The organism is Conexibacter sp. CPCC 205762, from assembly GCF_030646155.1.
Taxonomy (GTDB): domain Bacteria; phylum Actinomycetota; class Thermoleophilia; order Solirubrobacterales; family Solirubrobacteraceae; genus Conexibacter.
The window spans coordinates 170,141-224,363 of record NZ_JAUTDN010000004.1 but is presented as its reverse complement, the minus strand read 5'-3'; the positions used below and the strand labels follow the sequence as shown (position 1 = coordinate 224,363).

At 71.4% G+C, this 54,223-nt stretch carries 56 protein-coding genes and 2 tRNA genes (1 of these 58 only partly in view); 39 read left to right on the top strand and 19 right to left on the bottom strand.

Annotation, left to right across the window (positions count from 1 at the left end; genetic code table 11):
• A protein-coding gene (locus Q7L73_RS06405; RefSeq protein WP_304687152.1) for a serine/threonine-protein kinase crosses the window boundary here: on the bottom strand, positions 1-1,847 show its 5' portion. Its footprint begins 181 nt before the window's first position; 1,847 of the gene's 2,028 nt are visible here — the first part of the coding sequence; it begins with the start codon at positions 1,845-1,847; its stop codon lies off the left edge, out of view.
• Between the two features lie 253 nt (positions 1,848-2,100).
• Between Q7L73_RS06405 and Q7L73_RS06400 the strand changes: the two genes are divergently transcribed.
• From Q7L73_RS06400 to Q7L73_RS06380, 5 genes are all read left to right on the top strand, one after another.
• Positions 2,101-3,111 carry a hypothetical protein gene (locus tag Q7L73_RS06400; protein WP_304687151.1) on the top strand — a complete coding sequence of 337 codons (1,011 nt, stop codon included), beginning with the start codon at positions 2,101-2,103 and terminating at the stop codon, positions 3,109-3,111.
• 13 nt (positions 3,112-3,124) lie between these two features.
• Positions 3,125-3,640, top strand: a complete 516-nt coding sequence (locus Q7L73_RS06395) for a DUF4446 family protein (protein ID WP_304687148.1) — start codon at positions 3,125-3,127, stop codon at positions 3,638-3,640.
• Positions 3,641-3,696: 56 nt separating this feature from the next.
• Complete coding sequence (gene pheA / locus Q7L73_RS06390; RefSeq protein WP_304687146.1) at positions 3,697-4,542, top strand: prephenate dehydratase; 846 nt, start codon at positions 3,697-3,699, stop codon at positions 4,540-4,542.
• A gap of 140 nt (positions 4,543-4,682) precedes the next feature.
• A complete protein-coding gene (locus Q7L73_RS06385; protein ID WP_304687144.1) occupies positions 4,683-5,171 on the top strand; it encodes an HNH endonuclease in 489 nt (162 codons plus the stop codon).
• Between the two features lie 52 nt (positions 5,172-5,223).
• Positions 5,224-5,628 carry a hypothetical protein gene (locus Q7L73_RS06380; RefSeq protein ID WP_304687143.1) on the top strand — a complete coding sequence of 135 codons (405 nt, stop codon included), beginning with the start codon at positions 5,224-5,226 and terminating at the stop codon, positions 5,626-5,628.
• A gap of 284 nt (positions 5,629-5,912) precedes the next feature.
• Here the strand turns inward: Q7L73_RS06380 and gyrA are convergent, their stop codons facing one another.
• The 6 genes from gyrA to dnaA form a co-directional block, all read right to left on the bottom strand.
• The gene (gene gyrA, locus Q7L73_RS06375) at positions 5,913-8,525 is read right to left on the bottom strand and encodes a DNA gyrase subunit A (RefSeq protein ID WP_304687141.1); all 2,613 of its coding nucleotides are present in this window, start codon (positions 8,523-8,525) and stop codon (positions 5,913-5,915) included.
• A 4-nt stretch (positions 8,526-8,529) separates the two neighbouring features.
• Positions 8,530-10,956, bottom strand: a complete 2,427-nt coding sequence (gene gyrB, locus Q7L73_RS06370) for a DNA topoisomerase (ATP-hydrolyzing) subunit B (RefSeq protein WP_304687138.1) — start codon at positions 10,954-10,956, stop codon at positions 8,530-8,532.
• 171 nt (positions 10,957-11,127) lie between these two features.
• Positions 11,128-11,442: a DUF721 domain-containing protein gene (locus tag Q7L73_RS06365; RefSeq protein WP_304687137.1), complete on the bottom strand. Its 315-nt coding sequence runs from the start codon at positions 11,440-11,442 to the stop codon at positions 11,128-11,130.
• Positions 11,439-12,605: a DNA replication/repair protein RecF gene (locus tag Q7L73_RS06360; protein ID WP_304687132.1), complete on the bottom strand. Its 1,167-nt coding sequence runs from the start codon at positions 12,603-12,605 to the stop codon at positions 11,439-11,441. Before Q7L73_RS06360 ends, Q7L73_RS06365 begins: the two co-directional genes overlap by 4 nt.
• Before the next feature lie 10 nt (positions 12,606-12,615).
• Positions 12,616-13,725, bottom strand: coding sequence for a DNA polymerase III subunit beta (gene dnaN / locus Q7L73_RS06355; RefSeq protein ID WP_304687126.1), 1,110 nt, complete (start codon positions 13,723-13,725; stop codon positions 12,616-12,618).
• A 129-nt stretch (positions 13,726-13,854) separates the two neighbouring features.
• Positions 13,855-15,237 (bottom strand): chromosomal replication initiator protein DnaA, encoded by a 1,383-nt coding sequence (gene dnaA / locus Q7L73_RS06350; RefSeq protein ID WP_304687124.1) that lies wholly within the window; start codon positions 15,235-15,237, stop codon positions 13,855-13,857.
• 335 nt (positions 15,238-15,572) lie between these two features.
• On the opposite strand from dnaA, the gene rpmH reads away from it, so the two are divergent.
• The 11 genes from rpmH to Q7L73_RS06295 all read left to right on the top strand — a co-directional run bounded on the left by rpmH (position 15,573) and on the right by Q7L73_RS06295 (position 21,686).
• Positions 15,573-15,707 (top strand): 50S ribosomal protein L34, encoded by a 135-nt coding sequence (rpmH, locus tag Q7L73_RS06345; RefSeq protein WP_012937401.1) that lies wholly within the window; start codon positions 15,573-15,575, stop codon positions 15,705-15,707.
• Positions 15,707-16,102, top strand: a complete 396-nt coding sequence (rnpA, locus tag Q7L73_RS06340) for a ribonuclease P protein component (RefSeq protein ID WP_304687118.1) — start codon at positions 15,707-15,709, stop codon at positions 16,100-16,102. Before rpmH ends, rnpA begins: the two co-directional genes overlap by 1 nt.
• On the top strand, positions 16,099-16,383 hold the full coding sequence (gene yidD / locus Q7L73_RS06335) for a membrane protein insertion efficiency factor YidD (RefSeq protein ID WP_304687115.1): 285 nt from the start codon (positions 16,099-16,101) through the stop codon (positions 16,381-16,383). Before rnpA ends, yidD begins: the two co-directional genes overlap by 4 nt.
• Positions 16,383-17,360: a YidC/Oxa1 family membrane protein insertase gene (locus Q7L73_RS06330; RefSeq protein ID WP_304687112.1), complete on the top strand. Its 978-nt coding sequence runs from the start codon at positions 16,383-16,385 to the stop codon at positions 17,358-17,360. The genes yidD and Q7L73_RS06330 overlap by 1 nt, the downstream gene beginning before the upstream one ends.
• The gene (locus tag Q7L73_RS06325; RefSeq protein WP_304687106.1) at positions 17,357-17,824 is read left to right on the top strand and encodes a R3H domain-containing nucleic acid-binding protein; all 468 of its coding nucleotides are present in this window, start codon (positions 17,357-17,359) and stop codon (positions 17,822-17,824) included. Before Q7L73_RS06330 ends, Q7L73_RS06325 begins: the two co-directional genes overlap by 4 nt.
• Before the next feature lie 98 nt (positions 17,825-17,922).
• The gene (locus Q7L73_RS06320) at positions 17,923-18,288 is read left to right on the top strand and encodes a hypothetical protein (RefSeq protein ID WP_304687101.1); all 366 of its coding nucleotides are present in this window, start codon (positions 17,923-17,925) and stop codon (positions 18,286-18,288) included.
• Positions 18,285-18,989 (top strand): 16S rRNA (guanine(527)-N(7))-methyltransferase RsmG, encoded by a 705-nt coding sequence (rsmG, locus tag Q7L73_RS06315; protein ID WP_304687094.1) that lies wholly within the window; start codon positions 18,285-18,287, stop codon positions 18,987-18,989. Before Q7L73_RS06320 ends, rsmG begins: the two co-directional genes overlap by 4 nt.
• 239 nt (positions 18,990-19,228) lie before the next feature.
• The gene (locus Q7L73_RS06310) at positions 19,229-19,987 is read left to right on the top strand and encodes a ParA family protein (protein ID WP_304687082.1); all 759 of its coding nucleotides are present in this window, start codon (positions 19,229-19,231) and stop codon (positions 19,985-19,987) included.
• Positions 19,980-20,867 carry a ParB/RepB/Spo0J family partition protein gene (locus Q7L73_RS06305; protein ID WP_304687078.1) on the top strand — a complete coding sequence of 296 codons (888 nt, stop codon included), beginning with the start codon at positions 19,980-19,982 and terminating at the stop codon, positions 20,865-20,867. The genes Q7L73_RS06310 and Q7L73_RS06305 overlap by 8 nt, the downstream gene beginning before the upstream one ends.
• Before the next feature lie 61 nt (positions 20,868-20,928).
• A tRNA-Ile gene (locus Q7L73_RS06300) sits at positions 20,929-21,002 on the top strand.
• A 186-nt stretch (positions 21,003-21,188) separates the two neighbouring features.
• Positions 21,189-21,686 (top strand): bifunctional nuclease family protein, encoded by a 498-nt coding sequence (locus tag Q7L73_RS06295; RefSeq protein ID WP_304687071.1) that lies wholly within the window; start codon positions 21,189-21,191, stop codon positions 21,684-21,686.
• Between the two features lie 70 nt (positions 21,687-21,756).
• On the opposite strand, the gene Q7L73_RS06290 is transcribed toward Q7L73_RS06295, so the two are convergent.
• Positions 21,757-23,145 (bottom strand): PLP-dependent aminotransferase family protein, encoded by a 1,389-nt coding sequence (locus tag Q7L73_RS06290; protein ID WP_304715509.1) that lies wholly within the window; start codon positions 23,143-23,145, stop codon positions 21,757-21,759.
• A 99-nt stretch (positions 23,146-23,244) separates the two neighbouring features.
• On the opposite strand from Q7L73_RS06290, the gene Q7L73_RS06285 reads away from it, so the two are divergent.
• From Q7L73_RS06285 to Q7L73_RS06270, 4 genes are read left to right on the top strand one after another with little or no spacing between them, the layout of a single operon-like run.
• Entirely contained in the window at positions 23,245-23,835 is a 591-nt protein-coding gene (locus tag Q7L73_RS06285) for a DUF4126 family protein (protein ID WP_304687063.1), read from the top strand.
• A 27-nt stretch (positions 23,836-23,862) separates the two neighbouring features.
• Entirely contained in the window at positions 23,863-25,350 is a 1,488-nt protein-coding gene (locus tag Q7L73_RS06280; RefSeq protein ID WP_304687059.1) for an alkaline phosphatase family protein, read from the top strand.
• A gap of 49 nt (positions 25,351-25,399) precedes the next feature.
• Complete coding sequence (locus Q7L73_RS06275) at positions 25,400-25,846, top strand: GtrA family protein (protein WP_304687054.1); 447 nt, start codon at positions 25,400-25,402, stop codon at positions 25,844-25,846.
• Positions 25,843-27,705, top strand: a complete 1,863-nt coding sequence (locus Q7L73_RS06270) for a glycosyltransferase 87 family protein (RefSeq protein ID WP_304687050.1) — start codon at positions 25,843-25,845, stop codon at positions 27,703-27,705. Before Q7L73_RS06275 ends, Q7L73_RS06270 begins: the two co-directional genes overlap by 4 nt.
• Here Q7L73_RS06270 and Q7L73_RS06265 read toward each other — a convergent pair.
• Positions 27,643-28,431: a TIGR00282 family metallophosphoesterase gene (locus Q7L73_RS06265; RefSeq protein WP_304687043.1), complete on the bottom strand. Its 789-nt coding sequence runs from the start codon at positions 28,429-28,431 to the stop codon at positions 27,643-27,645. The genes Q7L73_RS06270 and Q7L73_RS06265 overlap by 63 nt on opposite strands.
• A gap of 59 nt (positions 28,432-28,490) precedes the next feature.
• Here Q7L73_RS06265 and Q7L73_RS06260 point away from each other — a divergent pair, with 59 nt between their 5' ends.
• The 11 genes from Q7L73_RS06260 (at position 28,491) to Q7L73_RS06210 (ending at position 38,681) form a co-directional block, all read left to right on the top strand.
• Positions 28,491-29,279 (top strand): ABC transporter ATP-binding protein, encoded by a 789-nt coding sequence (locus tag Q7L73_RS06260; RefSeq protein ID WP_304687038.1) that lies wholly within the window; start codon positions 28,491-28,493, stop codon positions 29,277-29,279.
• Positions 29,280-29,282: 3 nt separating this feature from the next.
• Positions 29,283-30,626, top strand: a complete 1,344-nt coding sequence (locus Q7L73_RS06255) for an ABC transporter permease (RefSeq protein WP_304687033.1) — start codon at positions 29,283-29,285, stop codon at positions 30,624-30,626.
• Positions 30,627-30,695: 69 nt separating this feature from the next.
• Positions 30,696-31,679, top strand: a complete 984-nt coding sequence (gene hemB / locus Q7L73_RS06250) for a porphobilinogen synthase (RefSeq protein WP_304687029.1) — start codon at positions 30,696-30,698, stop codon at positions 31,677-31,679.
• Positions 31,676-32,770 carry an AsnC family transcriptional regulator gene (locus Q7L73_RS06245; protein ID WP_304687022.1) on the top strand — a complete coding sequence of 365 codons (1,095 nt, stop codon included), beginning with the start codon at positions 31,676-31,678 and terminating at the stop codon, positions 32,768-32,770. The genes hemB and Q7L73_RS06245 overlap by 4 nt, the downstream gene beginning before the upstream one ends.
• Before the next feature lie 13 nt (positions 32,771-32,783).
• On the top strand, positions 32,784-34,082 hold the full coding sequence (hemL, locus tag Q7L73_RS06240; RefSeq protein WP_304687014.1) for a glutamate-1-semialdehyde 2,1-aminomutase: 1,299 nt from the start codon (positions 32,784-32,786) through the stop codon (positions 34,080-34,082).
• Entirely contained in the window at positions 34,079-34,648 is a 570-nt protein-coding gene (locus Q7L73_RS06235) for a hypothetical protein (RefSeq protein ID WP_304687009.1), read from the top strand. Before hemL ends, Q7L73_RS06235 begins: the two co-directional genes overlap by 4 nt.
• Before the next feature lie 96 nt (positions 34,649-34,744).
• On the top strand, positions 34,745-35,407 hold the full coding sequence (locus Q7L73_RS06230; RefSeq protein ID WP_304687005.1) for a ubiquinol-cytochrome c reductase iron-sulfur subunit: 663 nt from the start codon (positions 34,745-34,747) through the stop codon (positions 35,405-35,407).
• A gap of 3 nt (positions 35,408-35,410) precedes the next feature.
• On the top strand, positions 35,411-36,217 hold the full coding sequence (locus Q7L73_RS06225) for a cytochrome b N-terminal domain-containing protein (RefSeq protein ID WP_304686989.1): 807 nt from the start codon (positions 35,411-35,413) through the stop codon (positions 36,215-36,217).
• 4 nt (positions 36,218-36,221) lie between these two features.
• Positions 36,222-36,956 (top strand): c-type cytochrome, encoded by a 735-nt coding sequence (locus tag Q7L73_RS06220; protein WP_304686985.1) that lies wholly within the window; start codon positions 36,222-36,224, stop codon positions 36,954-36,956.
• A gap of 10 nt (positions 36,957-36,966) precedes the next feature.
• On the top strand, positions 36,967-37,704 hold the full coding sequence (ubiE, locus tag Q7L73_RS06215; RefSeq protein WP_304686979.1) for a bifunctional demethylmenaquinone methyltransferase/2-methoxy-6-polyprenyl-1,4-benzoquinol methylase UbiE: 738 nt from the start codon (positions 36,967-36,969) through the stop codon (positions 37,702-37,704).
• On the top strand, positions 37,704-38,681 hold the full coding sequence (locus Q7L73_RS06210; RefSeq protein WP_304686977.1) for a polyprenyl synthetase family protein: 978 nt from the start codon (positions 37,704-37,706) through the stop codon (positions 38,679-38,681). The genes ubiE and Q7L73_RS06210 overlap by 1 nt, the downstream gene beginning before the upstream one ends.
• Positions 38,682-38,718: 37 nt before the next feature.
• Here Q7L73_RS06210 and Q7L73_RS06205 read toward each other — a convergent pair whose 3' ends face one another.
• The gene (locus Q7L73_RS06205; RefSeq protein WP_304686975.1) at positions 38,719-39,135 is read right to left on the bottom strand and encodes a hypothetical protein; all 417 of its coding nucleotides are present in this window, start codon (positions 39,133-39,135) and stop codon (positions 38,719-38,721) included.
• 106 nt (positions 39,136-39,241) lie between these two features.
• Here Q7L73_RS06205 and tatA point away from each other — a divergent pair, with 106 nt between their 5' ends.
• The 5 genes from tatA (at position 39,242) to Q7L73_RS06180 (ending at position 42,918) form a co-directional block, all read left to right on the top strand.
• Positions 39,242-39,541: a twin-arginine translocase TatA/TatE family subunit gene (tatA, locus tag Q7L73_RS06200; protein ID WP_304686974.1), complete on the top strand. Its 300-nt coding sequence runs from the start codon at positions 39,242-39,244 to the stop codon at positions 39,539-39,541.
• 29 nt (positions 39,542-39,570) lie between these two features.
• Positions 39,571-40,566: a twin-arginine translocase subunit TatC gene (tatC, locus tag Q7L73_RS06195; RefSeq protein WP_304686973.1), complete on the top strand. Its 996-nt coding sequence runs from the start codon at positions 39,571-39,573 to the stop codon at positions 40,564-40,566.
• 3 nt (positions 40,567-40,569) lie between these two features.
• Positions 40,570-41,265, top strand: a complete 696-nt coding sequence (locus Q7L73_RS06190) for a hypothetical protein (RefSeq protein ID WP_304686970.1) — start codon at positions 40,570-40,572, stop codon at positions 41,263-41,265.
• A gap of 121 nt (positions 41,266-41,386) precedes the next feature.
• Positions 41,387-41,459 (top strand) — tRNA-Lys (locus Q7L73_RS06185).
• Between the two features lie 103 nt (positions 41,460-41,562).
• The gene (locus tag Q7L73_RS06180) at positions 41,563-42,918 is read left to right on the top strand and encodes an NAD(P)-binding protein (protein WP_304686968.1); all 1,356 of its coding nucleotides are present in this window, start codon (positions 41,563-41,565) and stop codon (positions 42,916-42,918) included.
• Positions 42,919-42,936: 18 nt separating this feature from the next.
• Here the strand turns inward: Q7L73_RS06180 and Q7L73_RS06175 are convergent, their stop codons facing one another.
• Positions 42,937-43,890 (bottom strand): SDR family oxidoreductase, encoded by a 954-nt coding sequence (locus Q7L73_RS06175; protein WP_304686966.1) that lies wholly within the window; start codon positions 43,888-43,890, stop codon positions 42,937-42,939.
• A 96-nt stretch (positions 43,891-43,986) separates the two neighbouring features.
• On the opposite strand from Q7L73_RS06175, the gene Q7L73_RS06170 reads away from it, so the two are divergent.
• Complete coding sequence (locus Q7L73_RS06170; RefSeq protein ID WP_304686962.1) at positions 43,987-44,778, top strand: aminotransferase class IV; 792 nt, start codon at positions 43,987-43,989, stop codon at positions 44,776-44,778.
• Positions 44,779-44,781: 3 nt separating this feature from the next.
• Positions 44,782-45,855 (top strand): non-hydrolyzing UDP-N-acetylglucosamine 2-epimerase, encoded by a 1,074-nt coding sequence (wecB, locus tag Q7L73_RS06165; protein ID WP_304686958.1) that lies wholly within the window; start codon positions 44,782-44,784, stop codon positions 45,853-45,855.
• 33 nt (positions 45,856-45,888) lie between these two features.
• Here the strand turns inward: wecB and Q7L73_RS06160 are convergent, their stop codons facing one another.
• Entirely contained in the window at positions 45,889-47,160 is a 1,272-nt protein-coding gene (locus Q7L73_RS06160; protein WP_304686956.1) for a nucleotide sugar dehydrogenase, read from the bottom strand.
• Positions 47,157-48,173, bottom strand: coding sequence for a Gfo/Idh/MocA family protein (locus Q7L73_RS06155; RefSeq protein ID WP_304686954.1), 1,017 nt, complete (start codon positions 48,171-48,173; stop codon positions 47,157-47,159). The genes Q7L73_RS06160 and Q7L73_RS06155 overlap by 4 nt, the downstream gene beginning before the upstream one ends.
• Positions 48,174-48,257: 84 nt before the next feature.
• On the opposite strand from Q7L73_RS06155, the gene Q7L73_RS06150 reads away from it, so the two are divergent.
• Positions 48,258-48,953, top strand: coding sequence for an acyltransferase (locus tag Q7L73_RS06150; RefSeq protein WP_304686952.1), 696 nt, complete (start codon positions 48,258-48,260; stop codon positions 48,951-48,953).
• Positions 48,954-48,972: 19 nt separating this feature from the next.
• Here the strand turns inward: Q7L73_RS06150 and Q7L73_RS06145 are convergent, their stop codons facing one another.
• The 6 genes from Q7L73_RS06145 to rpsF form a co-directional block, all read right to left on the bottom strand.
• Entirely contained in the window at positions 48,973-50,292 is a 1,320-nt protein-coding gene (locus Q7L73_RS06145) for an adenylosuccinate synthase (RefSeq protein ID WP_304686950.1), read from the bottom strand.
• 21 nt (positions 50,293-50,313) lie between these two features.
• Positions 50,314-51,687 carry a replicative DNA helicase gene (dnaB, locus tag Q7L73_RS06140; RefSeq protein WP_304686948.1) on the bottom strand — a complete coding sequence of 458 codons (1,374 nt, stop codon included), beginning with the start codon at positions 51,685-51,687 and terminating at the stop codon, positions 50,314-50,316.
• 167 nt (positions 51,688-51,854) lie between these two features.
• A complete protein-coding gene (gene rplI, locus Q7L73_RS06135; protein WP_304686946.1) occupies positions 51,855-52,307 on the bottom strand; it encodes a 50S ribosomal protein L9 in 453 nt (150 codons plus the stop codon).
• Positions 52,308-52,309: 2 nt separating this feature from the next.
• Positions 52,310-52,633, bottom strand: coding sequence for a 30S ribosomal protein S18 (gene rpsR / locus Q7L73_RS06130; RefSeq protein ID WP_304686944.1), 324 nt, complete (start codon positions 52,631-52,633; stop codon positions 52,310-52,312).
• 22 nt (positions 52,634-52,655) lie between these two features.
• A complete protein-coding gene (locus tag Q7L73_RS06125; protein ID WP_304686942.1) occupies positions 52,656-53,138 on the bottom strand; it encodes a single-stranded DNA-binding protein in 483 nt (160 codons plus the stop codon).
• Positions 53,139-53,279: 141 nt separating this feature from the next.
• A complete protein-coding gene (rpsF, locus tag Q7L73_RS06120) occupies positions 53,280-53,657 on the bottom strand; it encodes a 30S ribosomal protein S6 (protein ID WP_304686940.1) in 378 nt (125 codons plus the stop codon).
• Positions 53,658-54,223 lie beyond the last annotated feature (566 nt).

Below are 54,223 nucleotides of genomic sequence, written 5' to 3'. Positions count from 1 at the left end.
GCGCCGATCGCGCTCGCGCCGGCCGCCAGCAGGGCCGCCCAGACGACGCCGGCGACGAGGTCGACGGCGGCGTGGCGGCCGCGCACCAGCCACGGCAGCACCGCCGCGCCGGCCGCCCACAGCAGCGCCGTCGCGAGCATCCCCGACTGCAGCAGCGGCGCCAGCGCGTGGTCGATCGCGCCGCCGACCGAGTCGTCCCAGCGCGGCAGCGGCTGCGTTCCTCTCGCGCGGCCGTAGAAGAGCGTCGTGCGCGCGATCGGCTCGGCCAGCGCCAGCAGCCAGAAGCCGAGCGCGCCGAGCGCGGCGCGGCGCCAGACGGTGCGCGCCTGCCCGGCCAGCGCTGGATAGGCGCCGGCCAGCATCGCCGCCCCCAGCAGCGGCGCCAGGAACGGCAGCGACCAGGCGCGCCCCTTGCCGCCGAACGGCAGCAGCAGCGGGATCGCGGCGACGCCGCAGAGCGCGACCAGCGCGGTCCCGGCCTGCCCGCCCGGCCCGGCCAGCCAGCTCAGCGCCACGAGCGCGCTGACGAGCCAGCCGAGCCGCGGCAGCAGCCCGATCGCGATCGCCGCCAGCGCGCCCGCCAGCAGCGGGCCGGGACGGCCGGTGTCGCGCGCCAGCGGCACCAGCGCGAGCGCGAGCGTCACGACGAGGCCGCCGGCAAGGCCCGGCAGCACGTGCCCGGCGACGAACGGGCCCGGCCGGCGGATCGGGTCGAGGCCGGGCTCGGCGCCGAGGCCGCGCCGCCGCCAGCGGTCGGCGACGAGCGGCTGGCGCGGATCGGGCGCGGCGGCCTCCTCGTCGACGCGTGCGCCGCGGCGGTCGTGGACCGTCCACGGCCCGGCCGCGCCCAGCTCGGCGGCGACGGCGGCCAGCTCCTGCTCGCGCGAGCGCCGCCGCCAGCCCTGCCGGCCGCGCTCGGCGACCTGCGTCACCGCCGTCGCGAAGCGCTCGACCGGCGCCGCCTCGACCGTGCCGGGCTCGTCCCCCAGCTCGCCGAGCGCCTCGGTCAGCGCGCGGTGCAGGTGGGCGACGGTGCCGCGCTCCTTCGGCCGCGGCAGCAGCGCGCGATCGATCGCCTCGCACAGCTGCGGCGGCAGGTCGCGGCGCTGGCGCGCCATCGGCGGCAGCGTCGCGCCGAGCCGGCGCGCGGTCGCGACGGCCGTGCCGGCGCGGATCGGGTTGACGCCGGAGAAGGCCTCGTAGAGCACGAGCGCGGCGGCGTAGAGGTCGGCCGGCGCGCCGGCCTCTCTCCCCTCCGCCTGCTCGGGCGCCATGTAGGCGAGCGTGCCGACGACGTCGCCGGTGCGCGTGAGCGTCTCCGCGCCGGCTCCCTCGACGATCCGCGCGACGCCGAAGTCGGTCAGCTTCGCGACCGGGCCGCCTTGGTGCGGGACCTCGGGCACGAGCACGTTCGACGGCTTCACGTCGCGGTGGACGACACCCTGCGCGTGTGCGTGCGCGAGCCCCTGGCAGAGCGCGATCCCGATCTCGGCGACGTCGCGGTCCGACAGCTCGCCGGCCCGCAGCAGCTGCGCCAGCGTCCCGCCGCGCACCAGCTCGGTCACGAGGTAGGTCGTGCCGTCCTCTGTCCCGGCCTCGTAGAGCGTCACGATCGCCGGGTGCGACAGGCGCGCGGCCGCGCGCGCCTCCTGCTCGGCGCGGCCGGAGGCGTGGTCGAGCGGGATCGCCTTGACCGCGACCTCGCGCGCCAGCCGCTCGTCGCGCGCCAGCCAGACGACGCCGAAGGCGCCGCTGCCGAGCTGTCGCAGCAGCCGGTAGCGCTCCAGCACGAGCTGTTCGGCGCCGGATCCCGGCAACCGCGAGGTCGCTGCGTCGGTGCCGCTCACGTCCCGGTCTTCCACGTTTTGCAGGCACTCCCTTTCGCATGTCGAACCCACACGCGGGGCACGACTCCCCGAAGTCCGGCCGCTGTGCCGGTAATACTGATCGTTCCGGGTTTGTTAAGGAGCATGATTTTTGTCGTTCTTCGACGAGGCTGACGAGCCGCGCACAACGCCCCGGCCCCGCCGTGCTCCTTCTGGAGGCGGCAGTCGCCGCCCCCCAGCTGCAGACGACCAGACTCTTCTGGTCCGTCGTCTGGTGGCTGCAGGAGCAGTCGTCGTAGTGCTCGTGCTGCTGGTCGTCCTCGTCCGCGGCTGCGTCAACAGCGGTCGCGAACAGGCCCTCAAGGATTACAACCGCGACGTGACGACGTTGATGGAGGAGTCCAGAGACGTCAGCAGCAGACTGTTCTCCGCGCTGGAGGGCGCCGCCTCCCAGAGAGGCGAGCAGGTGACCGAGACGATCGCGCAGCTGCGCGCCGTCGCCGAGAGAGACTACGAGAGAGCCCGCGGGCTGGACGCGCCCGAGGCCGTCGGCGACGCGCAGCACAACCTTGAGCTGCTGCTGTCGCTGCGCGAGGACGGCGTGCGCGTGATCGCCGACAGAATCCAGCAGGCGACCGGCTCGACCGCCGCCGCCCAGAACGCGCTCAGACTGATCGCCGGCCAGATGCAGGCGTTCAACGCCTCCGACGTGATCTACTCGCAGCGCGTCGCGCCGTACATCAAGAAGGCGCTGGAGGACAACGGCATCCCGGCGACGTACAGCGGCGAGACCGGCGAGACCGTGCTGCCGTACGCGGACTTCCTGCCCAACATCGGCTGGATGGACCCGGTCAACGTCGCGAGAGCGCTCGGCACCTCCAGCGCCAGCGCGGACGCCGACACCGGCAGACCGGCCCCCGGCCTCCACGGCCACCAGCTCGACTCCGTCAGCGTCGGCGGCACGACGCTGGAGCCGGGCGCGTCGACGACGCTGCCCGCGAGCCCGCCGCCGAGCTTCGACGTCGCCTTCACCAACGGCGGCGAGCACGACGAGCAGAACGTCAGAGTCGTGGTCGAGATCTCCGGCGGCGGCAGCAGCTCGGTGCTGAGAGCCGAGACGACCGTCCCGACGACGACCGCCGGCCAGGCGACGACCGCGACCGTCCAGTTCGACAGAAGCCCGCCGACCGGCGGCGCGGCCGAGATCAGAGTCAAGATCGAAGGCGTCCCGGGGGAGACCGGGCTCGACAACAACAGTCAGACGTACTCCGCGCTGTTCGAGTGAGATCATCGCGCGGATGGACGAGCTGACGAGCACGACCGGCATCGTGGCGATCGCGGGCTGCGCGATCGCCGTCGTGTCGCTGACGCTGGTGGTGGTGCAGACCGTGACGCTGCGGCGGCTGCGGCGCGACCAGCGCGTGCTGCTGGGCGAGGAGGGCGTCACGACCGACCTGGTCGAGCACGCCTCCGCGCTGGAGGTCGAGTATCGCGCCCTGCACGACTTCGTCACCGACGCCGCCGACCGCCTGCACACGCGGATGGACCGCGCCGAGGAGCGGCTCGACGGCGCGATCTCGCACTCGGCGCTGGTCCGCTACGACGCCTACGGCGAGATGACCGGCCACCAGTCGACCTCGATAGCGCTGCTCGACGCCCGCCGCGACGGCGTCGTGCTGTCGTCGATCATGCACCGCGACGCCGCGCGGCTGTACGCGAAGCAGGTGCGCGGCGGCGTCGGCGAGCTGCAGCTGTCGCCCGAGGAGGCGGAGGCGGTCCGGCTGGCGCTGGAGCCCGCGCCGCCCGCCGAGTGACGCCCCCGCCGGCCCGCTCCTGACGCCGCCGCGCCGGCCTCGCTAGGCTCGCGCCCATGCGCGTCGGCTATCTCGGCCCCGAGGGCACCAACTCCCAGGAGGCGCTGCTCGGCGCGATCGCCGGGCAGCAGCACGAGCAGGTCCCACTGCCGACGATCCACGACTGCGTGATGGCGGTCCAGGAGGGGACCGTCGAGCAGGCGCTGGTGCCGATCGAGAACGCGATCGAGGGCTCCGTCAACGCGACGCTCGACGCGCTCGCCGTCGACGCCGACGAGGTCGCGATCGTCGGCGAGGTCGTGCACGCGATCCACACCTGCCTGATCGCGCCGCGGGAGCTGGAGCTGAGCGCGATCGAGACGGTCGTCTCGCATCCGCAGGCCAACGGACAGTGCGCGGTCTTCCTGCGCACGCGGCTGCCGCAGGCGAAGGTGCTCGCGACCAGCTCGACCGCCGACGCGGTGCGCGCCGTCGCCGAGGGCGAGCACGGCCCCCACGCCGCCGCGCTCGGCAGCCGCATCGCCGCCGAGCAGTACGGCTGCGAGATCCTCCGCGCCGGCGTCGACGACGCGGCCGGCAACGAGACGCGCTTCGTCTGGCTGGCGCGGCGCGGGACGGCGGTCGGCGAGCACGGGCCGTGGAAGACGGCGATCGTCTTCTGGGGCGTCGGCGCCGAGGCGCCCGGCTGGCTCGTGCGCTGCCTGTCGGAGCTCGCCTTCCGCGGCGTCAACCTGACGCGGATCGAGTCGCGCCCGCGCAAGCAGGGCCTCGGCCGCTACATGTTCTTCCTCGACCTCGAGGGGCGCGACAGCGAGCGTCCGGTGGCCGAGGCGCTGGCCGCCCTGCGCGGCCACGTCGAGCACCTGCGCGTGCTCGGCTCGTTCCCGGTGGCGGGCGCCTGACGCCCCAGCCGTTGTTCACAAGTCACTCGGCGACGGTCGCTACACTGCCTCCAGCCGTTATGTCCGCCTTGGTACCACCAGCGCAAGCCGAGTCCGCGTCGCCACTGGAGCACCAGCGACGCGGGCGTGATGGTGGCCGGGTGCTCGTACTGAACGCGACGTTTGAACCGATCAACGTCTGCACGGTCCGCCGAGCGGTCGTCCTGCTCCTGAAGGAGAAGGCCGAGATGCTCGAGCACGGCGAGTACCACCTGCACTCGGGCAGCTCGACGGTGCGCAGGCCGATGGTGATCCGCCTCGTCTCCTACGTGCGCGTCCCGCGCGACACGCACCGCCGCAAGATCACGCGTAGGGCAGTCTTCGCCCGCGACGACTGGACCTGCCAGTACTGCGGCTCGCGCGGCAACCTCACGGTCGACCACGTGATCCCCCGCTCGAAGGGCGGCGGCTCGACGTGGGACAACATCGTCGCCTCCTGCGCGCCCTGCAACCGCCGCAAGGGCGACTCGATGCCGTCGCCGGGCGGCATGATCCCGCGCCAGAAGCCGAAGACTCCGGGCCCGAACGTCTTCATCCAGGTCGCCAGCCCGACGATCCCGCGCGCCTGGCAGCAGTACCTGAGCATCTAGCTCCCAGCCCGCTCCCAGCGCCGTCCCAGCGTCGGCTTCCACGCTGGAGCGCATGAACCTCGGACGCAAGCTCGCCGCCCTTGCCGGCGCCGCCGCGCTCGTCGCCGGCGTCGCCGGCTGTGGCAGCGGCTCGAGCAACGACACCAGCGCATCGGCGGCGGCCGCCGGCGCGACGACGCAGCAGGACCAGGCCGCGCAGCAGCCGGGCACCGCGACGGCGCCCCAGTCGGGCGCGCAACAGCAGGGCGGCCCCGACCTCTCCTCGCTCGCCGACCAGCTCGGCGTCAGCGAGAGCAAGCTGAGAGCCGCGATGGAGCAGCTGAGACCGAGCGGCACGCCCGGCTCGCAGCAGGATGGCTCGCAGCAGACCGACCCCGCGCAGGCGCTCGCCGACGCGCTCGGCATCGACGTCGCCAAGGTGCAGGAGGCGATGCAGTCGCTCGGCGGGCCCGCTTAACGCACGAAGGGCGCCTTCGACAAGGCGCCCTTCGCGTAATGCTTTGGCTGGACAAGACCTTCGATCGACTTGGTGTGTCAGGGCCAGTGGGACCAGCTCTGGCATCGATCGAAGTGGTGTCTCGGTGTGGACTCCGCTAGGCGGGGTCAGCCATCCGACCTAGTGGCCGGACACCTCCAGGGTCCCGCAAAAACTGTCAGACAACTTCGGACCACCTCCTTTCTCTGGTATCCCCAGAGTAGCGGACCGGGCCGACGGTCTGAACGTCTTCGCTCAGACCGCCCTTACGACTCGTCCTCCGCGGGGCCGTCCTCGCCACCGTCGACGGCCTCGCCGCCGGCATCCGGAGCCGGGCTCGCGCCGTCCTCGCCGATCGCCACGACGCCGCCCTCGACGCCGGCCGACTCGGCCGCGTCGAGCTCCAGCTCGAGCGCCTCGGCGCTCTCGGCGTTGTCGGACTCGACGATCAGCGCGATCGCGCGAACGCTGTCCTCCTCGCGCACGTTCATCACGCGCACGCCGGTGGCGGCGCGACCCTGCTGGCTGATCCCGCGCACGCTCGTGCGCTGGACCATGCCGTCCTGCGAGATGAAGACCAGCTCCTGGTGCTCGCGCACGACGAGCGCGCCCGCGAGACCGCCCTTGGTCTCGGTCAGCTTGATCGTTCTGACGCCCTTGGCGCCGCGCGAGGTCTTGCGGTACTGGTCGATTCTCGTGCGCTTGCCGTAGCCGTTCTCGGTCACGACGAGCAGGTCCTGGTCGTCGCGGGCGATGTCCATCGCGATCACCTCGCCCGAGCCGACGTCCATGCCGCGCACGCCGCTGGTGTCGCGGCCCATCGCGCGCGCGTCGTCCTCGCTGAAGCGGACCGTGAGGCCGGCGCGCGAGACGATGATCACCTCGTCGCCGACGTCGACCCGCCGCACGGCGACCAGCTCGTCGTCCTCGCGGATCTTGATCGCGATGATGCCGTCGGCCTTGATCGGCGTGTTGTAGGCCTGCAGCTCGGTCTTCTTGACCGTGCCGTTGCGGGTCGCGAACAGCAGGTACGGCGCCTCGGAGAAGTCGCGCGTGGAGAGGACCGACTGGACCCGCTCGCCCTCGCGCAGCGGCAGCAGGTTGACGAGCGCGCGGCCCTTCGCCGTGCGCGACGCCTCCGGCAGCTCGTAGACCTTCTGGCGGTAGACCTTGCCGCGGTTGGTGAAGAACAGCAGGAAGTCGTGGGTCGAGGTCACGAAGAGGTGCTCGATGTAGTCACCGTCCTTCATGTCCATCCCGGTCACGCCGACGCCGCCACGACGCTGCTGGCGGTAGGTCGCCAGCGGCAGCGACTTGATGTAGCCGGTCTGCGTGATCGTGATGACCATCTGCTGGTCGGCGATCAGGTCCTCGATGTCGATCTCGCCCTCGGCGTAGGAGATCTGCGTGCGGCGCTCGTCGCCGTACGCGTTCGCGATCTCCGTCAGCTCCTCCTTGATGATCGACATCACGCGCGCCTCGTCGCCGAGGATGTCGCGCAGCTCTCTGATGCGCTCCATCAGGTCGGCGTGCTCCTGCCGGAGCTTGTCGACCTCGAGCGCCGTGAGACGGCCGAGCGTCATCTGCAGGATCGCCTCGGCCTGTCGCTCGCTCAGCTCGAATCTGTTGACGAGGTTGATGCGCGCCTGCTCGCGGTCGGCCGACCCGCGGATGATCGCGATCACCTCGTCGATGTTCGCCTGCGCGATCAGCAGGCCTTCGAGGATGTGGGCGCGGGCCTCGGCCTGACGCAGCTCGTACTTCGTGCGCCGCACGATCACTTCGCGCTGGTGGTCGACGTAGCGGCCGATGACCTCGCGCAGCGACAGCGTCTTCGGGACGTTGTCGACGAGCGCGACCATGTTGACGCCGAACGTCGTCTGCATCGGCGTGTGCTTGAACAGTCTGTTCAGCACCACCTTCGGCAGCACGTCGCGCTTCAGCTCGATCACGAGCCGCATGCCGTGGCGGTCGGTCTCGTCCCGGATGTCGCTGATCTCCGGGATCTTTCTCTCGTGCACGAGGTCGGCGATCTTCGTGATCAGGCCGCCGTCGCCGCCCTTCTTCACCTGGTAGGGAAGCTCGGTGACGATGATCGCTTCCTTGCCCATCGAGAGCGGCTCGATGTGCGCCCGCGCCTGCACGCGCACGCGGCCGCGGCCGGTCGCGTAGGCGTCGCGGATGCCGCCGACGCCGAGGATCACGCCGCCGGTCGGGAAGTCCGGCCCTCTGATGTGCTGCATCAGCCCGTCGACGTCGATCTCGGGGCTGTCGATGTAGGCGATCGTCGCGGCGATCGTCTCTCTGAGGTTGTGCGGCGGGATGTTCGTCGCCATGCCGACGGCGATGCCGGCGGAGCCGTTGACGAGCAGGTTCGGGTAGCGCGCCGGCAGGACCAGCGGCTCCTGGTTCTTGCCGTCGTAGTTGGGCCCGAAGTCGACGGTGTCCGCGTCGATGTCGCGGAGCATCTCCGTCGCGATTCTCGCCAGGCGCGCCTCCGTGTACCGCATCGCGGCCGCGGGGTCGTCGTCGACGGAGCCGAAGTTGCCCTGGCCGTCGACGAGCGTGTGGCGCATCGAGAAGTCCTGCGCCATCCGCACGAGCGTGTCGTAGATCGACGAGTCGCCGTGCGGGTGGTACTTGCCCATCGTGTCGCCGACGATGCGCGACGACTTCGAGCGCGGGCGGTTGGGCTGCAGGCCCGCCTCGTTCATCGCGAACAGGACGCGCCGGTGGACCGGCTTGAGGCCGTCGCGGACGTCGGGCAGCGCGCGCCCGACGATGACGGACATCGCGTAGTCGAGATACGCCGAGCGCATCTCCTCCTCGAGCGCGCGCGGCTCGATGTTGCCGCCGGAGAGCTGATCGGTTGCGCTCATGTCTCTACACGTCCAGGTTGGTCACGAGGTTGGCGTTCTCCTCGATGAAGTTGCGCCGCGGCTCGACCTGATCGCCCATCAGCATCGAGAAGACCCGCTCGGCGGCGGCGGCATCCTCCATCGTCACGCGGGCGAGCGTGCGCGTCGCCGGGTCCATCGTCGTCTCGCGCAGCTGCTCGGCGTTCATCTCGCCGAGGCCCTTGAAGCGGTTGATCTCGACGTTGCGACCGGCCATGTCCATCACCTTCGTGCGCAGCTCGTCGAACGAGATCGCGGTGTCGCCGTGGTCGCCGAGTCTGAGCTCGAAGCCGGGCATGCCGACCGCGTTCACGAGCTGCTCGTGGACGCGCACGAGCTGGCGGTACTCGTTCGCCATCAGCATCGAGCGGCGCACGTGGCGCGAACGGGCGTGGCCGGTTCTCGTCTCGACCGAGCGGACGACGAACTCCTCCTCGTCCTGCGAGACCAGCTCGACCGTGAAGGCCGCGCCGTCCGCGGTCGGCTGGCCGAGGAAGTCGACGAGCGCCTGCTCCTCGGTGATGTGCCGCTGCAGGATGCCCGACTCCTGGAGGAAGTCGACGGTGTCGTGGTGCGTGACCGCACGCAGCGAGGAGGCCCAGCCGTTGTACTGCTTGAGCAGCCGCGTGAAGCGCTTCCAGCGCGCCTCGGTCAGTCTCTGCTCCTCGCCCGTGCCGTCGACGACGACGAATCTCTCGAGCTTGTCCGACAGCAGGATCTCCTCCAGCTCGGAGTCCTTCTCGATGTAGCGCTCGTTCTTGCCCTGCTTGAGCTTGTAGAGCGGCGGCTTCGCGATGTAGACGTAGCCGGCGTCGATCAGCGGCAGCATCTCGCGGAACAGCAGCGTCAGCGCGAGCGTGCGGATGTGGGCGCCGTCGACGTCGGCGTCCGTCATCAGGATGATCTTGTGGTAGCGCGCTCTCTCGAGGTCGAAGTCGTCGCGCACGCCGGTGCCGATCGCCGTGATCAGCGCCTGGATCTCGTTGTTGGAGAGGACCTTGTCGATGCGGGCGCGCTCGACGTTGAGGATCTTGCCGCGCAGCGGCAGGATCGCCTGCGTCGCACGGTCGCGGCCCTGCTTCGCGGAGCCGCCGGCGGAGTCGCCCTCGACGATGAAGATCTCCGACAGCGCCGGGTCCTTGACCGAGCAGTCGGCCAGCTTGCCCGGCAGGCGGGAGTTCTCCAGCGCGGACTTGCGGCGCGTCAGGTCGCGCGCCTTGCGCGCGGCCGAGCGGGCCTGCGCCGCCTGGACCGCCTTGAGGATGATCTGGCGCGCGTCCTGCGGGTTCTCCTCGAGGAACTCGGAGAGGCCCTGGTTGACGATCGACTCGGTCAGGCCCTGCATGCCGGGGTTGCCGAGCTTCGTCTTCGTCTGACCCTCGAACTGCGGCTCGGCCAGCTTCGCCGAGACGACCGCGGTCAGGCCTTCGCGCACGTCCTCGCCGGCGAGGTTGCCGTCTCTCTCCTTCAGCAGCTGTCTCTCGCGCGCGTAGCGGTTGAGCGTGCGCGTCAGCGCGGCGCGGAAGCCGGAGAGGTGGGAGCCGCCCTCGTGCGTGTTGATGTTGTTCGCGAACGAGAAGACCGACTCCTGGTACGAGGAGTTCCACTGCATCGCGACCTCGACCGCGCCCTCGTCGGCCTCGGTCGAGAAGTAGACGATCTTTCTCTGAACGGGTTCCTTGTTCTCGTTCAGGTACGCGACGAAGTCCTGGATGCCGCCCTCGTACTGGAAGGCGACCTTTCTGCCCTCGCCGCGCTCGTCGGTCAGCGAGATCGCGAGCCCTCTCGTCAGGAAGGCGGTCTCGCGCAGACGCTCCTCGAGCGTCGCGAACTCGAAGTCGAGCGTCTCCATCACTTCGTCGTCCGGCAGGAACGTCGTCGTCGTGCCGGTCGCCTCGGTCGGCTCGCCTCTGACGATCTCGGTCTGCGGGACGCCGCGGACGTACTCCTGCGTCCACAGGTGGCCGTCACGTCGGACCTCGACGCGCAGTCTCTCCGACAGCGCGTTGACGACCGAGACGCCGACGCCGTGGAGGCCGCCGGAGACCTTGTAGCCGCCGCCGTCGCCGAACTTGCCGCCGGCGTGGAGGACGGTCAGCACGACCTCGAGGGCGGACTTGCCCTCCTTCTCCATCACCGCGACCGGGATCCCGCGGCCGTTGTCGACGACCGTGATCGAGTTGTCCGGGTGGATCGTGACGTGGACCTCGGTCGCATGACCGGCGAGCGCCTCGTCGACGGAGTTGTCGACGACCTCGTAGACGAGGTGGTGCAGGCCGCGGATGCCGGTCGAACCGATGTACATGCCCGGCCGCTTGCGGACCGCCTCGAGGCCTTCGAGGACGGTGATGTCCTGTGCGTCGTAAGTGGGCGAGGGGTTCGGCTTGTCAGCCGCGGGTCTGTCGGTGGCCAACGATCCTCCGATGACGTTGCAACGCCCCGGGCCCGCAGCGAATGCGGCTCTCCGGGGCGTGAAGAGGCAGGTGAACAGAAGAATAGCACAGCAGCGAGCCCGACCAGGCTCCTCTCGGACAGGGAAATGCCTGCAAATCGCAGAAAACTCAGGCGCGCCGAAGCGCCATCGTCAGCGTTTGCGCCCGCCTCCGCGCGTCCCGGTCACGCATCTCAGTCTTCTGACCGCCTCGCGGCCGATCGCGCCGTTCACTCTGGCGACGACCATCGGCGCCATCAGATCGAGCTCCTGCGCCCACACGGCGGCTCTGCAGGAGACCGTCACGGTGCCGCCGCGCTCGCTCACCGGCGCCGCCTCGCGCGCGATCGCCTCGCCGACGACGGCCGGCCAGACACGTTGCACCTCGGCCAGGAGCGTCGGCGGCGCCAGCGACGACTGCAGCCGCCCGAGCGCGTCGCCGAGCGATCGCGGCGCGCGCCGTCTCACGCCGGCTCCTCCGCGGAAGAAGGAGCCCCCTGGGCGAGTTCTTCCGACGGAACCCGAGGGCTCTGCCCGAGTGGTTCCGCACGCACCTCGCCGTCCTCGACCCGCAGCCGCAGCACGTCCTCGCCCTCCGCGCCCGGCACGTGCTCGAGGTCGGTCGTCGTGACGATGCTCTGCCCGACGCCGCGCAGCAGCGCGACGAGGCGGCCGCGGCGCTCTCTGTCCAGCTCGCTCATGACGTCGTCGAGCAGCATCACCGGGACGGCGTCGCGCGTCGCCGCGATCGCCTCCCGCTCGGCCAGCAGCAGCGCCAGCAGCGCCAGCCGCTGCTGCCCCTGCGAGCCGTAGGCGCGCAGCTCGCGGCCGTCACGCGTCAGCGCGAGGTCGTCGCGGTGCGGCCCGTGCTGCGTGAAGCCGCGTTCGAGATCGCTCTGCAGCCGCTCCCCCAGCTCCGCCGCGAGGCCCTCCGCGTCGCCGGCCTTCGAGCGCGGCCTGTAGGCGACCGCCGGCTCGCCGTCGAGGCCCAGCTCGTTCGCGATCACGGGGAAGCGGTCGGCGACCGCCCCGACCGCCGCCGCGCGATCGGCCATCAGAGCGATCCCGTGGCGCGCCAGCTCGCGGTCCCACGCCGGCAGCGAGGCGGACGACGCGGCTCCTGCGCGCACCCGTGTCAACAACGCGTTCCGCTGTGCGAGCGCCTGTGCATAAGCCCGCCGCGTCTGCACGCGCGCCGGCCACAGCGCGCCGACCACCTGGTCGACGTGGGCGCGCCGCAGCGAGGGAGTTCCCTTCACCAGCTCCAGCCGGTCGGGCAGGAAGACCGACACGAGCGGGCGCCCGGCGACGTCGAGCAGCCGCTCGACGCGGACGCCGTCGGCCGTCATCCGCTTCGGCTCGCCGCTCTCGAAGGCGACCGCCAGCTCGTGCAGGCCGTCGTCGGCCTCGGTCGTGACGACGACGCGCGTCACCCGCTCGCCGAAGCGGACCAGCTCACGGTCGTTGGTGGTGCGCGCCGAGCGACCGGTGCAGCCGAAGTAGACGGCGTCGAGCAGGTTCGTCTTGCCGGCGCCGTTGCGGCCCCAGATCACCGTCAGTCCGGGGCCGAGCGCGACATCGGCGGTGGGGTAGCTGCGGAAGTTGCGCAGCGAGACGCGCACGATCCGCATGCCGCGCCCGCTACACGTTCAGGCGAATCGGCATGATCAGGTAGAGGAAGCCGGCGTCGTCAGCCGACTGGATCAGGCCGGGGCGCAGCGGGCTGATCAGCTTCAGCAGCACGTCGCCGGAGCCGACCGACTCGAGCCCGTCGCGCAGGAACTCGGGGTTGAAGCCGATCTCGAACGGCTCGCCCTGGAAGGCGACCGGCAGCGACTCTCTCGCCTCGCCGATGTCCGGCGTCTGCGACGACACCGTCAGCTCGCCGGGCGCGAACGACAGCCGCAGCGGCGCGTTCTTCTGCGCCAGCAGCGCGATGCGGCGGACGACGTCGGTGACCTCGCCGCCGGCGATCGACAGCTCGTGCTCGTAGCTGTCCGGCAGCAGCTGGCGGTAGTTCGGGAACTGGCCCTCGATCAGCCGCGAGGAGAGCACGACCTCGCCGAGCTGGAAGACGATCTGGTTCTGCCGCACCCCGACGGTCAGCGTCTCGCCGTCGAGCGACTGCACCAGCCGCGCCAGCTCCTGCAGCGCCCGCGCCGGCACGTTCGCCTCGAAGCCGCCGACGAGCGGGTGCTCGAGCTGCGTCTCCTTGACGCTGAGGCGGTAGGAGTCGGTCGCGACCATCCGCAGCTCGCGCTCGGAGGCGGAGACCATGATGCCGGTCAGGACCGGGCGGGTCTCGTCGCGCGAGGCGGAGTTGGCGACGCGCAGGACCGTGTCGACGAACGCCCGCGCCGGGACCGTGACGACGCCCTCGGTCTCCGGCTCGGGGAAGGGCGGGAAGTCCTCGGCGCGCAGCGTGCGGATGTGGAACTGCGCGTTGCCGGCGACCAGCTCGACGTCCTGCTCGGCCGGGCGCAGCTCGAGCGAGACGCTCGGCCCCGACAGCGAGCGGACGACGTCGACGATCAGGCGGGCAGGCAGGACGACGCTGCCCTCGCGCTCGACCTCGGCGGGCAGCGGGACGCGCAGCCCGACCTCCATATCGGTCGCGCGCAGCTCGACGCGGCCGCCGCCGGCGATCAGCTGGACGCCGGAGAGCGCCTGGATCGCGCCACGCGTCGAGGCGACGCGGCTGACCGTCTGAAGCTGGGCGAGGAGTTCCTCGCGCGCGGCCGAGATCTTCACGGTGAGTACCTCGAGGAAAGAAGGATGTTCGTCGTCATAGGAAGCGTTCAGATGTGCAGAACTCGTGAAAAGGCCGCACATTGCGGGCAGGCTGCGCACAACGGCACCGCCCGAAGAGGCAACAGTCTGTCAGGAACCGCGGTCGGCATCCGGCTGTTGCAGCCGGGCCGTCAGGCCGCGCACGAGTTCGTACGCCTCGGCGTCCGACGCCATCCGCTCGGTTGCGCGTCTGCAGGCGTGCAGGACGGTCGTATGGTTGCGGCCGCCGAAGGCACGGCCGATTGCCGGCAGCGTCTCGTCCGTCAGCTCGCGGGCGAGGTACATCGCGACCTGGCGGGCCCAGGCGACGCGGGCGCTGCGGTCGGGCGAGGTGAGCGCCTCGGGTGAGACGCCGAGCCGCTCGCAGGTCGCCTCCTGGATCTCGGCGACGGTCCGCTGGCGCGGGGTCGTGGCGCCGGGATAGAGGCCGTCGAGCACGTGCGTCACGAGCGCGGTGTCGATCGCTCTGCCGGTCAGCGAGTGAAACGCGACGACGCGGATCAGCGCGCCCTGGAGCGCGCGGATGTTGGTCGTGATCCGATCGGCGATCGGGGCGATCGCGTCGGGGTCCGAGAGCCTGATGCCGTCGTGCTGGACGCGCTTGCGCAGGATCGTCATGCGCGTCGCGAGGTCGGGCGGGCGGATGTCGGTCACGAGGCCGGACTCGAAGCGCTCGCGCAGGCGGTCGGCGAGCGCGTTCATGTCGCGCGGCATGCGATCGCTGGTGACGACGAGCTGGCTGCCGGTCTCGTAGAGCGCGTTGAAGGTGTGGAAGAACTCCTCCTCCGTCTTCGCCTTGCTCTCGAGGAACTGGACGTCGTCGATCAGGAGGATGTCGGTGTCGCGGTAGCGGCGCTTGAAGTCGTCGACGGCCTTCGTGTTGAGCGCCTGGATGAAGCTGTTCGTGAAGGCCTCGATCGTCGTGTAGCGGACGGCGAGCCCGTCGCCGTAGTCGCGCACGTAGTTGCCGATCGCGTGCAGCAGGTGGGTCTTGCCGAGGCCGGGCGGCCCGTAGATGAAGAGCGGGTTGTAGGCCTGGCCGGGCAGTTCGGCGACCGCCAGCGCGGCGGCATGGGCGAGGCGGTTGCCGTCGCCGATCACGAACTGGTCGAAGGTGTACTTCGGGTTGAAGTCGTCGTCACCGGCGCCGCCGGCGCGGCGGGGCGCGGTGACGATCGCGTTCGCCTCGTCCTCGGAGGCGGGGTCGGCGCCGTCCGGCAGCGGCTCGTCGAGCGCGACGACGCGGACGCTCGCGGCGGGGCCGAGGACGGTCCGGGCGCAGCTGTCGAGCACGCGCGAGAAGCGGTCGGCGACCCAGGTGCGGATCTCGTCCGGAGCGCCGACGAGCAGCAGCTCGCCGTCGAGCGCGCGCGGCTTCAGCGGCGCGAGCCAGAGGTGGTACGTCGAGTCGGTGACGGAACGCCGCAGCTCGGCTTGGATCTGGGGCCAGGTGTGCTCGAGCTGGTTCTGCACAGGCGTCGTCGGCCGACCTCTCGTCGGAGTGCTGAAAGGGGATGGAGGGGCCCGCGGAGGACCCCCGGGGGGCGGCGAATATAGCAGCGGCCGGGGGGCCGGCAGCGGCTGTGCACAGGTGCCTCGGAGGGGAGTGCGCAAATCGCGGGAAAAAGGTCGCCAGCGGTCAGCGCACAGCAGTTGTCGACAGCCTTTGAGAGCCTGTTGACAACCCTGTCGGAAGACGTGGCCGACGGGCCCGCGCGATGCTGTCCGGCGGAGGCGGTACGACCCGAGAGGGCATCGCCGGCCCGCCCGCGTATACTGACCTGCCCCCGTCAACGGGAATCGAGCCAATGAAACGCACCTACCAGCCCAAGAAGCGCAAGCGCGCCCGCACCCACGGTTTCCGTGAGCGGATGCAGACTCGTGCCGGTCGGGCGACGCTGAAGCGTCGCCGCGACAAGGGGCGCAAGCGCCTCACCGTCTGATGAGCGCGCGCCCGGGCGTCACCGCCCGGCGGAGCAAGCGGGGCCGTCTGTCCCGCAGCGCCGAGTTCGACCGGGTGTTTCGACAGGGACGCTCGCTTGCGAATCGCGTCCTCGTCCTCTACGCCTTCCCCCGTTCGGAGGAGGGTGAAGCTCGCCTGGGCGTCTCCGTCTCTCGAAGAGTCGGAGGCGCCGTCGAGCGCAACCACGTCAAGCGCCTGCTGCGCGAGGCCTTTCAGCTCGAGTCCGAGGGGCTGCCGCCTGGCGTCGACGTCGTCGTCGTGGCGCGTCCCGAGGCTCGCGCCGTCGCCGAGCGCGACGGCCTCGAGGGAATCCGCGCCGCGCTGGCCGAGCTGATCGCCAGAGCGAGAGAGCGCGCGGGCGGGCAGGGCAGATGAGCCCGTCCGGGATCGCGCGAGCGATCGCGCTGGCGCCGATCCGCCTCTACCGCAGTTTCGTCTCGCCGCTGCTGCCGCCGCGCTGCAAGTACGAGCCGAGCTGCTCCAGCTACGCCGAGCAGGCGATCCAGGAGTACGGCATACTCCGCGGGCTGGTGCTCGCGGGCTGGCGCGTGATGCGCTGCAATCCGTGGAGTCATGGGGGTTACGACCCCGTCCACGACCAGCGGCTCTTTCCCCCACGCCGACCGACTGCCCCGAGCGCCCAACAGAACTCCTGATGCTTCCGTTCGCGAATCCCCTCCAGCCGCTGATCGACGTCCTCGAACAGGTCCTCCTGTTCTTCCACGACACGGTCGGCGTCGGCTGGGGTCTCTCGATCATCCTGCTGACGATCACCGTCCGCGCGCTCCTGCTGCCGCTGACGCTGCGGCAGGTCAAGTCGATGCAGCGGCTGCAGCTGCTCGCGCCTGAGCTGAGAAGAATCCAGGCGAAGTACAAGAACGACAAGCAGCGTCAGCAGCAGGAGATGATGAAGTTCTACCAGGAGAACAGAGTCAATCCTCTGGCCTCCTGCTTCCCGCTGCTGTTCCAGCTGCCGTTCTTCATCTCGCTGTACTACATGCTGCGCAGCGACCTGCGCATGGACATCTGCGGGCAGACGGCGAAGGCCTGTGCCGACGCGACGCTGGCGCAGTTCCAGAGCGTCGGTTCGACGCCGGGCAGCGAGGGCTTCCTCTTCATCCCGGACCTGACCGGCAGAGCGACCGGCGCAGTGCTGGTCGTGCTGATCGTCCTGTACGTCGGTTCGCAGCTCGTCTCCGGCCTGCTCAGCACGGCGTCGATGGACAGAAACCAGCGGATGATCATGCTGGCGCTGCCGATCGTCTTCGTGACGTTCGTGATCAACTTCCCCGCCGGCCTGATGGTCTACTGGATCACGACCAACTGCTGGACGATCGTGCAGCAGCTGATCGTTAGGAAGACCGTCGGGTTGCCGAACAGACCGAAGGGCGGCCTCGCGACAGCGGGGGCGCCGGCCAGTGCGGCTGCGCTCACTGGCGGCTCCGGCTCCGGCGGCGGAAAGGCCAACGGCGATGGCGCGACGGCGAGACCGAAGGCCGGTCGCGTCACCTCGCGCAAGCGCGCGGAGAGCACCGAAGAGGCCGATGCCGGGAACGATTCGGCGCGCAGAGATGCCGGCGGACCGCCGCCCTCTGCGCGGAGAAAGAAGAAGCGAACGGGGCGGCGCCGGTGACACCTGCGAGAAGCGAAGCTGCTGAGCGCGTCGAGGAGCTGCTGACGCGCATCCTCGACGCGGTCGGCGTCGAGGCAGACCTCGACGTCGTCGAGACCGAGGAGGCGGTGACCGCCGTCCTCGACGGTGACGACCTCGGTCTGTTGATCGGGCGCCACGGCCAGACGATCGACGCGATACAGCACCTCGCCTATCGCGCCGCCTTCCGCGGCGCCGACGGCCGCAAGCGCGTCACGGTCGACGCCGCCGGGTATCGCGAGCGCCGTGCCGCGCTGCTGCAGCACGACGCTGACGAGGCCGCCGACGAGGCGCTGCGGATCGGCGCGCCGGTTGCGCTCGACGCGATGAACGCCGTTGAGCGCCGAGTCGTGCACGAGTATCTGCGCGACCGCGACGGCGTCGAGACGTATAGCGAGGGCGTCGAGCCCGATCGCCACCTCGTCGTCGCCCCGAGCAAGCAGTAGCTCGGTTTCTTCCTGCGCCAGCGCTTCGCGCGAGTGTTTCACGTTTTTCGTGACGGTGAAACAGATTTGACTCCCCCGCTGGTGCTGAGTTGTGCGCAATGACGGAACTGACTGACTTCGATCGTGGTCTGCTGACCGGCATCCTCATCGGCGAGGGGTCGTTCGGCGGCGACGGCAAGCAGCCGCAGGTCACGCTGCGGATGCACACCCGTCACGAGGCGCTCTTTCAGCAGTTGATGCGGATGTTTCCGCGCACCAGGCTGTACGGGCCCTATCACCATGGCGATCGCAGCTACTACCAGTGGATGGCTCGCGGCCAGGCGCTGGTCGAGGATGTCCTCCCGGTGTTGGAGCGGTCGCTCCTCAGCGACTACGACGCGCATGCCGCGACCCGCTTCGACGAGATGACGTCGAAGTACGCCGACTACATCACGCGTGTACGCGCGCGACTGGACGATCGATGACCCTGACCCAGAGAACGCGGGCGCGCGTCGGTGTGCTGACCGCGCAGTACGACCTCCCCGCCGGCGCGGCCGACCAGTTCGCCGCGTTGCTCGAACGCCTCGACGACGAGCACGCCCCGACGACGGTCCGCGACCCGCGCGAAGCCGCGGACGTGCATCTCGCAGACTCGCTCGCGGGACTCGCGCTTCCGATCGTCCGCGCGGCGACGTCGATCGCCGATCTCGGCGCAGGCGCCGGATTCCCCGGATTGCCGCTCGCGGTCGCGCTCGGACAGGCGGACGTGCGCCTGGTCGAGAGCATCGCGCGCAAATGCGCCTTCATCACGGCGATGGCGAGCGCCGCAAGCATCCCCAACGCCGTCGCGGTTGCCAGACGGGCGGAGGAGTGGCCGGAAGGGATCGGTGCCCATGACCTCGTCACGGCGCGAGCGTTGGCTCCGTTGGGAGTTCTCGCCGAGTACGCGGCACCGCTGCTGCGCGAAGGCGGGGCGCTCGTCGCGTGGAAGGGCCGGCGCGACGAGCAGGAGGAGGCCGACGCTGGGCGCGCAGCGGCCGCGCTCGGCCTCGAGCTGGACGAGCCCCTTCCCGTCTCGCCCTACGAGGGTGCCGACCATCGGCATCTCTACGTCCTGCGCAAGGTCGCGCCCACGCCCGACCGATTTCCGCGGCGACCGGGCATGGCCCGCAAACGCCCGCTCTGAGCGGGAAAAACCGGGCTTCCCACCCCGATTCACGGGGGTCCGACCCCCTTCGGGAGGTCCTCGGAGGCCGTCAGAAGCCATTTCTGGGCCTCCCGAACCGGCTGTCCGACCGTCTACGGCGCTAAGGTCACGTCCGCTGGGAGTTGCAGAGCGCGCTTCCACCACCGGGCAGGATCGATCCACCGCCGCGCCGCGACACCCGGTCGCCGGCACACACTGACCCCACGAAGGAATCATTGATGGGAACCGTCTACGCGATCGCAAACCAGAAGGGCGGCGTCGGCAAGACGACCACCGCGGTCAATCTCGCGGCCTGTGTCGCCGAGGCCGGCTACAGAGCGCTGCTCGTCGACATCGACGCGCAGGCGAACGCGACCGTCGGGCTCGGGATCCCGAAGGACTCCGAGCCGAGCGTCTACGACGTCCTCTCCGGCGAGGCGACGATGGCCGAGGCGATCCGCCCGACCGGGATCGAGCATCTCTCGATCGTTCCCGCGAGCCCCGACCTGGCGGGCGCTTCGGTCGAGCTGCCGCGGATCGAGGCGTCCGAGACGCGCCTGCGCGACACGCTCGCGGACGTGCGCGACGACTACACCTTCACGATCCTCGACTGCCCGCCGTCGCTCGGGCCGCTGACGGTCAACGCGCTCGTCGCCGCGGATCGCGTGATCGTGCCGGTCCAGGCCGAGTACTTCGCGCTCGAAGGGCTCGCCGGGCTGCTCGACACGCTCGGGCTGATCCAGCGGGAGCTGAACCCGAGACTGACGATCGCCGGCATGCTGCTGACGATGCACGACGGGCGCACGCGCCTGGCGCAGGACGTCGAGAAGGAGGTCCGCGACCACTTCCCGACGCTCGTCTTCGACACCGTCATCCCCCGCAACATCCGCGTCGGTGAGGCGCCGAGCTTCGGCAGACCGGTGATCCATCACGATCCCCACTGCGCCGGCTCCGACGCGTACTTCGAACTGGCGAAGGAGGTGGCCGCCCGTGGCTGAGAAGCCCCGTGGAATGGGCCGCGGCCTGTCGGCGATCCTGTCGGCCGCCCCGAGAGACGAGAGCGAAGAGCTGCGAACGCTGCCGGTCGAGCAGATCGCGCCGAACCCGCACCAGCCGCGGCGCCAGTTCGAGGAGGAGGCGCTCGTCGCGCTGGCCGAGTCGCTGAAGGCGCGCGGGCTGCTGCAGCCGATCCTGGTGCGTCCGCTGACCGCGGGCGGGTGGGAGCTGATCGCTGGCGAGCGTCGCTGGCGCGCGGCGAAAATCGCTGGTATCGCGGAGATTCCGGCGATCGTCCGCCAGCGCGACGACGCCGCCTCGCTCGAGCTGGCCGTGATCGAGAACATGGCCCGCGAGGACCTCAACCCGGTCGAGGAGGCGCGTGCCTGCGCTGCGCTCGTCGAGGAGCTGAGCCTCACGCGGGAGGACGTCGGCCGGCGCGTCGGCCGCAGCCGCGTGGCGGTCTCGAACCTGATCCGCCTGCTCGACCTGCCCGACGACGCGCTCGCGCTGCTGGAGCGAGGCGATCTCAGCGAGGGCCACGGCCGTGCGCTGCTGCTCGCCCCCGACCACGGCGATCGGCGCCGGCTCGCGCGCGACGCCGCCGCGCTCGGCTGGTCGGTCCGCGAGCTGGAACGCCGCGCGCGCGCCGCCGCCGAGGCTGACGAGGCGACCGCGCCGAGGGCGCGCGCGAGACGCAGCGGACTGCATCCCGACCAGCAGGAGGCGGTCGCGCAGCTCTCCGACGTCTTCTCCAGCGCGGTCGGCAGCGACGTCGAGGTCGCGCCGGCCGGCGCCGGCTACCGCGTGCAGCTGTCGTTCGAGACGCTCGACGAAGCGCTCGCGCTCGCCCGCCGGCTGGGGGTTCGCGCCGTCGCCTGAATGCCGGTGGAAGGCGGGATGCACGAAGGCGGACGGCCCGCTATCATCGCGACTCCAGTCGGGGCGATTAGCTCAGTCGGTTAGAGCGCTTCTCTGATAAGGAAGAGGTCCCTGGTTCGAATCCAGGATCGCCCACTGCTCGAGGCCCGCACCTGCGGGCCTCGTTTGTTTTCCGGTTCGCGCACGGACGTGCGAACCGCGGCGACGCGCAAAAGCCCAGCAAATCGGCTGCTTTCTTGCGATCCGCCAGAAGCGGGCAAGACGGTTTCCGAGCCCAGCGGATCGCTGCCTATACTTGGTCCCTACCCCAGGCCTAGGAGCATGGAAGTGCAGGAGATGGTCATCTACGGCGTCAGCTTCGACATGGTCGGCAAGCAGCCGATCGTGCTGCTGAAGACCGTCGACAGCAACAAGTTCCTGCCGATCTGGATCGGCCACCCTGAGGCCGCCGCGATCCTGATGAAGCTGCAAGGGGCGACGACGCCGCGGCCGATGACGCACGACCTGCTGTCGGACATGCTCTCCGAGCTCGAGGTCAACTGCGCCCGCGTCTCCGTCACGGAGCTGCGCGAGAACACCTTCTACGCCTCGATCACGCTCAGCGTCAACGGACGCGAGCTGGAGATCGACTCGCGCCCGAGCGACGCACTCGCGCTGGCCGTCCGTGCCGGCGCGCCGATCTTCGCGGCCGAAGAGGTGATCGCCGAGTCGGCGATCGAGTTCGAGCACGAGGTCGAGGACACCGAAGAGGTCGTCGAGAAGTTCAAGGACTTCCTCGACCACGTCACGCCGGAGGACTTCGCCGGCGGCGAGTCCTAGTCCCGCGGAGTGCGAGTTCCACGGCGGCGCGCTGAGGCGCCGCCGCGGGCGGGAACTCGCAGAGGAGTGGTCAGCTGTCGCCTTCGGCGCGCTGCTGCCGCTCGACGCGGCGCGGCAGCTCGACGACGTGCGCGAGCCGATCCCGGTCGCTCGCGCCGTCCGTGGACGCGCTGGCGGCCGGAGCGGCGGCCGGCGCGCCGGTGAGCGTGCCGTAGAGCGCGACCTGCTCGGCTATGACCGCGCCGATGCGGCGGATCCCCTCGCGGATGTCGTGCTCGCTGACGCCGGAGAAGTTCAGCCGCATCGAGGAGCCGCCGCGACCGTCGAGGTACGCTGCGCGACCGGGCACGAAGGCGACGTTCTCGCGCAGGGCGCGCGCGAGCAGGTCGGTCGTGTCGATGTAGTCGGGCAGCGTCGCCCAGATGAACATGCCGCCCTCGGGTCTCGTCCACTGCGCCTCGCGCGGGAAGTGCTCGGCGAGCGCGTCGAACATCGCGTTGCGGCGCTGGCGGTAGACGTCGCGCAGCGACATCACGTATCTCTGCCAGTCGACCGCGGCGAAGTAGTTGGCGACGAACAGCTGCGTCATCGACGAGGAGCAGAGGTCGGCGGCGGCCTTGCCGATGTTCATCTTCTGCAGCACCGGCTGCGGCGCGGCCGCCCAGCCGAGGCGGATCCCCGGCGAGAGGATCTTCGAGAAGGTGCCGAGGTAGATGACGAACTCGCCGCCGTCGAGCGCGTACAGCGGCGGCAGCGCCTCGCCCTCGTAGCGCAGCATCCCGTACGGGTTGTCCTCCAGCACCAGCAGCTCGCGCTCGTGCGCGATCCGCACCAGCCGCTCTCGCCGCGGCAGCGACATCGTCACGCCACCCGGGTTCTGGAACGTCGGGATCGTGTAGATGAACTTCGGCCGGCGGCCCTCGCGCTCGAGCCGGTCGAGCGTCTCCTCCAGCTCGTCGACGCGCATGCCGTCGCTGTCCATCGCGATCTGCACGACGTCGGCCTGGTAGGAGGCGAAGGTCGGGACGGCGCCCGGGTAGGTCGGCGCCTCGGCGATGATCACGTCGCCCGGGTCGATCAGCGTCTTGCAGACGAGGTCGATCACCTGCTGGCCGCCGGTCGTGACGAGCAGCTCCTCCGCGGTGACCTCCATCCCCTCCGCCGCCATCACCTGCTGGATGCAGGCGTCGACCGCCGCGATCCCCTCGGTCGGCCCGTACTGCAGCGCCTGCGCGCAGGACTCGCGCGCGATCGTGTCCATCACGCTCGCGTACGTGTCCGGCGGGAAGGTCGAGGTGTCGGGCAGGCCGCCTGCGAGGGTGATGACCTCAGGCTGCTGCGTCAGCGCCATCAGGTCGCGCATCGCAGAGGTCTTCATCACCTGCGTGCGCGAGGCGAACAGGGCCGCGTATCGTTCGAGATCGCGGGCGGTGGAGCGTGGTGGTTCCTTGCGGGTCATGCCGGCGTGGACTTTCTTCTCCGGGTGTGCTTCGCCGCAACGGGCCGATCGCCTCGCCCCGTCGACTATCGTCATGCCAACTTCAAGCTACCGGACCGGATGACCCTTTTCCTCGCCATCTGCCTCGGGATCGGCCTCGCGCTCGGCGTCGGCCTGCGCCCGTTCCTGCCTGCTCTGCTCGTCGGCGCGCTCGCGCGCGGCGACGTCGGGATCGATTTCAGCGGCACCGACCTGTCGTTCCTGGAGTCGCCCGTCTTCCTGCTGGTGCTGCTGCTCGGGGTGATCGGCCTGATCGTCGCCGAGCGGCGTCTGGGCGCTGACAGGGTCGAGGCGGGCCCGGCCGGGCTGGTGATCGGCGCGGTCTCGCTCGCGCTCGGCGCGCTCTTCTTCGCCGGCGCCCTCGCCGACGACGACTACAGCTGGTGGCCCGGGATCGCCGGAGGCATCGTCTGCGCGGCGCTCGCGGTGGCGACCGCGCGCGTCTTCTTCCGCCGCACCCGCTCGCGGCTCGACGGCGAGGCCGCGGCGGCGCTGCCGGTCTACGCGGAGGGGGCGGGCGTCGTCGTCGCCGGCCTGTCGGTGCTGCTGCCGCCGCTCTCGCTGGTCGCGCTCGCGTTCCTCGCCTGGCTGCTGCTCGGCCAGCGCAGACGCGAGGGACAGAAGTACGCCGGCCTGCGCGTCCTGCGCTGACGTGGCGATCGGCGGCGGACGGCGGTCATGAGCAAGAAGCTGGTCCTGACGGTCATCGACGGAATGAAGCCGGCGATGCTCGAGCGCGCGATCGAGAGCGGGACGGCGCCGACGCTGAAGGCGATCCGCGACCGCGGCGCCTACGTCGACGACTGCGTCGCGGCCTTCCCGTCGGTGACGCCGGTCTGCGCCGCCTCGATCGCGACCGGCACGGGCCCGGACAGGCACCGGATCCCGAGCATGAACTGGTTCTCGCGGGCGGAGGGGCGGTACGTCGAGTACGGCTCGAGCTTCTCGGCCTCGCGCAAGTTCGGCGTGCTGCGGTCGCTGACGGACACTGTCTACAACATGAACGCGGTTCATCTCGCCGCCGAGACGCCGACCTGCTTCGAGCTGCTCGACGACGCCGGGATCCGCACCGCCGGGACGACCTACCTGATGTACCGCGGCCGGCACGAGCACCACGTAACGACCGACTCGACGCTCGCCCGGATCGCCAACGCGACCGTCTTCAGAGACGCGGTCAAGGGCCCGCGCGAGCTGTTCTACGCCGACCTCTTCGCGAGCCGTCGCAGCGGCTGCCGCGGCCAGTTCGCGATGCCGGGCCAGCGCGACGTCCACACGGGCTGCGTCGGCGCCTACATGGAGGAGCACGACCTCTATGACTTCATGCTCTTCTCGCTGCCCGACAACGACACCTTCTCGCACCGCAACGGGCCGGCGGCACAGGTGACCTCGATCGCCGCCGCCGACCGCCAGCTGGAGCGGCTCGTGCACGCCGGCGGCGGGCTCGAGCGGTTCCTCGACGAGCACGCGATGATCGTGATGGCCGACCACTCGCACACGCTGGTGGAGGAGCGGATCCGGCTCGACGTCGCCTTCGCCGACTGGCAGGTCGCGAGACCGAACGGCGGCCGCGCGACCGACGGCGAGATAGCGATATGCCCGGCGCAGCGGTCGGCGATGGTCTACGTGCTGCGCGACGAGGACCGTGCGGCGGTCGCCGCCAGAGCGGCGAAGGTCGCGCTCGCGGCCCCTGGCGTCGACCTCGCGATGCGCCTCTCCTCTCCGCGCGTGGGCGTGATCGCGAGCGCGCGCGGCGAGCTGCACTTCTCGCCGGGCGGCGACCTCGTCGACCTGCGCGGGCGCAGATGGAGCATCGACGGCGAGCTGGCGGCGATCGGCGGCCGCGTCGAGGACGGCCGCCTGCTGTCGCCGGAGTACCCCGACGCGCTCGGCCGCGTCTGGTCGGCGCTGACCTGCCCGACCGCCGGCGACGTGCTGCTGTCGGCCGGCCCGGCCTACGAGTTCGTCGACTGGGGCGGCGCCTGGCATCCCAGCGGCGGCAGCCACGGCTCGCTCCACCGCAGCGACTCCGAGGGCGCGCTGCTGTGGTGCGGGACGGAGGGTGGGCGGGGTTGGGATACCCGCGACGCGCTCGATCAGTGGACGCTGCGCGACGTGCTGCCGATGGTGACCGACCATTTCGGTCTCCCGTCGCCCGCTGGCGCCTGACCGTTCTCAGCGGAAACTCATGCCGCAGCGGGGTACGCTGTGTGCGCATATGTCCGACGAGGCCGCCACCGTCGCTCTGCCGTTGCACCGCCGTGTGCGCCACGGTCTGCAGCATCCGAAGAACTGGCTCCAGTTCGTCCGCTTCGGCCTCGTCGGCGCGAGCGGCTACGCCGTCAACCTCGCGATCTTCACGCTCGCGGTCCATCCGCTCGGGATCGGCTACCGCGTCGCCTCGGTGCTGGCCTTCCTCGTCTCGGTGCTGAACAACTTCTGGTGGAACCGCCACTGGACCTTTGACGGCCGCGGCGGTCACGCCGGCTTCCAGGCGGCCCGCTTCTTCGTCGTCAGCGTGACGGCGTTCGCCTTCAGCTACGTCGTGCTGGTCGGACTGGTGGAGGGTGCCGGGCTGGCGAAGGTGCTGGCGCAGGCGATCGCGATCGTCGCCGCGACGCCGCTGAACTTCCTCGGACAGAAGCTCTGGAGCTTCCGCAGATGAGGCGCGCCGCGGCGCGCATCGCCGCGGTCGTGCTGATCGCGCTGCTGGCGCTGGCCGTTCCGGCGGTCGCCGGGGCGCAGACGCAGCCGGCTGCCGACCGCGACGCAACCGCCGCCGTGCCGCCGCCGCTGGTCGACTCGACGCCGCTCGGCGGCGCGCCGGTCGGCACGACGCCGAGCGTGACCGCTCCGGCCGTCAGCGGTCAGCCGGCGACCGCCACGACCGCGGTCGACCCGAACGCGCTCAGAACGCCGCCGAGCCCGTCGATCGCGCCGCCCGGCTTCCGCCTCACCTCCAGACAGGTGACGGCGATCGCCAGCGCGGTGCCGAAGATCAGAAAGATGGTGCCTCACTACCCGGGCTCCTATTCGAGCGCCTACACGAAGGGCACCGGGCAGTGGCAGGTCAGCTACTTCTCCAGAGCGCGCGCGGAGATCGGGCAGGTGACGATCGACGACCTGACCGGCAACGTGCGCGAGGCGTGGACCGGGTACCAGGTGCCGTGGACGATGGCGCGCGGCTACGAGGGCGCCTTCGGCCGGCGCGTCAACGCCTGGTACGTCTGGCTGCCGCTCTGCCTGCTGTTCGTCGCGCCGTTCGTCCCCTGGCGGCGGCGGCCGTCGTGGCTGCTCGTCGACCTGCTCGTGCTGCTGTCGTTCTCGGTCTCGCTGGCCTTCTTCAACCACGCGCGGATCGGCCTCTCGACGCCGCTGATCTACCCGCCGCTGATCTACCTGCTGGTGCGGATGCTGTTCCTCGGCCGCCGCGGCGGCCGGCCCGAGCCGCTGAGGCTGCTGGTGCCGGTCTCGTGGTTGGCGGTCGCGCTCGTCTTCCTGATCGGCTTCCGCGTCGGCCTCAACGTCACCAACTCGAACGTGATCGACGTGGGCTACTCCGGAGTGATCGGCGCGAACAAGCTGGTCCACGGCGATCCGCTCTACGGCGGCTGGCCGGCCGACAACGCCCACGGCGACACCTACGGCCCGGTCAACTACATCGCCTACGTCCCGTTCGAGCGGATCTTCGGCTGGAGCGGGCGCTGGGACGACCTGCCGGCGGCGCACGCGGCCGCGGTCGTCTTCGACCTGCTGACGATCGTCGCGCTGTTCTTCCTCGGCCGGCGGATCCGCGGGCCGTCGCTGGGGATCGTGCTCGCCTACCTGTGGGCCGCCTTCCCCTTCACGCTCTACGTCTCGAACACGAACGGCAACGACGCGCTCGTCTCGCTGCTGATCGTCTGCGGCCTGCTGGCGGCGGCGCGGCCGGCGGCGCGCGGGGCGCTGGTCGCGCTCGCCGGGCTGACGAAGTTCGCGCCGCTCGCGCTCGCGCCGCTGCTGGCGGTGACGCCGAGCGACGCGGTGCGCAGAGGAGCAGCCGGGCCGCGCAGAGGCTTCCGGGCGCTGCTCGCCTACGCGCTCGCGTTCGTCGTCGTGGCGGCGCTGGCGCTGCTGCCGGTGACGCTGGAGGGCAACTGGTCGACCTTCTTCGACCACACCTTCGCGTTCCAGCGCGATCGCGGCTCGCCGTTCTCGATCTGGGGCCTGTGGGGCGGTCTCGACACCGTCCAGACGGCGGTGCAGCTGGCGGCGGTCGCGTTCGCGCTGTCGCTGCTGGTGATCTGGCGGCGGCGGACGCTGGTGCAGACGGCGGCGCTCGGCGCGGTCGTGCTGATCGCGTTGCAGCTGTCGCTGACCTACTGGTTCTACCTCTACGTCGTCTGGTTCTTCCCGCTCGTGATCGTCGCGCTGACGGGCCGCTACGGCGATCCGACGGCGCAGACGCCGGTCACCGCCGGCTCAGCGGAAGCCGGCGGGAGCGGGCACGAGCAGCTGCTCGATCCCGTCGGCGCGCAGCGGTGAGCTGGCGCGCACGACGACGGCCATCAGCCACGGATCCTCCTCGGAGGGCTCGAAGCGGACCGGCATCTGCGTCACCAGCGACTCGATCGCCTGCTCCTTCTTGACGCCGATCACGCCGCCGCGGGCGCCGGTCATGCCGACGTCGCTGATGTAGGCGGTCCCGCCCGGCAGCACGCGCGCGTCGGCGGTCGGGACGTGCGTGTGGGTGCCGACGACGGCGGTCACGCGGCCGTCGAGGTGCCAGCCCATCGCGACCTTCTCGCTCGTCGCCTCGGCGTGCATGTCGACGAGCACGTGGTCGACTCTGTTGCGCAGCGCGTGCAGCGCCGCGTCGGCCTCGGCGAACGCGGGCCGGCCCGCTCTCAGGAAGAGGTTGCCGGAGAGGTTGACGACGCCGAGCCGCACGCCGGCGCGCTCGACGACGCAGTGGCCGTGGCCGGGCTGGCTCTTGAGGAAGTTGGCCGGCCGCAGGATCGCGTCGTGGCGGTCGAGGTACGGGTAGATCGCGCGCTGGCGGTAGGTGTGATTGCCGAGCGTGATCACGTCGACGCCGTGGGCGAACAGCTCGTCGGCGGCCTTCGGGGTGATGCCGACGCCACCGGAGATGTTCTCGCCGTTGACGACGACGAAGGTCGCGTCGTGCGCCTCGCGCAGCTCGGGCAGCAGCTGCAGCAGCAGCCGGCGGCCGGCGCTGCCGACGACGTCGCCGACGAAGAGGATGTTCATCGCGCGAGCATCGCAGATGGTGCGCCGCGTCCCTGCTCCGCCCGGCTAGCCTTCGGGGGATGGCCGACGCCGCTCACGACGCGACCGCGAGTTCCCCCGGCACCGACGCTGCCGCTTCCAGGAGTGGAACTCGCAAGGCGAAGCCCGCCCTGCGGGTCGAGGGTCTCGTCAAGCGCTATGGCGAGCGCGTCGCGGTCAGGGGCGTCAGCTTCGAGGCCGCGCCCGGCGAGCTGGTCGCGCTGATCGGCCCCAACGGCGCCGGCAAGACGACGATGCTGTCGATCCTCGCCGGGATCCAGCCGCCCGACGCGGGCTCCGTCTCGCGACAGCCGCGCGAGATCGGCTGGGTGCCGCAGCAGCCGGCCGTCTACTCGAAGCTGTCGGTGGCCGAGAACCTGCGCCTGTTCGCGCGCCTGGAGAAGGTCCCCGACGCGGACGCGACGGTCGCGCAGATGCTCGCGCAGACGGGCCTGGAGGAGCGCGCCGGCGACGAGGTCGGGCGCCTCTCAGGCGGCAACCAGCAGCGCGTCAACATCGCCGTCGGGCTGCTCGCGGCGCCGCCGGTGCTGCTGCTCGACGAGCCCTCCTCCTCACTCGACCCGCGCCAGCGCGAGCGCCTGTGGCAGTTCATCTCCGCGCTCGCCGCGGGCGGCACGACGGTCGTCTACTCGACCCACAACGTGCAGGAGGCCGAGCGCTATGCCGATCGCGTGCTCGTGCTGGCCGACGGCGAGCTGCTGTTCAGCGGCTCGCCCGCGGCGCTGGCGGCGGCCGTCGGCGGCGACGCCGCCGGCCCGCAGGACTTCGAGTCGGCGTTCGTGCGCTTCCTCCACGAGCACGGGCACTAGCCGATGCGCTGGCTGCTGCTGAAGGACCTGCAGATCCTGCGCCGCTCGCCGCTGCTGGTGGCGCTGCTGGTGATCTACCCGGTCGTGCTGGCGCTGCTGATCGGCAGCGCGCTCTCCAGCAGCCCCGGGCAGCCGACGCTGGCGATCTACAACGGCGTGCCGAAGCAGGACCGCACCTTCGACGTCGCCGGCTCCTCCGTCAACGCCGACGAGTTCCTGCCGGAGCTGTCGAGAGCTGTCGACGTGATCGACGCCGACTCGCGCGAGGACGCGCTGCGGATGGTCCGGGACGGTGAGGCGATGGCGGCGGTGATCCTGCCGCCCGACATCGCCGACAGACTCGCCAGCGGCCGCAGCCAGCCGACCGTCGAGGTCGCCTACAACACCGAGGACCCGGTCAAGCAGCAGGCGATCGAGTCGCAGCTGAAGGCGCGCCTGTCGGACGCCAACCGCGCGCTCTCGCGCAAGTACGAGGAGACGACGGTCAGATACATCGAGATGCTGCGCGACGGCGGCTCGATCTCGATCCTCGGCAACGACGTCTCGATCCTCGGCCTGAAGACGTCGCAGCGGCTGATCGAGGGCGTGATGGCGACGCTGCCGAGAGACTCCCCGTCGTACACGGCGCTGGCGCAGGTCGACCGCTTCGCGCGGCTGGCGATCCAGAACCTCGGGCTGTCGACGGAGGTGCTGCGCTCGGTCGGCGAGCCGATCGCCGTCAGACAGACGCTGATCGGCGGCAGACGGACGCCGCTGGACCGCTACGCGATCGCCGTCGCGCTGACCGTCTCGCTGATGTTCCTGACGGTCCTGCTCGCCTCCGGCCTGCTTGCGCTCGAACGCGAGGAGCACGCCTTCTCGCGGCTCGTGCGCGGGCTCGTCTCGCGGCTCGGCCTGCTCGTCGCCAAGAGCGGCCTGGCGGCCCTCTGCGGCGCGGTCGTGACGTTGCTGCTGCTGACCGCGCTCGACCTCTTCTGGGTCGACCTCGACGCCGGCCGCGCGCCCTGGTGGCTGCCGGCGCTGGCGCTCGGCGCGCTCGCGTTCGCGGCGCTCGGGGTCGCGATCGGGACGCTCGCGCGCGAGGTGCGGTCGGCCTCGCTGCTCGCCTTCACGCTGTCGCTGCCGGTCGCCTTCCTGGCGCTGGTGCCGAGCAGCGCCGTCTCCGGCTGGGCCTACGACGTCATACGCGTCGTCTGCGCGATCTTCCCCTTCAAGGCGACGCTGACCGCGCTCGACGTCGCCGTCAACGACGCGCCCGGCAGCTTCGCGACGCCGCTGCTGCACCTGGCCGCGCTCGCGGTCGGGTACGTCGTCGTCGCGCGGCTGGCGCTGCGCCGCTTCGCCTGAGCCGGCGCGCCCGCCCGCGCTGACGTTCGGCGCGGGGGCGCGAGGGGACCCGGTTATCCTGAGCCGGCGATGGCCTTTCCACTCACCCGCCTTCGCCGCCTGCGGCGCACCGGCCCGCTGCGGGGTCTCGTGCGCGAGACCCACCTCGACGCCGGCGACTTCATCCTGCCGCTGTTCGTCACGCACGGCAGCGACGTGCGCGCGCCGATCGGCGCGATGCCGGGCGTCGAGCGGCTCTCGATCGACCACGCCGTCGCCGAGGCCGGCGAGGCGGCCGCGCTCGGGATCCCGGCGGTGATGCTGTTCGGCATCCCCGACGACAAGGACGAGGAGGGCTCCGGCGCGTGGGACGACGAGGGCGTCGTCCAGCTCGCGATCCGCGCGATCAAGGAGGCCCATCCGCAGCTGCTCGTGATCCCGGACCTGTGCCTCTGCGAGTACACGAGCCACGGCCACTGCGGTGTCGTCCGGCCGGACGGGAACGTCGACAACGACGCCTCGCTCGAGCTGCTCGCGCGCACCGCCGTCTCGCACGCCCGTGCCGGCGCCGACGTGATCGCGCCGAGCGACATGATGGACGGGCGCGTCGGCGCGCTGCGCGCCGCGCTCGACGAGGCTGGCTTCTCGGACCTGCCGATCCTCGCCTACTCGGCCAAGTTCGCCTCCGCCTACTACGGGCCCTTCCGCGAGGCGGCCGACTCGACGCCGGCCTTCGGCGACCGCCGCAGCTACCAGATGGATCCGGCCAACGGCGACGAGGCGCTGCGCGAGGTCGCGCTCGACGTCGAGGAGGGCGCCGACATGCTGATGGTCAAGCCGGCGCTCGCCTACCTCGACGTGATCCGGCGCGTCAAGGAGCGTTTCAACCTGCCGCTCGTCGCCTACAACGTCAGCGGTGAGTACGCGATGGTCAAGGCAGCAGCGGCAGCAGGCCACATCGACGAGCGCGCGGTCGTGCTCGAGACGCTGACCGCGATCCGGCGGGCCGGCGCGGACATCGTCATCACCTACCACGCCAAGGACGCCGCCCGCTGGCTGGAGGAGACGAGATGAGCGACTCAAGACTGGCGACGCCGAAGCTGCGCAGCCGCAGATACGGCGCCGCGATCCCGCTCGACGAGCTGGACAGACGGCTGCTCAACCTGATGCAGGGCAAGTTCCCGCTCGAGCCGCGCCCCTACGCGCGCGTCGCGGAGCTGGCCGAGGTCGACGAGGCGACCGTGATGCAGCGCGTCCAGCACCTGCTCGACGAGCGCATCATCCGCCAGGTCACGCCGATCTTCGACACGCGCGCGCTCGGCTACGAGTCGATGCTGGTGGCGGCGAAGGTCGACGCCGACAACCCGCACCGGGCGGCGAAGGTGATCAACGCCCACCCGGGCGTCTCGCACAACTACCTGCGCAACCACGAGTTCAACATGTGGTTCACGATCGCGACCGAGCCCGACTCGAAGCTCGGGCTGGAGGGGACGCTGCAGGCGCTCGCACAGGAGGCCGGCGCGACCTCGGTCCGCCAGCTGCCGACGCTGAAGCTGTTCAAGATCCGCATGGACCTGGAGATGGAGGGCGACACGAGCGCGCTCGCCGCCCAGGCCGTCGCCGCCGACCCGGTCGAGCTGGAGCGCCAGCCGTACGACGACTTCGACATCGCCGTGATCCGCGCGCTGCAGGGCGACATGGCGGTCGTGCAGGAGCCGTACGCGGCCGCCGCCGCCGAGCTGGGCGTGACCCAGACGCGCTTCCTCGACCACCTCGCCGGGATGCAGGAGCGCGGGCTGCTGCGCCGCGTCGCCGCGATCCTCTACCACCGCCGCGCCGGCTTCTCCGCCAACGGCATGGGCGTCTGGAAGGTCCCGGAGGAGCAGATCCTCGAGGTCGGCCGGCAGATGGCGGCGGTGCGCGGCATCTCCCACTGCTACCAGCGCCCGACGTACGCCGACTGGCCCTACTCGGTCTTCACGATGGCCCACGGCCGCTCGAAGGAGGAGTGCGACGCGATCCTCGACTCGATCGCGACGACGCACGGCATCGAGGGCCCCGGGGAGCGCGCGACGCTCTACTCCTCGACCGAGTTCAAGAAGATCCGGCTGCTCTACTTCACCGACGAGTTCAAGGCGTGGGAGCGCGAGCACGCCGGCCTGTGACACGCTGCCGCGCATGTCTCAGCCGCCCTTGAACGACGCGCGCTCGGCCGCGCTCTACGCCGAGGCGCTGCGGGTCCTGCCGGGCGGCGTCAACTCGCCGGTGCGCGCGATGCGCTCGATCGGGCGCGATCCGCTCTTCGTCGAGCGCGGAGCCGGCGCGCAGATCGTCGACGCCGACGGCAACCGCTACGTCGACTGGGTCTGCTCGTGGGGCCCGCTGATCCACGGCCACGCCCATCCCGAGGTCGTCGCCGCGGTCACCGCGGCGGCCGCGCGCGGGACCTCCTTCGGCGCGCCGACGGCCGGCGAGGTCGAGCTGGCCGAGCAGGTCGTCGACCGCTTCCCGTCGGTCGAGATGGTGCGGATGACCTCCTCCGGCACGGAGGCGTCGATGAGCGCGCTGCGGCTCGCGCGCGCCGCGACCGGCCGCGAGACGATCCTCAAGTTCGCCGGCGCCTACCACGGCCACGTCGACGGCCTGCTGGCCGAGGCCGGCTCCGGCCTGGCGACGCAGGGGATCCCCGCCAGCCCCGGCGTTCCCGCCGCGGCGGCGGCGGAGACCGTGATCGTGCCGTGGAACGACCCCGATGCGCTGCGCGCGGCCGTCGCGGAGCAGGGCGAGCGGCTGGCGGCGATCGTCGCCGAGCCGTACCCGGCCAACATGGGCCTCGTGCCGCCGCAGGCCGGCTTCCTGGCGCTGCTGCGCGAGCAGGCCGACGCCGCCGGCGCGCTGCTGATCTTCGACGAGGTGATCAGCGGCTTCCGCGTCGCGCGCGGAGGCGCGCAGGCGCGGGAAGCGATCGCGCCCGACCTGACGATCATGGGCAAGGTGCTCGGCGGCGGGCTGCCGGCCGCCGCCTACGCCGGCCCGCGCGCGCTGATGGAGCGGATCGCGCCGGCCGGCGACGTCTACCAGGCCGGCACGCTGTCCGGCAACCCGCTCGCGGTCGCGGCCGGGCTGGCGACGCTGCGGCTGCTCGACGACGACGCCTACGTCCGCCTGGAGGCGATCACGACGCGCGTCGCCGACGGCCTCCGCGCCGCGGCGGCCGCCGCCGGGCGGACGGTCCACGTCGAGCACGTCCCCGGTCTGCTGACCGTCTTCTTCCGGCAGGGTCCGCCCGGTGACTACGCCGGCGCCGCCGCCAGCGACCGCGACGCCCACGCCGCCTGGTGCCGGGCGCTGCTGGCGCGCGGCGTCTACCCGCCGCCGTCGCAGTTCGAGGCGTGGTTCCCGTCGCTGGCGCACGACGACGAGGCGGTCGAGCGGACGCTCGCCGCCGCTGCCGAGGCGTTCGAGGAGATCGCATGAGCGCGCGTGACCTGCTGGCGGGCGAGCTGCGCGCCGAGGGCGGGCTGCTGGCCGGCGCGCTGAGCAGCGCCGCGGCTGCGCCGGCCGTGCCGGCTCCGGATGCCGCCGCCCTGCTGTCGCCCGACACCGACGCGCTCGCCGCGCGCGCGGCCGCGGGCGCCCGCGGCGTGCGCGCGCCCGACGACTACGCGCTCACGCTCGCGGCCGTGCGCGAGGGCTATCTGCTCCATTACGGCGACGGCGACGTCGTCCAGCCGCAGGAGCGCGATCTCGGCCTGCTCGGCGGCGATCGCCTCTATGCACTCGGTCTCGCACGCCTCGCCGCGCTCGGCGACCTCGACGCCGTCGCGGAGCTGGCCGACCTGATCTCGCTCTGCGCGCAGGCCCACGCGGGCGGCGGAAGCGGGGCGCAGCCGCTTGCGGACGCCGCCTGGGAGGCCGCCGCCGCGGCGATCGGCGATGGTCCGACTATCGCGCATACGCGCGCGAAGGAGCGTGCTCGCGCCGGGGAAGTGGACGCGGCGGCCGCGTTGCGGGACGCTGCCAGCAGCCGAGATCGCCCATAGCTGCTGGGGCGGACGACACCCGTGCGACGCACGGGGGGTCGTACTCGCTATGGTTCCCGCCGCGATCCATCCGGCTCGCCCCAACGGACTTTCATCGTGAGCGACAAGCACAAGAAATCCTCCCCCTACACCGCCGATCGTGGCATTCCCGGCGCGTTCGAGGGGGAGACCGTCACCCGCCGCCGGTTCATGAACGTCACGGCGCAGGGTCTCGGCGGCGTCGCAGTCGCCGCCTTCGCGCTCCCGGCCCTCGGCTTCGCGCTCGGGCCGGTCTTCGAGCGCACGAAGATGCAGTGGCAGGACATCGGGCCGCTCTCGGACTTCAACGAGGACGAGTACATCCCGAAGGTCTTCACGATCGTCAACGGCATCGGCACCGCGGGTGAGACGACGGCGTACGTGCGTCTCCGCAACCCGGAGATCGACACCGAGCCCGAGGACGAGTACAACCGCGTGATCGCGATTTCGACGCGCTGCAACCACCTCGGTTGCCCCGTTCGCTTCACGCCCGCCGCCGGCCGCTTCCTGTGCCCGTGCCACGGCGGCGTCTACGACTTCCGCGGCCTCCGCGCCGGCGGTCCTCCGGTCCGCCCGCTCGACCGCTTCTACACGAGAATCGAGGACAGTCGCGTCCTCGTCGGCGCTCGCTACAGCGTCAACTCGGAGCTGAAGCGCTTCTCGCCGCGCGACCCCGGTCAGCCGGTCGACGGCATCGGCCAGTACCTGTACCCGGCCCGCTTCTCGACGCCGGAGAAGTAGTCCATGCCCAGATTCAGACTTCCCACCCCCTCGCGCCCGGCCGCCCTGCAGTCGAAGGCGAAGCGTCCCGCCGGCGCGAACGGCCCGAGCGGCCCCGTCGAGACGGCGGCCGAGGGCGGCATCCACGTCGTCGACTGGCTCGACGAGCGCACCTCGCTCTCGGGCGGTCTGCGCTGGATGATGTTCCGCAAGGTCCCGAAGGGGACCAACTGGTTCTACACGCTCGGGTCGGCGACGATGTTCGCCTTCCTGTCGCAGGCCGTCACGGGCATCTTCCTGGCGATGTACTACGACCCGTCGCCGACGCGCGCGTACGAGTCGGTCCGCTACATCGTCAACGACGCCTTCCTGGGCGAGTTCGTCCGCGGCATGCACAGATGGGGATCGTCGGTGATGGTGATCCTGATCTGCCTGCACATGGCGCGAACATTCTTCTTCGGCGCCTACAAGTACCCGCGCGAGCTGAACTGGGTCATCGGCGTCGCCCTGCTGATCCTCACCTTCGCGATGTCGTTCACCGGCTACCTGCTGCCGTTCGACCAGCGCTCCTACTGGGCGACGATCGTCGGCGTCAACATCAACGGCACCGGTCCGCTCGTCGGTCCCTACCTGTCGGACTTCCTGCGAGCAGGGCCAGAGTTCGGAGCGACGACGCTGTCGCGCTTCTACGCGATCCACATGATGCTCGTCCCAGGCTTGATCGCGGCGCTCATGGGCGCCCACCTCTACCTGGTCGCGAAGCTCGGCACGACGGCTCCGCCGTGGATGAGAGCTGAGCGCGAGAAGTCGCTGATCGAGGACGAGGTCTGACGCCATGAACCAGCTCGAGAAGGAGGAGTACCTCCGCGAGTACGCGCTGCTGAAGGCGAAGGGCAAGCCGTTCTTCCCTTACGCGATCGCGAAGGACTCCGCGATGGCGGTGATCACGCTGATCGTGATCATCCTCATGTCGCTGATCCTCGGCGCGGAGCTCGGCCCGAAGGCCGACCCGACGACGACGACCTACGTGCCGCGCCCGGAGTGGTACTTCTTCTTCCTCTTCGAGGTGCTGCGGATCATCAAGCCGCCGGAGTTCGTCCCGATGGCGACGATCGGCGTGCCGACGCTCTGCATGATCCTGCTGTTCCTGCTGCCGTTCTACGACCGCAGCGCCGAGCGCCGCCCGGAGCGCCGTCCGATCGCGACCGCCGCGGGCATCCTGACGATCTTCGCGATGGCGTACCTGACCTTCCTCGGCGCCAACGCCGGCTCCCCGAACGAGATCGACATGGCTCCGCCAGCCGATCTCAAGGGCGCCGCGCTGACCGAGTGGAATCAGGGCCGCCTCGTCGTCGCCCAGTCGGGCTGCCTCGCCTGTCACCAGATCGGCGAGAACGGCAACCACGGTCCGGGTCCGAGACTGACCCACATCGCCAGAAACCTGCCGGCGGCGGCGATCGCGCAGACGCTGCGCAACCCGACGGCGCCGATGCCATCGTTCCAGAGACTCTCGGACACCGAGCCCGAGAAGTTCAACGCGATGGTCCAGTTCCTCGGCTCGCTCAAGTAGGCGGCCGCCGATGAGCGGCACCGAGCACAGCCCTGAAGCGGGTCGTCTCGAAGAACCGCAGGTGCGCGCGATGTTCGATCGCATCGCGCGCGTCTACGATCGCATGAACTCGGTCATGACGGCCGGCCTCCACCATCACTGGCGGCGGCGGGCTGTCGACCTCGCCCAGGTCGCCCCCGGCGATCGCGTCGTCGATGTCGCCTGCGGCACGGGCGACCTCTCGCTGGAGCTGGCGCGGCGCGTCGGCGCGAGCGGCGAGGTCGTCGGCTGTGACTTCTCCGAGCAGATGCTGGAGCTGGCGCGCGTCAAGGGAGCCGGCGCGCAGGCGCTGCCGGCGCAGGTCCGCTTCGAGTGGGCCAACGCGCTGGAGCTGCCGTACGCGGACGGCGAGTTCGCCGCTTCGACCGTCGGCTTCGGCGCGCGCAACTTCTCCGACCTGGAACAGGGTCTGAGCGAGATGCGGCGCGTCGTGCGGCCCGGCGGCAAGGTCGTCGTGCTGGAGATAACGACGCCGACGAAGCCGCCGCTGTCGACCTTCTACCAGCTCTGGTTCGACCGCATCGTGCCGTCGCTCGGCAAGGTCGCCGGGGACAGCGACGCCTACACCTACCTGCCCAGCTCGGTGCGCCGCTTCCCCGGCCCGCAGGAGCTGGCGGCGACGCTCGAGCGCGCCGGCCTGACGCGGATCAGATACCTGCTCACGGCGGGCGGCATCATCGCGATCCACGTCGGCGAGGTCCCGAGCTAGTGGCGACGGCGGCGACGCTCGACGCCGTCGTCCGGGCCGGAGGGCCGCAGCTCGGCTCGCTGATGGAACGGGTGGAGTCGCGCCTCGGCGAGCTGACAGCCGGCTACGGGCCGCTGCTGGCCGAGCAGGCGGGTGCGACGATCGCCGCCGGCGGCAAGCGCCTGCGGCCGCTGCTGGTGCTGCTGGCGGCCGATCCGGCGACCGGCGCCGACGCCGACCGGCTGGTGCGCTCGGCCGTCGCCGTCGAGCTGATCCACAGCGCCAGCCTCGTGCACGACGACGTGCTCGACAGAGCGCCGACGCGGCGCGGGATCCCGACGGTCTTCGCGGCCGCCGGGCGCACCGCCGCGACCGCGACCGGCGACTTCCTCTTCTCGCGCGCCTTCGCCGAGCTGGCCGCCGGCGGAGAGGTCGACGACGTGCGCGCGCTCTCGCAGGCCAGCTCCGCGCTGGCGGCCGGCGAGCTGCTGCAGCGCGAGGACGCCTGGGACGTCGAGGTCGCGCTGACGCGCTACCTGCACCGCTGCGAGCTGAAGACCGGCGCGCTGTTCGAGGCGGCCTGCCGGCTCGGCGCGCTCGCCGGCGGCGGCCCGGCCGACGCGCTCGCCGCGTTCGGCCGTGCGATCGGGCTCGCTTTCCAGCTGCTCGACGACGTGCTCGACGTGTCGGGCCCGGTCGAGCGGACCGGCAAGGCGCGCGGCACCGACCTGCTCGACGGCACGGTCACGCTGCCGCTGATCCTCGCGCGCGAGCGCGATCCGCAGCTGGCTGCGCTCGACCTGCGCGCGCTGGAGGGCGCCGCGGCGGCCGAGCGGCTGTGCGACCGGATCGCCGCGACCGGCGCGCTGGCGGAGGCGAAGCAGCGCGCCCTGACCGTCGTCGCCGACGCGAAGACTGCGCTGCCGTCGCAGCTGAGCGACATGCAGCGGGCGACGCTGGAGCTGGTCGCCGACGGCGTCGTCGAGCGCTACTCGTGATGCACGGAGGCCGGCGCCGCGGGGCGCGCGGCCGCCGTCAGAAGTCCATCGGCCAGATCTGATCTGCGCCGAGGGCGGCGACGAAACGGTCGATCTCGTCTTCCATGTTGGCGCGCATCAGCCGCTGCAGGTCGCGCACGAGCGCCTCGGTGCCGCGATCGAGCTCCTCGTCGAACCGCTCCACGAGCGCCTCGGCGAAGACGCCGCTGCCGAGCCAGTCACAGTTCGGACAGTGAAGCGTCACGTCCCAGTGCGCGCTGCCCGCTTCCTCCCATGCGACCGGCGCCACCAGCTTCGACGCGCAGGAGGGGCAGACATGCAGCCCCTCGGTCTCGCTGACAGCGGCGGAATGCTCGACAGGCGCAGGGTTTGCCTGAAAATAAAGCACCTCTATCGTCTTGCCGCTGGGGAGGACGACGCGGCGAACGGAGCGGTGATCGGCAGGTCGGCTCATGGTGTGCTCAGAGAATCGGCCGACGGAGCCGGTGACTTGAGTGAGATTTACGTATGGCGATGATCGCGACTCGGTACGCTTCCGTAGACATCAGCGGAGGAACCAGATGCCAAACATCGGACCACTCGAACTCATCGTCGTACTCGTCATCGTGCTCCTGATCTTCGGGCCGAAGCGGCTGCCCTCGCTCGGGAGACAGCTTGGCGGTGGCATGCGCGAGTTCAAGGACTCGATCACCGGCAAGGACGAGGACGAGAAGACCGACGCCACCGGCCGTCCGGCGCTGTCGAAGTCGCAGGCCGACGAGCCTGTCGAGCAGCAGGCCGCGCCCACCGCGCCCGCGACGCCCGCCGCGCCCACGACGCCCGCGGCCCCCGCTGACGCGGCGCCCGAGCAGCGCGGCTGAGCCGCACCCGGCTGTAAGCGACGACGTCGATGGCGACTGCCCTCAAGCCGATCGCGCACGAAGAGCGGCTGACGATCGTCGATCACCTCGACGAGCTGCGGTCGCGCCTGATCACGTGCGCGATCGCCTTCGTCGTCATCTTCGCGGCCTGCTTCTGGCAGAACCACGCGCTGCTCGACTTCCTCAACGTCCCGCTGAAGGAGAGCACGCAGTCGACGCAGGGCAACGGACGCCTGGCGCAGGCGGCGAACGCGCAGCAGAGAGTCGGCAGAGGCCTGACGGCCGTCGGCGACGCCGTCAGAGCGATCGGCGCCGATCCGGCGATCTCGGCCAGAACGAAGGCCGCGCTCGGCGAGGCGCTGCCGAGAATCCGCGAGGCGGCAGCGGCGCTGCCGAGAACGACGCCGCCGCGCGTGCCGATAACGACCGGCGTCGGCGAGCCGTTCACCGCGACGCTGACCGTCGTCGCCTACTTCGCGCTGCTGTTCTCGCTGCCGATCATCCTGTACCAGGCATACGCGTTCATCCTGCCGGCGTTCAGCCCGTCGGAACGAAGAGTCGCGCTGCCGTTGATGCTGATGGTGCCGTTCCTCTTCGTCGCCGGCGTCGTCTTCGGCTACTACCTCGTGGTGCCACCGGCGATCAGCTTCCTGCAGAACTTCAACGACACCGACTTCGACGTGCTGTTGCAGGCGAAGGACTACTACCGCTTCGCGGTCATGGCGCTGCTGTCGTGCGGGTTGATCTTCCAGCTCCCGGTCGGGCTGCTGGCGGTCAACCACGTCGGGATCCTGACCGGCCGGCAGCTGCGCGGGCAGTGGCGCTACGCGATCGTGATCATCGCCGTCGTCGCCGCGCTGATGCCCGGCGTCGATCCGGTCACGACCTGCATCTTGATGGTTCCGCTGCTCTTGCTCTACGGCCTCAGTATCGTTCTCCTCACGATCGCTGATCGGCGGCGGGGGAACCGCGACGAGATCGCGGCGCTGGAGCCGCTCGACGGCGATGACACCGAGGGAAGCTGAGCAATGCTGTTCGACCTGCAGAGCCGGGGGCGGAGAACCGCCGTCAAGATCGTCTACCTGGGCCTCGCCGTCCTGATCGGCGGGGGTCTGGTCCTGTTCGGCGTCGGCACCGGCACCGGTGGCGGCGGCCTGTTGGACATATTCAACAACGACACCCAGGACACCAGCTCCCAGATCAGCAACACCGAGAAGAGGGCGCAGAGAGCCGTCAGAGTGAACCCGCAGGACGCCGCCGCCTGGGCCGAGCTGGCCCGCGCGCGTTATCTGCGGGCAGGTGTGGGCGACAACTTCAACGAGACCGAGGGCACCTTCACCGCCCAGGGCCAGACGCAGCTGCGCTCGGCCGAGCAGGCGTGGGAGAGATACCTCGCGCTGAGACCGGCCAGACCGGACTCGAACGTCGCCCGCCTGATGGCGCAGGCGTACGCCGCGCTCAACCAGTCTGCGGACGCCGCCGACGCATGGGAGATCGTCACCGAGGAGGATCCCTCCAGCGCGGCCTACAGCCAGTTGGCGACGTACGCCTGGGACGCGGGCCAGGACCGCAAGGGCGACCTCGCCTCAGAGAAGGCGGTCGAGCTGGCGCCCGAGGCGCAGCAGAGAACAGTGAGAACGACGCTCGAGAGAACGAAGAGAGCGATCGCCGAGCAGAGAGTCCAGGACGCGGTCAACAGCGGAGCGGTCACCACCGCGAGATAGCGTCTCGCGTTCCCAGGGGCGCGCCGCTTGCGCGTCCCCGAGCCCACCGTGCGCGCGAGCCGACGCGTTCGCGCCGGACCCTCTAGAATCCTTCGTCGTTCGTCGCATGCCGGCGACCCCAGGGCCGTTAGCTCAATTGGCAGAGCAGGGGACTCTTAATCCCAAGGTTGAAGGTTCGATTCCTTCACGGCCCATCGTCTTCCTCGCCCGTCGCGCGCTTCCGCCCGGCGGGCGTTGCTGTTTTCCGGGCGTTCGAGCCGGGCCGCACCGCCGCCACCGCGGCCGTATCGTTCGCGCATGTCCGGGCTTCACCTGTTGATCGGGGACGGGCCGCTCGCGGCCGGCGTCGAGCAGACGCTGCGCGATGCCGGCAGATCGGTCCGCCGCCTGCGCCGTCCCGTCGATCGCGAGCTGCGCCGCGCGCTCGCCGACGAGACGACCGCCGCGGTCACCGTCATCGATCGCGACGACATCGCCGCGATGCGCACCGCGCTGCTGGTCGAGTACCTGCGGCCGCGGATCCGCCTCGTCGTGACGATCTTCGACCGCACCGTCGCGGAGCAGCTGATCCGCGCGATCCCCAACTGCAACGTCGTCTCGATGGCTGACGCGTCGGCCGGCGCGATCGTCGGGCCGTGCGTCGACCGGCGGCTCGTCGCGCTGCATCGCGGCGACGACACGCTCGACGGCCTCGTCGCGGTGCACGGCGACCCGGAGATAGCCGAGGAGCACGCCCCCGAGGAGACGCTGCCCCGCGTCGCGCCCTATCCCTATCGCCCGCCGAGCGGGCCGCTGCGCGTGCTGCGCTGGCTGCGCGCGCAGTTCCGGCCGCCGGACCGCGACGCGGCGCTGCTGCTGTGGTCGCTGCTGGGGCTCGTCGCGCTCGTCGTGCTGGAGACGCTGCTGGCGCTCGTCACCAGCGAGCACGAGCCGTTCGTGATCGCCGCCTACGAGGCGACGAAGGCGATCGCCGCCGTCGGGCCGAGCGGCTTCTTCGAGCACGGGGAGACCTGGGCGCGCCTGTACGGGATCGCGTCGATGGCGCTCGGCGTCGTGCTGACGGCCGTCTTCACCGCCGCGCTCGTCAACCGCGTGCTGAGCCGCCGGCTGACCGGCATCGTCGGCGCGCGCACGATCCCCCGCTCCGGCCACGTCGTCGTCGCCGGGCTCGGACAGGTCGGCTTCCGCGTCTGCCTCGAGCTGCGCGCGATGGGGATCCCGGTCGTGGCCGTCGAGCAGGACCCGCAGGCGCCCAACGTCGCGCTCGCGCGCGGGCTGAAGGTGCCGGTCGTGATCGGCCGCGGCGGCGATCGCTACGTGCTCGAGCGGCTGTCGCTCGGGCGCGCCCGAGCGCTCGCGGCGGTCACCAGCGACGAGCTCGTCAACGTCGCGATCAGCGTCGCCGCGCTGGCGGTCCAGCCGGGGCTGCCGACCGTCCTGCGAGCCGGCTCCAACGACGTCACGCGCGAGACCGCGGCGCTGTTCCCGATCGGCGTCGCGCAGGACCTCGACCGGATCGCGGCGGCGGCGATCGCAGCGACCGCGATCGGTCACCAGCTGGCGCACGCCTTCGCCCATCGCGGCGAGACGTGGATCGAGACGGCGACCGGCCTGGAGCGCTTCCCCGCCGCCGCTGCGCCGACCGCCGGCTGATTCGTCGTCGCGGCGCGCTCAGGCGTCGCCGCCGGCGCGGAGCGTCTCGTCGCTCGTCTCGTGCTCGTGCTCGGGCTCGCCGGCCGCCTCCGGCGCGGCGATCGGCTCGGGCGCCGGCGGCAGCGCCGGTGCCGCGGCCGCGAGGCCGGCCTCGCGCTCGTAGGCGGCGCGGGCGCCGCTGTCCGCGCCCGCGAGCACTCTGTCGGTCTTCATCAGGCGCCCGACCGCCTCGGTCGCGCCGCGCGGCAGCAGCGCCGCGGCGCGGACCGTGCGGCCGATCGAGCGCGGCACGAAGACGTCGTGGCGCGGCTGCTCGAGCGCGTCGACGATCTCGGCGGCGACGTCCTCCGGCTCGACGACCGCGACGCCGCGGCCCTTCTGCAGGCCGGCGGCGAGCCGCGTTCTGACCGGCACCGGCATCACGACGCTCGTCTCGACGCCGCTGCCGCGGATCTCGGCGCGGATCGCCTCCGTCAGCCCGACGACGGCGAACTTCGTCGCCGAGTAGGTCGCGCCGCCGGGGATGCCGGACTTGCCGGCGGTCGAGGCGACGTTGACGAGATGGCCGCTGCGGCGCGGCAGGAACCGTCTCAGCGCGAGCTTCGACCCGGTCGCGACGCCGCGCAGGTTGATGTCGATCTGGCGGTCGGTGACGGCGTCGTCCTCGTCGGTGAAGGAGCCGAGCAGCATGATGCCGGCGTTGTTGACGAGCACGTCGAGCGGCCCGAGCCGCTGCTCGACCGCGTCGAGGAAGGCCTCGAACGAGGTGCGGTCGGTGACGTCGAGCGGCAGCCCGATCGTGCCGGCGCCGATCTCCTTCGCGGCCTGGTCGGTCAGCGCCGGATCGAGGTCGCCGATCGCGACCTTCGCGCCGCGGCGCACGAGCGCCACCGCCGTCGCGCGGCCGATGCCGCGTGCGCCGCCGGTGATCGCCACGACCTTGCCGGCGAGCGAGCGGGGTTCTCTGGCCATGACGTGCGGTCTCCTCAGATGCGGTGGCGCGGACTGGCTGCCTGGCCAGTCTCCCCGGAAGCGGCTCCGCGTGCAACCTGCGACCATCTTTCGCCGATGTCCAGCGCCCTTCTCGCCTGTCTCGACGGCGTCGTGCTGCCCGCCGCCGAGGCGCGCATCCCGGCAACCGACGACGGGCTGCTGCAGGGCGACGGCGTCAGCGAGCTGCTGCGGCTCCACGGCGGCCGCCCGGTCGCGCTCGCCGACCACCTCGCGCGGCTGGAGCGCTCCGCCGCCGGGCTGCGCCTGCCGCTCGACCTCGACGCCGTCCACACCGACGTCGCAGAGCTGCTGACCGCCGCCGGCACCGGCCCCGAGCACGGGTTGCTGCGGATCGTCGTCACGCGCGGCGGCCGTCGCCTGCTGCTGACCGAGCCGGCGCCGCCCGCGCCCGCGCAGGTGCGGCTGGCGACTGTCACCTACGCGCCGCCGCGCCTGCTCGACGGGATCGGCGCGCTCGGCGCCGCCGGGCAGGCGCTGGCGAGCCGCCAGGCGCGCGAGCGCGGCTTCGACGCGGCGCTCCTGGTGACGCCGCACGGGCGCGCGCTGGAGAGTCCCGCCGGCGCGCTCTTCTGGGTCGCCGGCGGCAGGCTGCTGACGACCCCGCTCGACGATCACGTCGCCGACGGCGTGATGCGCGCGCGCGTGATCGCGCTCAGCGGCGCGCAGCAGCAGCCGATCGCACTCGACCGGCTGAAGCGGGCGGACGAGCTGCTGCTGGCCACGACCGCGTTCGGGATCGTCCCGGTCGTCGGCGTCGACGACGCCGAGCTGGCGGTCGGCGCCGTCACGCGCGACCTCGCGGCGCGCGTCGGCGAGCAGATCCGCGACGAGCTGCGGGAGCGCTGAGCGATGCGGATCCTGACCGTGATCGGCAACCGGCCGCAGTTCATCAAGGCGGCCGCCGTCTCCTCGCGCCTGCGCAGCCGCGGTGAGGAGATCACCGTCCACACCGGCCAGCACTACGACCGCGAGCTGTCGCAGGTCTTCTTCGACGAGCTGGAGCTGCCGCCGCCGGACCACATGCTCGGCATCGGCGGCGGCACCAACACCGCGCAGACGGCGCGGATGCTGGCGGCGCTGGAGCCGCTGCTGGCCGACGTCAGACCGGACGCGCTGCTCGTCTACGGCGACACCAACTCGACGCTCGCGGGCGCGCTCGCCGCCGTCCAGCAGGGGATCCCGGTCGCGCATGTCGAGGCCGGCATGCGCTCGTTCGACCGCACGATGCCGGAGGAGGTCAACCGCGTCGTCACCGACCACCTGTCCGCGCTGCTGCTCGTGCCGTCGCAGACCGCGGCCGGCAACCTCGCGCGCGAGTCGGTCGCCGGCGAGGTCGAGCTGGTCGGCGACGTGATGGTCGACGTCGCGCAGCTGCTGCAGCCCGGCGCTCGCGCCCGCGCGAGCACGCTGGAGCCGTACGGCGTCGAGCCGGGCGGCTACCTGCTCGCGACCGCGCACCGCGCCGGCAACGTCGACGAGCCGGCGCGGCTGGCGCTGCTGGTCGAGCTGCTGCTCGCGCTGCCGCTGCCGACGGTCTTCCCGCTGCACCCGCGCACGCGCGCTCGGCTGGAGGCGGCCGGCCTGCTGGAGCGGCTGGAGCGGTCGCCGCTGCTGCGGCTGGCGCCGCCGCTCGGCTACCTCGACTTCACCGCGCTGCTGTGCAACGCCAGCGCGATCGTGACCGACTCCGGCGGCGTCCAGAAGGAGGCCTACCTGGCCGGCGTCCCGTGCGTGACGATGCGGCCGAACACGGAGTGGGTCGAGACGGTCGAGGCGGGCTGGAACGTGCTCGTCGACCTCGACGCGGAGCGGACGCTGGCGGCGCTGGAGCGGACGCCGCCGTCCGCGCGTCTGCAGCTGTACGGCGACGGCAGAGCGGGCGAGCGGGTCGTCGAGGCGCTCGCGCGGCTGACCGGCGCGTAGCCGGCGACCGCTGCGACCGGGCGCTTGCTCGGTCTAGGGGCGGCCGATGCGGCGGACGGAGACGCCGGCGGCCCGGAACGGCTCCGGGTCGAGCGCGTCGCGCCCGTCGACCAGCGCGCTCAGGCCGGGCAGGTCCGCCGGCCCGAGCGTGCGGTAGGCGACGTGGTCGGCCTGCAGGATCGCGCCGTCGACGGGCGTCCCGTCCCACGGCTCGAAGCCGAGCGCGCGCAGCTCGTCGTCGCTGTAGAGCGGATCGGTCGCCAGCGGCGTCGCGCCACCGGCGGCGAGCGCGTCACGCAGCCCGAAGGCGCCGGAGAAGGCCGTCTCGCGCACGTCGCCGCGATAGGCGACGCCGAGGATCAGCACGCGCTTGCCCGTCAGCCCGCCCAGCTCTGCAGCGACGAGATCGACCGCGTAGGCCGGCATCTGGCCGTTGATCTGGCGCGCCGTCGCCGGCAGCCGCGCGCCGGCGTCGCCCTGCAGGTAGAAGTGCGGGTAGACCGGGATGCAGTGACCGCCGACGGCGACGCCCGGCCGGTGGATGTGGCTGAACGGCTGGCTGTTGGCGGCGTCGATCACGCGCCCGACGTCGACGCCGAGCGCGTCGGCGTGCTGGGCGAACTCGTTCGCGAGCGCGATGTTGACGTCGCGGTAGGTCGTCTCCGCCAGCTTCGTCAGCTCGGCCGCCTCGGCCGAGCCCATCGCCCAGACCGCGGCGTCGCCGCCGATGAACCGGCTGTACAGCTCGACGCCGCGCGCCTCGCCGGCGGCCGACAGGCCGCCGACCAGCTTCGGGTACGTGTCGAGGTCTCTGAAGATGCGGCCGCTGTAGACGCGCTCGGGGCTGAAGACGGTGAAGAACTCCTGCTCCATCGCCAGCCCGCTGCCGGCGGCGAGCGCCGGCGCGATCCGCTCGCGCGTGGTGCCGGCCGGGACGGTCGTCTCGATCGAGACGGTCGTGCCCGCTCTGAGGCCGCGCGCGATGTCGGCGACGACGGTGTCGAGGATCTGCCAGTCCGGTCTCGCGTCGGCGTCGACGATCAGCGGCGGCACCGCGATCACCAGCTCCGGGCCCTCCGCGACGGCGGCGGTCGTGTCGGTCTGCGCGCGCAGCCGGCCGTCGCCGACGACCTGTTCGAGCGCGGCCTTCAGCCCCGCCTCGCCGGGAAACGGCTCCTCGGCCCGGTTGACGAGCTCGCAGACCTCCGGGTCGACGTCGCAGCCGACGACGTGGTGGCCGGCGAGCGCCGCGTGGACCGCGAGCGGGAGGCCGATCTTGCCGAGCGCGACGACGACGACGTTCACGGTGCGACCTGCACCGTCCGGCCGCTCTGCGCGCTCTCCAGCACCGCTTCGGCCGCGCGCACGGCCGCGAAGCCCTGCGCGAGCGTCACGACCGGGGCGTCGGGATCGCCGGCGACGAGATCGCGGAAGGCCTCCAGCTCGCTGCGGATCGGCTCGCTGCGGGCCAGCGCGTAGCGCGTCGCGTCGCCCTCGGTGACGCCGCGCAGCGCCTGCGAGCTGCTCCAGTCGGAGGTGACCTGGCCGTTCTCGTAGAAGGTCAGGTCGGCGGTGACGGTCTCGGCGACGAGCATGCCGCGGTCGCCGAGCACGCGCGTGCGGCGCGTCTTCGTCGGCGACAGCCAGTCGACCATCGTGTTGAAGGGGACGTCGGAGGCGACGCGGCCGTTGACGAGCACGAGGTCCTCGTGCGGCCGGCCGGTGCGGTGGGCCGTCTGCGCCGCGACGGTCGTGATCGGCGATCCGGCGATCCAGCTGACGATGTCGAGGTCGTGGGTCGCGAGGTCCTTGATCACGCCGACGTCCTTGATCCGCTCCGGGAACGGGCCGACGCGCTCGGTCGCGACGAGGAAGACGTCGCCGAGCTGCCCGGCCTCCAGCCGTCTGCGCAGCGCCACCAGCGACGGGTTGAAGCGCTCGACGTGGCCGACGGCCGCGGCGAGGCCGCGGTGGCGGACGGCGGCGATGATCAGCTCGGCGTCCTCGGTCGTGGCCGCGAGCGGCTTCTCGATCAGCATCGCGACGTCGGCGGAGGTGAGCGCGAGCGCGGCCGGCAGGTGCTCCTCCGTCGGCAGCGCGACGACCGCCATGTCGAGCCGGCCGCTGTCGAGCAGCTGCTCCAGCGTCGCGAAGACGAGCGCCGGGTCGCGCACGACGCCGTGTCTGTCGCCGGCCGGGTCGACGGCGCCGGCGAACTCGACCCCCGGCAGCGTCTGCAGCAGGCGCGCGTGGTGGCGGCCCATCATGCCGAGACCGAGCACGGCCGCGCGGAGAGGTGCGGGGGAGTTCGGCGTCATCGGCCCGCGAAAGGGTAGCTGGCGCGGCCGACCGGCGACCGCGTCGCGCGGTGTTCGCGCCTTCCCAGCGCCTACGCTTCGGGCATGTCCAGCGCACCCGGTCTCGTCCTCAGCCCCACCGCTCGCGTCGGCGCAGGCGTCCGCTTCGGCGCCAACGTCGTCGTCCACGACGACGTCGTGATCGGGGACGGGGTCACGATCGAGGACGGCGTCGTGCTCGGCAAGGGCCCGCGGCTGGCGCCCGGCTCGGCGGCCGCCGGCGCCGCCGGGGCGCTGACGATCGCCGATGGCGCGACGATCTGCTGCAACGCCGTCGTCTTCAACGGCGCCTCGATCGGCCCGCGCGCGATCGTCGGCGACCAGGCGTACGTGCGCGAGCGCGCCACGATCGGCGAGCGGACCGTGATCGGCCGCGGCTCCGCGGTCGACAACGACGTCGTCGTCGGCGACCGCGTGAGAGTGCAGACCTCGGTCTACCTGACCGCCTTCTCGGTCGTCGAGGACGACGTCTTCGTCGGGCCGTGCGCGATGACGACCAACGACGACGCGATGGGCCGGATCGCCCGCGGGACGACGCTCAGAGGCGCGACGCTGCGGCGCGCCTGCCGGATCGGCGGCGGCGCCGTGCTGGTGCCGGGCGTCGAGGTCGGCGAGGAGGCGTTCGTCGCCGCGGGCGCGGTCGTTACGCGCGACGTGGCGCCGCGCGCGGTCGTGATGGGGGTGCCGGCGCGCGTGGTGCGCGAGGTCCCCGACGAGCAGCTGATCGAACGCTGGCGCTAGCCGCCGCGCCGGCCGCGGCTCAGGCGGCCGGGATCGCGCGGCCGGGCGCGGTCTCGAGACCTGCCGCGGTCCACATCGTCTGCTCGCGGCCGGGGCCGACCGAGATCAGCACGATCGGCACGCCGATGAACTCCTCCATGAAGCGGAGGTAGGCGCGCGCGTTCTCGGGCAGCTCGTCCTCGGAGCGGGCGTCGCTGATGTCCTCGCTCCAGCCGTCCAGCTCGACGTACTCGCCGCTCGCGTGATGGAGCACGGTCTGGTGGTACGGGTAGGTCTCGAAGACCGCGCCGTCCTCGCCCCTGTAGCTGGTGCAGACCTTGATCTTGTCGAGGCCCGAGAGGACGTCGAGCTTCGTCACGACGAGCGCCGTCATCGAGTTGAGGCGGGCGGCGTAGCGGAGCGCGACGAGGTCGAGCCAGCCGGTCCGGCGCGAGCGGCCGGTGGTGGTGCCGAACTCGCCGCCTCTCTGGCGCAGCTCCTCGCCCAGCTCGCCGTCGAGCTCGGTCGGGAACGGGCCGGAGCCGACGCGCGTGCTGTAGGCCTTGCAGATGCCCCAGACCTCGTCGATGTCCTTCGGGCCGACGCCGCTGCCGATGCAGGCGGCCGCAGCGATCGGGTTCGAGGAGGTGACGAAGGGATAGGTGCCGTGGTCGAGGTCCAGCAGCGCGCCCTGGGCGCCCTCGAAGATCACGATCTGGTCGTCGTCGAGGCGGTCCCAGACGAGCGTCGTCGTGTCGGCGATGTGCTCGTACAGCCGGCGGCCGTACGCGAGGTACTCCTCGGTGATCGACTGCAGGTCGAGCCGCGGGTCGCGCGCGAACGGGCGCAGCGCGAGCCGCTTCGGCTCCAGCGCGGCGACGATCTTCTTCTTCAGGATCTTCTCGTCGAGCAGGTCCTGCACGCGGATCCCGATGCGCGACGCCTTGTCGGCGTAGGCCGGGCCGATGCCGCGGCGGGTGGTGCCGATCTTCAGCTTGCCGAGTCTCGCCTCGCCCGCGTCGTCGAGCATCATGTGGTACGGCATGATCAGGTGCGCGTTGGCGGAGACGCGCAGGCCGCTGGTGTCGACGCCGCGGTGGCGCAGCTCGTCCAGCTCCTCGGTCAGCACCTTCGGATCGACGACGACGCCGTTGCCGATCACGCAGGTCTTGCCGGGGTAGAGGATTCCCGACGGCATCAGGTGGAACTTCCACGTCTCGCCGTTGCGGACGATCGTGTGGCCGGCGTTGTTGCCGCCCTGGAAGCGGATCACCGCGTCAGCCCGCTCAGCGAGCAGGTCGGTGATCTTGCCCTTGCCTTCGTCGCCCCACTGGGCGCCAACGATCACGATTCCGGACACGGCAGACAGTGTAGGGGAGCCCTACTGGAAGCGATCTCCGGCGAAGTTCATGAACTTCGGGTATTCCTTCTGGAACGTCAGGACGATGTCCGCGAGCCCGCCGTTGCGGTGCTTGGCGATGATGATGTCGGCCTCGCCCTCGCGCTCGGACTCTCTGTCGTAGTACTCGTCGCGGTAGATGAACATGACGAGGTCGGCGTCCTGCTCGATCTGGCCGGACTCGCGCAGGTCGGAGAGGATCGGTCTCTTGTCGGTGCGCGTCTCGACCGCACGCGACAGCTGCGACAGCGCGATCACCGGCACCTCCAGCTCGCGCGCGAGGATCTTCAGGCCACGGCTCATCTGACCGACCTGCTCGACGCGGCTCTCGACGCGGCCGTCGGGGCGCAGCAGCTGCAGGTAGTCGACGATGATCAGGCCGAGCCCGCCCGGGTTCTGCTGCGCCAGCCGGCGCGCCTTCGCGCGCACCTCCAGCATCGAGATGTCGGAGGAGTCGTCGACGTAGAGCGGCGAGTCGGCCAGCCGCTGGGAGGCCTCGAGGATTCTCGGCCAGCGGTTCTCGGCGACTCTGCCTCTGCGCAGGTCCTCGCCTCTGATGCGCGCCTGCGAGGCGACGAAGCGCTGTGCCAGCTCGGCCTCGGACATCTCGAGCGAGAACAGCGCGACCGGCTTTCTGTGCTGGATCGCGGCGTTCTCGGCGATGTTCGTGACGAACGCCGACTTGCCCATCGAGGGGCGTGCGGCGAGGATGATCAGGTTGCCGGGCTGGAAGCCGCCGGTTATCTCGTCGAGATCCTTGAAGCCGGACGGGGTGCCGGTCAGCACCGTGTGCTCGACCGACATCTGGTGGAGCTTGTCGATCTCGTCGTCGAGCACCGCCCCGATCGAGCGGAAGTCCTTCTGGCGGTCGTCGTGGGCGACGTCGAGGATGTCGCGCTCGGCCCACTCGACCACCTCGCGCGCCGGCGCGGCGTGGCCGTAGACGTTCGCCTGGATCTCCTGCGTCGTCTTCAGCAGACGCCGCAGCAGCGCGTTGCTGTGGACGATGCGCGCGTACTCGCGCACGTTGCCGGCGACCGGCGCCGTGCCCGCGAGCGCGTCGACCGCGGTCGGCCCGCCGATCTCGTCCAGTCTGCCGATCGAGCGCAGGTGCTCGGTGACCGTCAGCACGTCGATCTCGCGGTTCTCGCCGTAGAGGTCGAGCATCGCCTGGTAGATCGCCTGGTGCGAGAGGCGGTAGAAGTGGTCGGCCTTCAGCCCCTCGTTGATGATGAGGCCGTACAGCGTCGTGTCGGCGAGCATGATCGCGCCCAGCACCGACTGCTCCGCCTCGTCGTTGTGCGGCGGCGCGTGCGGGCTCTGATGCTCGGAGGAGGACTGCTCAAGCGCGGACATGCGAACGCAGCAGCTTAGGTCGAAACAACCATCAGTAGCGTGCTCGTCGGATGGCACCGGCGCGGCGGCGTCGCATTCGCCCGCAACGTGCGGCTTTAACGACGAAGCGCCGCACGACGGCGGCGCTTCCGATGCTGCGAGGTGAGGCTCCGTGCAGGGGTGCTGCGTTACTTCTGCTCGACGACCATCGTCTTGACGGTCGCGTGCACGCCCTCGTCGACCTCGACGACGACCATGTGCGTGCCGATGTTGCGGATCGGCTCCTCGAGCTGGATCTTGCGGCGGTCGACTCTGATGCCGCGCGCCTCGCGGATCGCGTCCGCGATGTCCTGTGCGGTGACGGAGCCGAAGAGACGGCCGTCCTCGCCCGCCTGCTGCTCGATCGTCAGCACGGTGCGGCCGAGCAGCGCCGCGTTCTCCTGCGCGCGGTCCTTCGCGTCTCTGGCGGCCTTGTCGGCAGCGACCTGGCGCGCCTGGGCGGCCTCGAGGGCGCCCTTGGTGGCCGGCTGCGCGAGCTTGCGCGGGATCAGGAAGTTACGCAGGTAGCCGGGGGAGACGTCGACGACCGAGCCTCTCTCACCGAGCTGCTCGACGTCCTGAAGCAGAATCGCCTGGGGCATCGTCAACGCTCCTCGCGGTCGCTGCGGTCACGGCGGCCGCCGGCACGCTCGGGAGCGCCCTCTGCGACATACGGCAGCAGGGCCATCTCACGCGCGCGCTTGACGGCGGTCGCGACCTGGTTCTGGTGGCGGCGGCAGGTGCCGGCGATACGACGGGAGCGGATCTTGCCACGCTCGGAGACCATCTTCTTGAGCCCGTCGACGTCCTTCCAGTCGACCTGCTCGATCTTCTCCTTGCAGTACGGGCACGGCTTGCGCCGGTTGGACCCGAATCCACCCTTCTTGTCGCGCCGTCTCGTCGACGGGCGTCTGCGTTGCTTCGCCACTCTTGGCCTTACCTCGGTTTGATCAGAACGGAATGTCGTCGTCGGCGGGAGCGGCCGGCGCGGGTGCGGGACGGTTGAAGTCCTGGGAGTTGACCGGAACGTCGCTCCCACCGGCCACATCGCGAGGGCCGGAGAACCCGTTGCCAGCGCCGGGGCCGGCATCGTCGCGGCCGCCGAGGAACTGCACGGAATCGGCGATGATATCGATCGCCTGACGTCTCTGCCCGGAATCTCTCTCGGTCCACTCGCGCCACTCGAGCCGGCCGTCGATCGCGACGGGACGGCCCTTCGACAGAAAGCGGGCGCAGTTCTCGCCCTGCGCGCCCCAGACGGTGACGTCGAAGTAGTTGGGCTTGTCCTCCCACTCACCCGACTGACCGCGGCGGCGCGTGTTGACGGCGAGGCGGAGGCTGCAGACAGCGAGACCGCTGCCCGTCGAGCGCAGCTCGGGGTCGCGCGTGAGGTTCCCGGTCATGACGACGCGGTTGATGTTCGTGGCGGCCATGAAGAGGCTCCTTTCGGCGGCAGATACCAGCGGCGTTCGAGTCTAGACCGCGTTCCGGGGCCGGAAGCCCTGACCCCGGAAACTGCGCCGAAAGTTCACAGCCGTGGGTGAGTCCTGTTGCAGAGCGTGCGTCCGTCGCGACTAGGCGACGGGCTCGGCAGCGGGCGCCGGCTCGGCCGGCAGCGCGCCGACGGCACCGGCCGGCGGCTCGGGCGCCTGGCTCGCGACGGCCTTGATGATGCGGTGGCGCAGGACGCCGTCCGCGATCTTCAGGTTGTAGGAGAGCGCCTCGACGAGCGGGGCCGGGCCCGAGAACTGCAGCAGGTGGTACTCGGCGTCTCTCGTGTGGTCGATCTCGTAGGTGAGATGACGGACACCCCACTCCTGCGCAAGCTCGATCGTCCCGCCGTGCTCGGCGATGGTCTGCTCGACCTCGGCGCGGATCTGCGCGCGGCGCTCGTCGTCGACCGACGTGCGGAGGAGGAGCATCAGGTCGTAGATGACAGTGGTTTCGGCCATGGTGCTTTCGTCGGCTTGACAGCGGCGGAGCACTATACCAAGGGGGCGAACTTTGGCGTTCGGACCCCTCTGTATAGAAATGCGCTCCGCTCGCCGCCTGCTGCTTCCCGTCCGTGCCCGTGCCGTCGCCGCGCTGCTTGTGCTCGCGCTGCTGATCGCCTGGAGCCGCGGCGATCCGGCGCCGCCGCTGCCGCCTGCCGACCCGTCGCCCACCCCGCTCGCGGTCGTGCCGGCCGCGACGGCTCCGCCGCCCGCGCCGCCGCTGCGCCCGCCCGCAAGGTCCGCGCGCAGACGGCCGCAGCGGGCGAGACCGGTGAGACGAAGACCCGCGCCAGCGCGCCGGCATCGACCGCGGGCGCGGAGCGCGCCCCACGTCGCCGAGCGCGCGCCTCCGCGAGCGGCGCGACCACCGCGAGCGGCGCGACGGATGCCGCGTGCGTCGCCCGCGCCGCCGGATGCGGGCGCGACAGCGGCTTCGCCACCCGCCGCGCCGCGGGCTGCGGGCGCGCCTGCGGCTCCGCCGCCGTTCCCGGCCGCGCAGCCCCCGCGCGGGGAGTTCGGGCTGG

Excerpts from the sequence above, each read along its gene's own strand:
- Q7L73_RS06395 (WP_304687148.1), top strand. The coding sequence starts at position 3,125 with ATGGACGAGCTGACGAGCACGACCGGCATCGTGGCGATCGCGGGCTGC.
- Q7L73_RS06270 (WP_304687050.1), top strand. The coding sequence starts at position 25,843 with ATGAGGCGCGCCGCGGCGCGCATCGCCGCGGTCGTGCTGATCGCGCTG.
- Q7L73_RS06320 (WP_304687101.1), top strand. The coding sequence starts at position 17,923 with ATGACGGAACTGACTGACTTCGATCGTGGTCTGCTGACCGGCATCCTC.
- Q7L73_RS06360 (WP_304687132.1), bottom strand. The coding sequence starts at position 12,605 with ATGCGGATCGTGCGCGTCTCGCTGCGCAACTTCCGCAGCTACCCCACC.
- Q7L73_RS06380 (WP_304687143.1), top strand. The coding sequence starts at position 5,224 with ATGAACCTCGGACGCAAGCTCGCCGCCCTTGCCGGCGCCGCCGCGCTC.
- Q7L73_RS06280 (WP_304687059.1), top strand. The coding sequence starts at position 23,863 with ATGAGCAAGAAGCTGGTCCTGACGGTCATCGACGGAATGAAGCCGGCG.
- Q7L73_RS06285 (WP_304687063.1), top strand. The coding sequence starts at position 23,245 with ATGACCCTTTTCCTCGCCATCTGCCTCGGGATCGGCCTCGCGCTCGGC.
- Q7L73_RS06190 (WP_304686970.1), top strand. The coding sequence starts at position 40,570 with ATGCTGTTCGACCTGCAGAGCCGGGGGCGGAGAACCGCCGTCAAGATC.
- ubiE (WP_304686979.1), top strand. The coding sequence starts at position 36,967 with ATGAGCGGCACCGAGCACAGCCCTGAAGCGGGTCGTCTCGAAGAACCG.
- Q7L73_RS06330 (WP_304687112.1), top strand. The coding sequence starts at position 16,383 with ATGCTTCCGTTCGCGAATCCCCTCCAGCCGCTGATCGACGTCCTCGAA.
- yidD (WP_304687115.1), top strand. The coding sequence starts at position 16,099 with ATGAGCCCGTCCGGGATCGCGCGAGCGATCGCGCTGGCGCCGATCCGC.
- Q7L73_RS06290 (WP_304715509.1), bottom strand. The coding sequence starts at position 23,145 with ATGACCCGCAAGGAACCACCACGCTCCACCGCCCGCGATCTCGAACGA.
- Q7L73_RS06235 (WP_304687009.1), top strand. The coding sequence starts at position 34,079 with ATGAGCGCGCGTGACCTGCTGGCGGGCGAGCTGCGCGCCGAGGGCGGG.
- Q7L73_RS06260 (WP_304687038.1), top strand. The coding sequence starts at position 28,491 with ATGGCCGACGCCGCTCACGACGCGACCGCGAGTTCCCCCGGCACCGAC.
- rsmG (WP_304687094.1), top strand. The coding sequence starts at position 18,285 with ATGACCCTGACCCAGAGAACGCGGGCGCGCGTCGGTGTGCTGACCGCG.
- rnpA (WP_304687118.1), top strand. The coding sequence starts at position 15,707 with ATGAGCGCGCGCCCGGGCGTCACCGCCCGGCGGAGCAAGCGGGGCCGT.
- Q7L73_RS06225 (WP_304686989.1), top strand. The coding sequence starts at position 35,411 with ATGCCCAGATTCAGACTTCCCACCCCCTCGCGCCCGGCCGCCCTGCAG.
- Q7L73_RS06275 (WP_304687054.1), top strand. The coding sequence starts at position 25,400 with ATGTCCGACGAGGCCGCCACCGTCGCTCTGCCGTTGCACCGCCGTGTG.
- Q7L73_RS06150 (WP_304686952.1), top strand. The coding sequence starts at position 48,258 with ATGTCCAGCGCACCCGGTCTCGTCCTCAGCCCCACCGCTCGCGTCGGC.
- Q7L73_RS06175 (WP_304686966.1), bottom strand. The coding sequence starts at position 43,890 with ATGGCCAGAGAACCCCGCTCGCTCGCCGGCAAGGTCGTGGCGATCACC.
- Q7L73_RS06265 (WP_304687043.1), bottom strand. The coding sequence starts at position 28,431 with ATGAACATCCTCTTCGTCGGCGACGTCGTCGGCAGCGCCGGCCGCCGG.
- Q7L73_RS06205 (WP_304686975.1), bottom strand. The coding sequence starts at position 39,135 with ATGAGCCGACCTGCCGATCACCGCTCCGTTCGCCGCGTCGTCCTCCCC.
- Q7L73_RS06295 (WP_304687071.1), top strand. The coding sequence starts at position 21,189 with ATGGAAGTGCAGGAGATGGTCATCTACGGCGTCAGCTTCGACATGGTC.
- Q7L73_RS06220 (WP_304686985.1), top strand. The coding sequence starts at position 36,222 with ATGAACCAGCTCGAGAAGGAGGAGTACCTCCGCGAGTACGCGCTGCTG.
- pheA (WP_304687146.1), top strand. The coding sequence starts at position 3,697 with ATGCGCGTCGGCTATCTCGGCCCCGAGGGCACCAACTCCCAGGAGGCG.
- hemB (WP_304687029.1), top strand. The coding sequence starts at position 30,696 with ATGGCCTTTCCACTCACCCGCCTTCGCCGCCTGCGGCGCACCGGCCCG.
- Q7L73_RS06245 (WP_304687022.1), top strand. The coding sequence starts at position 31,676 with ATGAGCGACTCAAGACTGGCGACGCCGAAGCTGCGCAGCCGCAGATAC.
- Q7L73_RS06180 (WP_304686968.1), top strand. The coding sequence starts at position 41,563 with ATGTCCGGGCTTCACCTGTTGATCGGGGACGGGCCGCTCGCGGCCGGC.
- hemL (WP_304687014.1), top strand. The coding sequence starts at position 32,784 with ATGTCTCAGCCGCCCTTGAACGACGCGCGCTCGGCCGCGCTCTACGCC.
- rplI (WP_304686946.1), bottom strand. The coding sequence starts at position 52,307 with ATGCCCCAGGCGATTCTGCTTCAGGACGTCGAGCAGCTCGGTGAGAGA.
- rpmH (WP_012937401.1), top strand. The coding sequence starts at position 15,573 with ATGAAACGCACCTACCAGCCCAAGAAGCGCAAGCGCGCCCGCACCCAC.
- Q7L73_RS06255 (WP_304687033.1), top strand. The coding sequence starts at position 29,283 with ATGCGCTGGCTGCTGCTGAAGGACCTGCAGATCCTGCGCCGCTCGCCG.
- Q7L73_RS06170 (WP_304686962.1), top strand. The coding sequence starts at position 43,987 with ATGTCCAGCGCCCTTCTCGCCTGTCTCGACGGCGTCGTGCTGCCCGCC.
- Q7L73_RS06155 (WP_304686954.1), bottom strand. The coding sequence starts at position 48,173 with ATGACGCCGAACTCCCCCGCACCTCTCCGCGCGGCCGTGCTCGGTCTC.
- wecB (WP_304686958.1), top strand. The coding sequence starts at position 44,782 with ATGCGGATCCTGACCGTGATCGGCAACCGGCCGCAGTTCATCAAGGCG.
- Q7L73_RS06125 (WP_304686942.1), bottom strand. The coding sequence starts at position 53,138 with ATGGCCGCCACGAACATCAACCGCGTCGTCATGACCGGGAACCTCACG.
- tatC (WP_304686973.1), top strand. The coding sequence starts at position 39,571 with ATGGCGACTGCCCTCAAGCCGATCGCGCACGAAGAGCGGCTGACGATC.
- dnaB (WP_304686948.1), bottom strand. The coding sequence starts at position 51,687 with ATGTCCGCGCTTGAGCAGTCCTCCTCCGAGCATCAGAGCCCGCACGCG.
- rpsF (WP_304686940.1), bottom strand. The coding sequence starts at position 53,657 with ATGGCCGAAACCACTGTCATCTACGACCTGATGCTCCTCCTCCGCACG.
- Q7L73_RS06310 (WP_304687082.1), top strand. The coding sequence starts at position 19,229 with ATGGGAACCGTCTACGCGATCGCAAACCAGAAGGGCGGCGTCGGCAAG.
- tatA (WP_304686974.1), top strand. The coding sequence starts at position 39,242 with ATGCCAAACATCGGACCACTCGAACTCATCGTCGTACTCGTCATCGTG.
- gyrA (WP_304687141.1), bottom strand. The coding sequence starts at position 8,525 with ATGAGCGCAACCGATCAGCTCTCCGGCGGCAACATCGAGCCGCGCGCG.